This is a genomic window from Trinickia terrae, from assembly GCF_005144415.1.
GTDB classification, from domain to species: domain Bacteria; phylum Pseudomonadota; class Gammaproteobacteria; order Burkholderiales; family Burkholderiaceae; genus Trinickia_A; species Trinickia_A terrae.
On the sequence record NZ_SWJE01000005.1, the window covers coordinates 343,508 to 401,178 of the forward strand.

The following is a 57,671-nucleotide window of genomic DNA, read 5'->3' on the forward strand; positions in this document are numbered from 1 at the left end:
GAGCGCGCACGCGCCGCCGTTCACGTTGACCTTCTCGTGCGGCAGGCCGTGCTCCTTCATCGCGGCCATCGTGACAACGGCGAACGCTTCGTTGATCTCGTAGAGATCGACGTCGGCGGCGCGCCAGCCGTTCTTGTCGAACAGCTTCTTGATCGCGCCGACCGGGGCCGTCGTGAACTTCGCCGGCTCCTGCGCGAAGGTCGAATGGCCGGCCACGCGCGCGAGCGGCGTCGCGCCGAGGCGCGCAGCCGTCGACTCGCGCATCATCACGAGCGCGGCGGCGCCGTCGGAGATCGACGACGAGTTCGCCGCCGTCACGGTGCCGGTCTTGCTGAACGCGGGCTTGAGCGTCGGGATCTTGTCGAGGTTCGCCTTGAACGGCTGCTCGTCGCGCTCGATCGTGACCTCGCCCTTGCGGCTCTCGACTTTCACCGGCGCGATCTCCCAAGCGAACGAACCGTCTTCGTTCGCGCGCTTGGCGCGCACCAGCGATTCGATCGCGAAGGCGTCTTGCGCCGCGCGCGTGAAGTCGAACGACGCCGCGCATTCCTCGGCGAAGGTGCCCATCAGGCGGCCTCCGCCTTTCTCGTCCTTCATGTAGGCGTCTTCCAAGCCGTCGTAGAACATGTGGTCGATCACCTGGCTGTGGCCCATGCGCATCCCGCCGCGCGCCTTCGGCAGCAGGTAGGGCGCGTTCGTCATGCTCTCCATGCCGCCCGCGACCGCCACCTCGACGCTGCCCGCCGTCAGCATGTCGTGCGCGAACATCGCCGCGCGCATGCCCGAGCCGCACATCTTGTTGACCGTCGTGCAGCCGGCGGCAAGCGGCAGGCCCGCGCCGAGCGAGGCCTGCCGCGCGGGCGCCTGGCCGAGGCCGGCGGGCAGCACGCAGCCCATCAGCACTTCGTCGATCTGCTCCGGCTTCAGGCCTGAGCGCTCGAGCGCGGCTTTGATGGCGACCGCGCCCAGCTGCGGCGCGGTGAGCGCGGCGAATTCGCCTTGGAATGCGGCCATCGGCGTGCGCGCCACTGCTGCGATGACGATCGGATCACGGGTTGTCTCACTCATGTTTCAGCTCCTTGATTACACCTTTCACGATTGCCGGGACGTCGCCGAGTTGGGCGGCGTCCGCGGCGACCACGTCGTTTTGCGCCGAGCGCGCGCCGTTCGTCGACAGCGCGGCGACGCAGCGCCTGTAGGTCGATTCGAGCATGCCCGGCTCGGAAATCGTCATGCCGAGGTCGCGCACGCGGCCGTCGTGCAGCCCGTAGACCCAGCCGTGAACGGTGAGCGGCTGGCTCCTCGCCCACGCGTCGGTGATGATCGTCGTGCGGCACACGTTCAGGACCTGCTCGATCGCGTTCAGCTCGACGAGGCGGCGATGGCGCGCTTCGCCGATCGGCCATTCGTCGAGCAGCGCGGCGTGCTTCGCGCGCACGTCGTGGATGTGATGGAGCCAGTTGTCCGCGAGGCCCACGCGCCGGTCGAACAGCGCCGCGCCGACGCCGGAGCAGCCGTAGTGGCCGACCACCATGATGTGCTTCACCTTCAGCAGGTCGACGGCGAACTGGACCACCGACAGGCAGTTCAAGTCGCTATGCACGACCACGTTCGCGATGTTGCGATGGACGAAGACTTCGCCCGGCGGCAGGCCGATGATCTCGTTGGCGGGCACGCGCGAATCGGAGCAGCCGATCCACAGGTATTCGGGCGACTGCTGGTCGACGAGGCGCGAGAAGTACTGCGGGTCTTCGGCGAGCTTGCGCCCGACCCAGGTCTCGTTGTTCTCGAACAGATGGGCGAGTGGATGGTTTCGGGTGCTCATGGTGCGTGTCGATGTCTGGCGATGTTGAGGTGTTGGACCGGTTGCGTGCTTGCCGCTCACGCGGCGCGTGCGCTGTTCGTGTTGCCTTTTGCTTCGCTTGAATCGGCAAAGCGCTCGGGATAGCGCACGCAAAACCGCACGCTGCGGTCGTAGGGAAAGAAATCGGGCAGTTCGCCCTTGAGCAGATGATCCTTGTGCCTTTGCCATAACGCCGGATCGAAGAAATCCGCGTGATGGCGCATGAAGTGCTTGCGCACCGACGGGTCGCCGAGCAGAAAAGTGCCGTACGTCTCCGGGAAAATGTCGTGCGGCCCGACCGTGTACCAGGGCTCGGCCGACATCTCGTCTTCCTCGTTGCGCGGCGCCGGCACCTGCCGCACGTTGCAGTCGGTCAGGTATTCGATTTCATCGTAGTCGTAGAACACGACGCGGCCGTGACGCGTCACGCCGAAGTTCTTGTAGAGCATGTCGCCGGGGAAGATGTTCGCTTGCATCAGCTCCTTGACGGCGTCGCCGTATTCCTTGATTGCGTGCTCGACGTCGGCTTCGCTGCCGTTTTGCAGGTACAGGTTGAGCGGCACCATGCGCCGCTCGATGTACACGTGGCGGATCACGAGGTTGTCGCCTTCGTACTCGATCATCGACGGCGCTTCTTTCTCGAGCTCGCGGACGAGCGCATCGTCGAGCCGCGAGACCGGCAGCGCGACGCTCGAATATTCGAGCGTGTCGGCCATGCGGCCCAAGCGATCGTGCCGTTTGACGAGCAGGTACTTCTCCTGGATCTTCTCGCGCGTCGTTTCTTTCGGCGGCGGGAAGGCGTCCTTGATCAGCTTGAACACGTACGGGAACGACGGCAGCGTGAAGACGATCATCACGAGCCCCTTGATGCCGGGCGCGATGATGAAGCGGTCGCTCGAATGCGAGAGGTGATGCAGCAAGTCGCGATAGAAAAGATTCTTTCCCTGCTTCTGCAGCCCCAGCGACGTATAGATTTCGGCGCGCGGCTTGCCCGGCATGATCGTCTCGAGAAACGACACGCAGGCCGACGGCACTTCCATGTCGACGAGAAAGTACGAGTGCGAGAAGCTGAAGATGATGAGAAGCTGCTCGCGCTTGAGCAGGACCGTATCGACCGCGAGCACGCCGGGTTTCGTGTGACGGATCGGCAGCGCGAACGGCAGCACGAGCTCGCCGTTGATGATGCGCCCGACGATGTACGCGGCCTTGTTGCGGAAGAACAGCGACGAGAGCACGTGCACCTGGAAGTTGGCCGCCTCGGTGAACGTGCCGAACGATTCGCGGATCGCCCGGATCGCGCACTCGACGTCGCGCGTCAGGTCCTCGAACGGCGGCTCCAGCTGGAAGTTCGTGACGACGCGCTCGAGCGTCGCGGCGAGTCCTTCCTTGCCCGGGTAATAGGCGCGGTAGGTCGGCTTGGCGGCGGGCTCGTCGTTTTCGAGATATTCGGTCGAAATGGCCGGCCGCACGAAAATGAAGTCGTTGCTGAAATACGAGCGGTGCAGGATCTTGCAGCAGACCGAGTTGAAGAACGTCTCCGCGCATTCGGGCTGGTGGTGCGTGGTCAAGAGCCCGATGTAGTGCAGCTTGATCTGCTGCCAGACCTCGTCGTCGATGTTCTCGGCGTCGAACTCGTCTTCGAGCAGGACCACGCATTCCGCCACGCGATCGTCGTACGACGCGATGCGGTCGCGAGCGAGCTTCTGGATGCCGTGCCAGTCGCCGGCTTCGAACAAGGCCTTCGCGCGGATCGCCGCCTCGCGGAAGATCCGGTAGTGACGGTCGAACCCTTCGAGCATCGTCTGCGCGACGTCGAAGCCGATTTGCGACGAGAGCAGTTTCGGAAAGTGGTTCATGGCTGCCGTGCATTCGTCCGGAGTCGTGATAGCGCTTGCCATTTTATCGCCCGCATGCGCCCTTCAAGCGCGCTTGCGCCTTATAGGCAGGCTTTGCCGTGCGATGCGTTGGCGCGCGTTCCGCGACGTTCGGACCATCTCCTTGCAATGCTGCGGTTATGTGCTCGATCCTGCTGCGAAATATTTTTTTCGCTTGATGGTGCTGCTAAGCGCCGTGCTGCGTCATGCCTTGGCGCGCTTGGCTGGCGTTTGCCCGGACGCCGCCGCGCTGTTCTCCTCCAGCATCGCACGGCACTGCGTTTCGTATTGCGCCAGGTCTTCGAGCGTCGCGTTCAGGTCTTCCAGCTGGCGCTCGAGCACTTCGCGATGCTCGGCGATCGTCGTGAGGAAGGCATGGAGCTGGGGGACGGTATCGGTCGGCGACTCGTACAGGTTCAGCAGATCGCGAATCTCAGACAGCGTGAAGCCGAGCCGCTTGCCGCGCAGCGTGAGCTTCAAGCGCGTGCGGTCGCGGCTCGAATAGACGCGCCGCAGCCCGCTCGAGCCTTCGCGGCTCGGCGCGAGCAGGCCCTGGTCTTCGTAGAAGCGGATGGCGCGGGGCGTCACGTCGAATTCGCGGGCGAGTTCCGTGATCGTGTATTGCTGCTGAGTCATGACAGGGCTGACGTTCGCTTGTGCGGTGTGCGCGGCCGGATCGGATCGACGACATCGGCCGTGCGCGGATACGGTTTGGAGATAGAATCGACGTTTACGTTATCGTCAACTTGAATAAAGCGCAACTGGCAGCCAGTGCGCGCCATCCCAACGAGATCCCCCGATGAATGCGCTCGAACACCAACTCGACTATCCGTTTGCCGATACGCTGCCCGAAGCGGGCCACACGCGGGAGGTTGCGCCGGGCGTCTTCTGGCTGCGCATGCCGCTGCCGTTCGTGCTGGACCATATCAACCTCTGGTTGCTGCGCGATGAAATCGACGGGCAAAAGGGCTGGACGGTCGTCGATTGCGGGATTTCGGACGAGACGATCAAGAAGCACTGGGAGCATGTGTTCGAGACGCGGCTCGAAGGGCTGCCGGTGCTGCGGGTGATCGTCACGCATTGCCATCCCGATCATCTGGGGCTCGCCAACTGGATTTGCGAAGGCGGGGACCGCGAGCGCTGGAGCGTGCGGCTGTGGATGACGCTCGGCGAGTACATGCTCGGGCGCGTGATGGCGGCGGGCGATGGATCGAATGCCGGCGGCGAGGGCGCGGCTCGGCATTTCGCTCGGCACGGTCTCGCGGATCAGGATGCGATCGAGAAGCTGAGGAATCGCCGCAGCTACTACTCGAACCTCGTGCCGTCGATGCCGGCGAGATATCGGCGCATGCGCGAAGGCGACGCGGTGACGATCGGCGGCAAAGCATGGCGCGTCGTGACGGGGTTCGGTCATTCGCCTGAGCATTGCGCGCTGCATTGCGAGGCGGACGGCGTGCTGATTTCCGGCGATATGGTGCTGCCGCGGATCTCGACGAATGTATCCGTGTTCGATATCGAGCCGGAAGGCAATCCGCTTGCGCTGTATCTGGAGTCGCTTGGGCGGTATGAGACGATGCCTTCGGACACGCTTGTTTTGCCCTCGCATGGCAAGCCGTTTCGCGGCCTGCATACGCGGATCAAGCAGTTGCGCGAGCATCATGACGCGCGGCTCGATGAGGTGCGCACGGCGTGCGCGGAGAAACCGCAAAGCGCGGCCGATATCGTGCCGCTCATGTTCAAGCGGCAACTCGACATTCACCAGATGACGTTTGCGATGGGCGAGGCGCTTGCGCATTTGCATCTGCTTTGGCTTGCGGGGGAGTTCAGGCGCGAGATTGAGGCGGACGGGGTGGTGAGGTTTGCGGTGGCGAGTAAGTTCTAGAGCCGTTCTGACGCAGGCAAGCCGCAAGCGTTCCGAAGGCCGCGAGTTCGCTTGCGGGCAGCGCATCCGAGGTCGCGGAGGACGCGCATCAGGTCGTCGAATCGATGGTGGAGACGATGGGTCGCATCAGCGAGAACTCTTCGCGCATCGCGGAGATCACGACGCTCATCGAAGGCATCGCGTTCCAAACCAACATCCTCGCGCTGAATGCCGACGTCGAAGCGGGGCGAGCCGGGGATCGAAGCGCGTCGCAGCTCCGTGGAGCCGGAGTTGGCGTGAGGGTGCAGAAGGTTCTTAGGTGACGGGGCTCCCTCCCGCAAGCCTTGCCGGCTTCGGCGCATACGCCAGGGTTTGCCGAAGCCGGCCGTCGCCGGTCTTCTTTTAGTCGAGCCCCGCTCCGTTATCGTGATTGAGTCGGCTGCTCCGCCGCGCCAGCGCGCGCGCGAGGGTTTGGCCGTCGGCCCCGATAGGCCGGTTCAGCGCCGCTTGCCGAATGTCCGCCGCGGTCTGTTCCAGTCCCGCGTGCTCTGCGAGCAGACTTTGCGCAAGCGCCGCAGACAGGCACGCGCCATCCAGACGCAACGCAATCCTAGCGTTGCGCTCCGCTTCATCGAAGCGGCCCTCATGGAAGTCCACCACGGCGAGACCGCCCGGCGCCTCCGCAAATCCGCGGTCGATTTGCGCGGCATGTTCGAACCGTACTCGCGCGGTTGCCAACTCGCCATTGAACAGGTGCGCCCAGCCAGCCGAAACCCATGAGCCCGCATGTGACTTCAACAGCTCGGCGGCGCGATCGAGCGTCGGCGCTGCGGCGGCGAAGCGTTGTTGGGACAGCAATGCAAGGCCCGCGCCCAGCATCGCGCGGCCGCTGTTCGCGTTCAGCGCCAAGGCTCGCTCGAACAGGTCATGGGCGGTGCCGGCCGAGCCTTCATCGAGAGCGAGCAGACCGCGAACCGTGAAGCCATCGGGCGTTTCGGGCGCACGTGCTGCGTGAACACGTGCGCCATCGAGATTTTCCGTATCGAATAATGCGGTGGCGAGCGCGGCGTGGAGTTCCGGATCGCAATCCGGGCTCTGGGCGTAGTGCTCGCCGAGAGCGATCGCTTCATCGATGCGTCCCAGGTGATGCAAGGCGCGCAGCTTGAGCGTCGCGGCGCAGGGCAACGCGTCGAGAACCCTATCCTCGAGTTCGGCGACTGCCTCGTCGAAACGCCCGAGCATCGCATTCGCATAGGCGATGTTGTAGCGCACCGCGGGTTCGGCGTGCGCCTCGTCGAGCGACTGGAAAGCCGCCAGGGCAGCTGTGAAATTTCCTTGCGCCAGTGCCGCGAGCCCCTGCAAATTGACGAGCGCGGCAGGCAGTTCGTGGCGTGCCGAGTAGCGCGTCAGCAGCTCGTCGCACGTTGCGAATTGCTGCGCGTCGAATGCGGACGCGGCGGCATCGGCCAGCAGGTTCGGATTGTCCGGATCCGCTTCGAGGTATGCCAGAAAACGGGTAAGCCGCGCGTGTGCATCGGCAACGTGCGGCGTTTGGCGGGAATAGGAAGTCATCGGAAAAGATTGAATCAGTTGCGTTGAACGCGTGACGAGGTTCGGTCGCCCGTGCTTTTTAAAGCATATCAGCGGCTCGTGCGCGTGACGAGCGCGGCAGTCGTGCCCCGCTGATTTTCCGGATTAGGGAGGATTGCTCGCTAAATATCGAGATCGCCTCTCGAGCTGATGAAGAAACGTGTTTGTTGACGTTTGTTCACATTCCTCGGGCTACGACGCAAGTCCGGCTGCGACTCGTAAACCCTTCTCAGGCAATGCCTCGATCGTTCTACAGCAATGCGCCCGCCATCCTGAAATAAAAAAATTCCCAAAACGCTAAACGACTCGCCAACCGTGCGGATAACTCGGTCATGACAGGCGCTGTGGCATTGACGCGGCGCGCACGAACAATCACGAACAGGATCGAGGCAACGCATGGTAGCGATCGTTACGGGCTATGGTTTGGGGATGCAATATTCGTCGGGCTTGGGGCTCGGCGCACGCGGGCAGATCGGCAGCGCGTCGTTCGGGCAGAACGGCGAACGGATCTATGTGAACGCGGCCACCGGCAACTTGGCGATTCAGGACCTCGACCAGATGCTGCTGGGCCAGGGCGTGAACAGCAACATCTACCGGGCGTACAACAGCAGCGGCAGTCTCGGCGGCGCCAACGGCAACTGGCTGGCCGGCGGCGCGAAGCGCGTAGGCGGCCTGGACGGCCGGGTGAATGCCCAGTTCAGCCAGGTGACGCTCACCGGCTGGGACGGCTCGCAGGTCGTCTACACCTACGACGTAAGCCGCAAGCTCTACGTGACGACCGTGGGCGTCGGCGCGGACGTGTCCACGGGCGCGGGGGTGGCGCAAGTTACGAGCACGGGCGCGCGGGCGACGCTGACCTTCGATGCCGCATTGAACACGTGGATCTGGCGCAGCGGCGACAACACGCTGATCGAAACCTACGACGGAGCGACGGGCCGCCTGAGCACCTGCCGCGATCGCGACGGCAACACCGTCTTCTACACCTACAACAGCGCGGGCGCGCTCTCCCAGGTCAAGACCCAGAGCGGCGATTCGACGTATCTTGACTATGACGCCGCGGGCAAGCTCGCAGCGCTGCGCACGGTCTACCGCGACACGGCGAGCCAGCTCGTGACTGCGACGGCCGTGCGCTACGCTTACGACAGCCAGGGGCGCCTGTCGCGGGTGACCGTCGACTTGAGCCCAGAGGACAACAGCGTCGCCGACGGCCGCGTGTTCACGACGACCTACACGTACGACGGCACGAGCAACCGGATCGCTTCGATCGCACAATCGGACGGCTCGCTCATCAAGTTCAGCTACGAATGGGTGTTCAACTGGCTGGAGCCGTTCAGCGGCGGCGACATGCGTGTGTCGCGCATCGAGCAGATCGCCGGCCAGGGCGAGCCCGCGCGCGTGACGACGCTCAGCTACGACACGTTTTCCCGCAGAACCACGATCACCGACCCGCTGGGCCAGCAGCAACAGCTGACCTACGACAACAAGGGGCGGCTGCTGGAGCTGGCGGATATGTCTTCGGGCAGCGCGATAGATCGGCGGCAGACGTTCACCTACGATGTGTACGGCAACGTCACGGCGATTAACGGCAGCGACGGGCGCTGGGTGAAATTCACGTACGACGCGGCGAACAACGTCGTCCAGCAGTGGGGCTCGGAGGGGGTGATCTACCGCACCTATGGTGCGAACAACGAGTTGCTCTCGGAGAAGGTCGGCCAGGACTTCAATACGGCGACGAGCCAGTTCGCCACCACGCGCTACGTCTACGACAAGAACGGGCACCGGCGTTTCGCCATCAGCGCGGAAGGCCGCGTGACGGAATTCCGCTATAACGCGGCGGGCCAGGCGGTCTCGGAGCTTCACTACAGCGGCTCATCCTTCGCCGCGAGCACGTCCGCGCCGACCGAAGCGCAGTTGGAGACTTGGGTCGCCGCTCTGGCGGACAAGAGCGCGGCCGCGCGCGTCGATATGGCCTACGACTATCGCGGCAACGTCGCGCTGGTGACGCGCTACGGCAAGCTGCGCGCGGACGGCGAGGGCGACGCAGACGCGGGCGAGATCACGCAGGTGCGCTACGTGTACGACGCGTTCGGCCGGCTGTTGCAGCGCTTCGCGGGCGCGCCGGGCAGCGAGCAGGTCGAACAGTTCACCTACGACGGCCTGGGTCGGCTGCTCACGGCCGTGCACTTTGACGGCACGGTGACGCAGTATCAGCGTGTGGGCGACAGCAACACGGTATCGGTCACCTTCGCGAACGGCCTGACGCGTGTCTCGACTTACAACGGGGCGGGCGAGCTGATCGCCGTGGACGAGTCCTCGGCCGCGCACGCGCTGCTCTCGCACGTCGAGAACCGCTACGATGCGAAGGGCCGATTGCGCATGACGATCGATGCGAACGGCGGGACTACGCACTACCTTTACGACCGCTACGACCGGCGCACCGCGGAAGTCGGCCCGGACGGCACGGCGAGGACGTTCGAGTACGACAGCGCCGGTTTTCTCGCGAAGACGATCACTTACTCGCAGCGCCTGACGGCAGCGCAATTGGGCAAGCTCGTGCAGGCGAACGGGCGGCCCGTCGACGCCGCGTCGCTTGCCGCGGCGGGCATCTCCCCGAGCACGGGCGTCGCTGACCAGGTTCAGTGGACCTACTACCGCAACGGCTTGCTGGAGTACACGGTCGATGCGTACGGCTATGTCGTTCGCTACCAGTACGACAGCAGCGGGCGCTTGCTGTCGCGCACGGCATACGGTAACAGCGTTTCGACGGTGCCGCGCCCCGATCCCTCCAAAGTGACGGCCAACGCTTCGACCGACCGCACGACGCGCTACATCTACGATCTGGACGGATTGCTGCTGGCCGAAATCGACGCCGACTCCTACCTGGTTCAGCACCGTTACAACAGCGCGGGGCAGCGTACGGAGACGATCCGGCACGCGGGTGCGGCGGGCTCGGCTGTGACCGATCTCGCATCGCTGCTGAAATTTAGCCGCGGCACGGGTGCGCCGACGATCTTGCACACCAACCTCTACGATGCCCGCGGGTTCCTGCGCGCCGAGATCGATGGCGAAGGCTACGTCACGAGCTACCAATACGATGCGTTCGGCAACGTGTCCGAGCGTGTGCGCGGCCGGAAGCTGACGGTCGAAGAGGTTCGTTCGCCGCAGCAGGTGCCGTTGACGATCGAGGCGAGCGGTACACCCGGCGAGAGCGTCGAGGCGTGGATCGACGGTGTGAAGGCCGGCTCGGTGGTGCTCACGCAGGCAGGGTACGCGTCTTATTCGCTGACGGCGTCGAACATCGTGCCGATCTCGAATCACACGATTGAATTGCGCAGCGCGGGCGGCAAGCCGGTGGAGGTGCGGCGCGCGACGTTCGGCGGACTGGCGTTCGTCGCGGAGACGAAGTCCATCGCGGCCGCGGGCGAGCGTTACACGCTCGAAGCCGCGCAAGTCGCGCTCGCGCAGGCGAGCACGCCGGGAGCGCTCGAACGCACGGTCTACGTGTACGACGCGATGGGGCGCTTGCAGGAGCGCTCGACCTACTCGGTCACGGGCAGCGCGACCTCGCGTTATACCTACGACAGCCAAGGCAACTTGATTCGCGAGACGACGGGCAACCGCACGTCGGCTTGGCGCTACGACGAGCAAGGGCGCTTGATCGGGCAATTGAACGGCAAAGGCAGCGAGGCGCTCGCGGCATTGGGCAGCGAGGCGACGCAAGCGCAAATCGACGCCGTCTGGCAGTCGTGGGGCGTGCGCTATGCGTACGACGCCAACGGCAACCGGATCTCGATGACCGACGCGAACGGCAACGTCACCTATTACTACTACGGCAAGGCCAACCGCCTCACATTGGTGATCAATGCGCTTGGCGAAGTGACGCGGTACCAAACGGGCGCGCGGAGTTCGAGCGAGAGCGACCGGACCATCACGACCGTTTATGGCCAGCGCCTGTCGCAGCAGACATTGGCGACGCTCACGGGCGGTCAGGCTACGGATGCGCTCTGGCAGGCCATCAACGCCGTGTCCGGCGGCGACAATTTGACGACGCTGTTCGAATACGACCAGCTGGGCCAGTTGACGCGGCGCACGGATTTCGCATCGGACGTGGGGTATCGCTACAACGCATTCGGTGATGTGTTGCGACAAACCACGCAAATCGCGGCCGGTGAGAGGTTGGAGACTTCGTTCGACTACGACAAGCGCGGCAATCGGATTTCGCGGACCGATTTTTACGACAAGGGCAATAACAGCACCAACCTGTCGCAAACGAAGACCGACTACGACGCGTTCGGCAGGCCCATCACTTGGGTTGACGCCAATGGTGGCGTACGCCGGCAGTCATACGACCGCAACGGCAACGTGATCGTCATCGCCGATGCGGAGTCTGGCCAGACGAAGCTCACCTACGACGCGTTCGGCAACGCGCTCACGCGCACCGACCGCACGGGCAACACGACGCAGTACGCGTACGACGGGGCAAAGCGCCAAGTGCGCGTGACCACGCCTGAGGGGATCTCCACGGTCACGACGTACGACGAATTCGGCCAGGTGGTCGCGCTCACCGATGGCCGCGGCAACACCACGACATATCGCTATGACCTCGACGGCAAGCTCGTCGAGACGAAAGCGCCGCAAGGCACGACTACCCAGGCCTTCGACCATGCGGGCCAGTTGATCGAAACGGTCGATGGACGCGGCACGCGCACGCGCTATACCTACGACGCGGCGGGCCGGGTGCTGACGCGCGTGGTCGACCCGACGGGATTGAATCTCGTCACGCGCTACGAATACGACGCGAAAGGACAAGTCGTTCGCGTGACCGATCCGTCGGGCGCGGTGACCGAGACGGCGTATGACGTGGCGGGCCGCACGGCGTCCGTGACGGTGGATGCGGGCGAGGGCGGGCTGAAGCTCGTGACGCAGTTCGTGTACGACCAAACCGGCAACGTCGTGACGGTGATCGAAGGACGCGGCACTAACGCGCCGCGCACGACGAAGAAGGTCTACGACGGCTTGGGGCGTCTCACGGAATCGATCGCCGATCCCGACGGTTTGAAACTCAAAACCACGTACACGTACGACCGCAACGGCAATGTCGTGGCAGTGACGGACCCGGGGGGCAACGTCACGCGCTACGTCTACGACAAGGAGGGACGTCGCACGTGGTCGGTCGATGCTACCGGCGCGGTCACGCGCACGATGTACGACCCGGAAGGCCGGGTGATGCTGCAGCTGGCCCATGCTCAACCGATCAGTCTGACGGGTTTGCCGACGCCGCTTGGTGAAAGCGACATCGAGGGACGACTGACGCTCATGCCCGAGCGCGACCAGAGTACGGCCTATGCCTACGACAAGGACGGCCGACTGCGCTACACGGTGAATGCGTTGGGCTACGTGACCGAACAAACCTGCGACGCGAGCGGCAACGTCACGGCCACGCGCACCTATGCGCGCGCGCTCGATGTGAGCCAGGCGCGCACGCTTGCGGGAATCGCGAGTGCGTTGGGTGCGCAGGGGGCCAAGCCGACGGTGGCCGAATACGTCACGAAGACGTACGACGCCGCGAATCGTCTGATCGAGACGATCGTCGATCCGGACGGGGTGAAGGCGGGCATGAAGTACACCTACGACGCGAACGGCAATCTCTTGACGGCCGCCCGCAGGACCGCGCTCGGGGGTGTGAACTCATACGCTTACGACGCGGCAGGCCGGCAGACCTGGGCCATCGATGCGGAGGGCGCGATCACCCGCAATGTCTATGATGGCGCGGGCCGGCTCGTGACGCGGCAGGCCTTTGCGAACACGTTGTGGTTCGGCTACTACGAGCAGTTGCCCGCCAACTTTGGCGAAAGCGAGATCGCCTCGCTCGTCAAAGCATGGCCCGAGCGCGACCGCACGACTTCCTACGTGTACGACGGCGCGAGTCGCCTGCGCTACGAGGTGAACGCGCTGAACTACGTGACCGAGCGTGTGTACGACGCGGCGGGCAACGTGGTCTCGACAATCGCCTACGCCGGCGCGATCAGCGTGACGGGCGAGCCGAGCGCGGCCTCGGTCGCCGCGGCGCTCAAGGCGCAAGATGCGACAACTCACGCATCGGACCGCGTCACGCGCAACGTCTTCGACGCGGCGAACCGCTTGCTCTTCAGCGTCAACGCAATGGGCTACGTGACGCAGAACCGCTACGACGCGAACGGGAACCTGCTAGAGCGGGTGGCCTATCGGACGCCATATGGCGGCGAAGGCACGCCGACGCAAGCCGACTTGCAAAAGTGGCTGGCAAGTCCGAACGTGCCCGACGCGGCGGGGGACCGCACGACGACGTGGCTCTACGACAGCGCGGGCCGGCAGGTTTACCTGATCGACGCCGAGGGGTACGTCACGGAGAAGCGTTACGACTTCGCGGGCCGCGTGTTGAAGACGATTCGTTACGCGGGTCAATACGAGGGCGCGCGCACGGCGACGCTGGCGCAACTGGCGGCACGACTGCCGGCGACGCTGCCGGCCGATGCGGCGATGATGGAAAGCCGCTACGACGCGGCGGGCGGGCTGACCGAAACGGTCAACGCGGCGGGCATCGTCACGCGTCACACGCTCGATGCGGCTGGGCGTGCGAGCGAAACGGAAGTGGCGTATGGCACGAAAGAGGCGTCGGTGACGCGCCGTGAGTTCGATGCGGCCGGCAATATGACGCGTGAGACACGGGCTTACGGCACGGCGGCGCAAACCACGACGCTCTATAACTACGGCTGGTCGGGTCTGCTCGACTTTATGGTCGGTCCGCGCGGCGTGGAGGCAATGGAGCAGGACACCGAGTGGGCACTGGCCGAGCGCCGTGCGCTGGGGCTGGTGGATGCCAAGGGTGAGGTACTCCGGGCTGCGGCGCTTACGGCCGAGCAAAAACGCACGGTATGGCTCAAGTACGGGACGTTTTACTCGTATGACAAGCTGGGCCGCCAGAACGGCGTGAAAGTGGGGGCGGGCGGCTTCAACTATATCTTCAGAGCCAGCTACGATGCGTTCGGCAATGCCGTGACGAGAAGCGAGAATGGGGCCTCAGCGGGGACCTTCTTCTTCGACAAGCTCGACCGTGTGATCCTGGCGGTGAACGATGCGGGCGGAGCGACGCGCACGGAGTACGGCGCCTCGGGGCAGCCGGTGCGCATCACGCAGTACGTGCAGCCGATTTTCAATTGGTCGCCGGGCACGCAGACGCTGTATTACGCGATCTCCGAAACACCCGGCAAAGACGCCGTAACCCAGCTCGAATACGACCGGCTCGACCGGCTCGTCAAGTCGACCGATGCCGAAGGGTACTTCGAGACCTATGCCTATGACGCGCTGGGCAATCGCACGAACTACAAAAACAAGCTCGGCGGGACATTCACCTATACGTATGACCGTCGTGGGCTGAAGCTTTCCGAGACTCTGCCGGTTACCTCACGCGGCAACTCGGTGGTCAACCGCTTCGAGTACGACGCGCGCGGCAACCTGGTGGCGACGACCGAAGCGACGGGGCTCGCCGAGCAGCGCATCACGCGCTACGCGTACGACGCACTCGACCGTCAGATCAGCAAGACAGGCGTGCCCGTCACGGTGACACAGGCCGATGGCACCACGAAAACGGTGACGCCGGTGGAACGCTTCGTCTATGACGCGCGCGGGAACGTGATCAAGCAGATCGACGCGAACGGCAGCACGGCGACCTCGTATTACGACGCGGCCAATCGCAAGACCGGGCAGGTCAGCGCGACGGGCACGCTCACGCTGTGGGCGTATGACGCGGCGGGCAATGTCGTGACGCAGCAGGTGTTTGCCAAACCGGTCGAGTCGGTGGAGGGCTCGACGCCGCCCGCTGCGCTCGTGGCCAACCTCGATCAGGCCCGCGAAACCAACCAGCTGCGTGAGACGCGTTACAAGTACAACCTGCTGAACCAGATGATCGAGTCGCGCGTGATGAGCGTGGCGACGGGGGATTTCAAGCCGGACGCGGGAGCAGATCAGAAGGGCGAATACATTATCAACGGTAGCCGTTCCGTTGAGGGCGACGCATCCGAACGCTACATCAGCAGCGATCTGGTGACGAAGTACGAATACGACGGCGCTGGCCGGGTGATCTCGAAGACCGATCCGCGGGGCTTTCATACGTATTCGTTCTACGACAGGGTGGGCAACAAGATCTTCGAGGCGGTGGAGACGCTGCAGCCGAACGGCAAGATCGAGTGGTACGGCACGTCGTGGACGCGCGATGCGAACGGCAACGTGACGGAGGAGGTGCGCTTTGCGACCACATACAAGGACCCGATCACGACGAGTTCGATGTCGTACAACTACGCGTTGCGGACGAACTGGCCGCGCAGTGCTGAGGACCGGGTGACGCTTTATGAATGGGATCGCAACGGCCGCCTGGTGGGCGAGACGCATACCACGGGCGTGCGCTATGAGGAGTGGGGTGGCAAGTACTACCGCGACTATGTGCCTGGGGCGCGTGTGGACGCCAACGGCAAGCTGACAGAAGGCGCCGGTGTGGCGAAAACGCGCTACGCCTACGACGGCGAAGGCCACCTCGTGCGCAAGACCGATGCGTTGGGCAACCAGCACGACTTTACCTACGACGCGCTGGGCCGCCAGACGGGTCAGATCCTGCCGCAGTTCTTCGATTACCTGAACCGGAACGTGCGCGCGAGCACGTCGTACGAGTACGACGGCTTGAACAACGTCGTGAGGGAGACGAAGGGCGGCGACGGGCAGGACCAGGTCACCGCGTATGCGTACGGGGAGGGCGGGCGGCTGCTGTCTAAGACGAACGCGCTTGGCGTCGTGACGGGCTTTGGTTACGACGCGGCGGGCAACACGACGCTGGTGGGCTACCTGCGCGGTGACGTGCACGGCCAGCAGGTGCAGGAGAAGACGACGATCGTCTACGACGCGGCCAGCCGCGAGGTGTCGCGCATCACGCGCTCGCACGATGTGGGCAGTGGCGCGGCGCTGGCGAGCGGAGCGCTGCGCGAGCAGCAGTACAACGCGTTCGGCGAGATCGTGGCGCGCCGCACGGGCGGGGGCGGGGCGAACGGGCAGTGGCAGGAGTACGCGGACTACAACAACGCGGGCTGGGTGGTGCGCACGAACTTTGGTGACGGCATCTCGCACCTCTACATGCACGACCGCAACGGCAATGCGACGCTGAAGGTGGAGTCGATGTCCTCCGACCTGCGCGGCAGGACGCTCGAGACGGGGCAGGATCTGCTCGATCTGCTCAAAGAGAAGGACATGATGCAGACGTACACGCTGTACGACTCGCGCAATCAGGTGGTGCGGATTCAGCAGCCGAAGACGTCGGCGGGGGCGCCGAGGGTGAGCTTTGCGCCGGTGGATATCGATATCGATGGGGGGGTGTTTGCCGAAACGCAGTTGAAGGTTGGTGGGTGGGTGCAGAAGAGCACGACGGTGGTGGCGCCGGAGCTGCCTCTTCACGCTGGGGATGTGGGCATTATTGGAGGCGATGGGGTCGCGAAGGCGTCGGTTGATTGGTCGACTATTGCGGCGGGGGGGCAATACATCCTACGGGTGGAGTCAATTTCGATTTCGCTTCCGGATCTGAGCCAAACATATGGTGCGTATGGTATTGAAGTTCGGGTTAGCTCTGCACTGACGGGCACAATTTTTGCGCTGAACGGTCCCGAGCAGGAGTTGATAGAAGTTCGAGTTAATGAATCTGTTACAAAAAGCACTGGCTATGCCCTGAATAATCCTACAAATTTCACAGTACCGACTGAGTTCTATGTAATCTCTCTCGCTAATGATCAATCCGAGTTATCGCTAAGCTATACAGCTGAGATTTTTTTGACTCCATTGAGTGGAGCAGGTGGTGCTTCGCAATTAATTGGGACGATTAATAAAACAGCATTATTGGTAGGAGTGCTGCCAACAGGCCGTACGGATCGATGGGGTTCTCCCATTTATGCGTGGGGACGCGCCGACCTCGGCGCCCCTACCGCCGACACGTCTCTCGCCCTGGCCACCAACACCCTGAGCGTAGCCCGCGGCACCTTGCCCGACGACGCCCAAGGCATGCTGTACTACCGCCGCGCCGGCTCGAACGAAAACTTCCAGCTGCTCCCAAAGAGCGCGAACAGCCAGCCGAAGTCCTACATGGTCGACACCAGCGGCCTGCCCGACGGCGACTACGACATGATCTTCATCGCAGTCAAGCCCGACGGCACGCTGCTGCGCCGCGACGGCTTGCGCACGCACATCTCGCACTCGGGCAGTTCGAGCGTAGAGACGGGCAAGATCTCCTACGACCAGCAAACGTTCTGGTCGTCCTTCACCGCCGACGCCACGGGCAACTACGTCTGGACTGCTCCGCAGACCCTAAACATGTACGCGCTGCGCAGCAGCACCGGCGCGCTAGCCGACCACGTGCAAGTGCGCGTGCGCCGCTTCGGCCAGGGCGAGAACGACTGGGTGACGCGCACGCTCTATCGCGATGGCGGCACGGGCGCGATGTCGCTGGCGATGTCGGACTTCGGCGCGGGCGACTACGAAGTCGAGATCGACCTGCTCGACGCCAACGGCAATCGTTTCGACCAGTTGCGCGGCGACGTCTATCTGCGCGGTGGCAACCAGGCGCCAAGCTTCTCATTCGACTACGTGAGCAACGCCAAATCGTCGGTCGAATTCTCCGCGCAGCCCGCCGACACCGACTATCTGATCGTGTCCTGGGAACAGGACGGCGAGACCCACTACACCAAGGTGCCGAAGGAAGGTGACACATTCGTCTGGGACACGCTCAAAGACGGCCTGATCCCCGACCCGTGGCGCGCGCGCCGCGAAGGGCTTTCGTACACGTACCCGATCAAGTTCACCGCCTACGATGCCTTCGGCGTGCCGCTGTCAATGGGCCAGGGCAGCATCACGGTCTCCGCCGGCACGGGCGACACCACGCAGACGCTCACCGGCAGCAGCCGCCCGACGATCTTCGAATTCAGCCCGACGGACGACCATGGCCAGCCGCTGACGGAAGCGGACAGCCTCACGCTGTACTACCGCCCCGCCCCGAAGACACAGAAGGACTACGACGCCCCATTCCAGACGATCGTCATCAAGCGCAACGCGGCGGGACGCTTCCTGTTCGACGCGACCGAGCTGCCGACGAAGACGGAATACGAATACCGCTACGTGGCGTTCGACAAGGACGGCAAGGCGATCGCCGAGCGAGAGAGCTACTTCCTGACCGGCACGCGCAACAACCCGGTGACGAACGTGGACGTGATCGGGATGATCACGGAAACGGCGAAGGACATGACGATCGACCGCCACCAGCGCTACAACGCGTTCGGCGAGGTGTCGGCCGAGCGGGACGGCCGCGGCAACTGGACCTATCTGTCATACAACGTGATGGGCAAGCTGGTCCTAAAGCGCGAGCCGAAGATCAGCGTGACGCTGTCGGACGGGACGAAGACGGAAGTCGCGCCGGAAACGCGCTTCTACTACGATCTGCTGGGCAATCTGGTCGGCATGAAGGATGCGAACGGGCATCTGTCGACGCAGCAGTGGAACCACGGGCTGGAACAGCCCGCGGTGTCGAAGTCGTGGGACGCGCTCGGCTACAGCAAGACGTTCGGCTACGACGCGCACGGCAACCTGCGCGCGCAGACCGACGAGCTGGGGCGGCGCACCGACTACACCTACGACGCGGAGAACCGGCTGATCCAGATCGAGCGCCCGTCGATCGCAAGCGGCGCGAACGCGGGCCGCCGCGCAACGGACCGCTACGAGTACGACAGCGCGGGCAACCGCATCGCGCACACCGGCGCGCTGGGCGGGCGCGAGACGACCTACTACGACAACGAAGGCCGGATCGTGCGCACGGTGAGCGCGGCGGGGCGCGCGGTGCAATACACGTACGAATGGGCAAGCGAGATCGCCACGCTCGGCACGGCGCAAAGCGGCGGCTGGCGCAAGACCACGACGAACGCGAACGGGATGTCGATGGTCGACGAGCTGGACCTGTTCGGGCGGGTGACCAAGCGCACCGACCTGGGCGGGCACGTGTTCAGCTACGAGTACAACTGGGCGGGGCAGGTCACGAAGCAGACGGGCACGAGCGGCCAGCACGTGGAGTACGAGTACTACTCGAACGGCTTGGTGCGTTCGATCAAGGATTACGGCACGCAGACCGAATCGTTCTACGAGTACGACGGCGACGGCAACCGCACGGCGGAGTTCTTCCGCTCGTTCGGGGCGAAGTACCTGTTCGCGCAGTCGCGGGTGACGTACGACGCGGCCAACCGTGTCACGGCGATCAAGGACGACGCGTACCAGGTGTATTACGAATACGACGCGGTGGGCAACCGCCGGCGGATGCGGGCGGAGTACACGGACCTGGTGGGGTATCACAAGAAGACGCAGGACTACTGGTACGAGTACGACGCGCTGAATCGCTTCACGGTGACGATGGGGGTGTTGCAGGACGGACGGATCGTGAAGGGTGCGAAGGGCGGCGAGGGCGTGCAGCTGGCGTACAACGGGGCGGGCGAGCGGGTGCTGGCGTCGTACGCGTCGGACGAGCGCACCGAGCGCTACGAGTACGACGCGAACGGCTACCTGACGAACCAGTCGATCAACGGGGTGGTGGTGCGCGAGCGCAAGACCGACCTGCTGGGGCGGGTGACGGCCTACAGCGCCTACACGGCGGACCGGGCGAGCCGCACGGAGGCGGTGACGCGCGAGTACGACGCGGACGGGCTGCAGAGATCGGAGCGGGATCTGCTGGGGGGCGCGACCACGACGTACACGCGCATGGCCGATGGCACGCTCTCGAAGGTGGAGCGCAAGCCGGATAGCAGCAGCGGCACGAGCACGACGAGCACGTACGAATACGAATGGTGGGACGGGGCGAAGCAGAAGCGGGTGACCTCGCAGGGCACGAACCCGAACGCGCCGGGGTGGAAGCCGGCGTCGAGCTACTTCAACTACGACGTGAACGGCAACCTGAAGTCGACGTACGACGACGGCGGCGGCCAGCAGGGCAAGGCGCGCGCGTTCACGTACTGGACGGACCTGCAGGGCCAGGTGCAGCGCCGCGACGAGCTGGTGGGCGTGACGGTGGCGGCGGACGGCACGATCACCGGGGCGATGGGGGACCGCAAGCATAACTATTACTACCTGAACGGACACCGGGTGGGCAACGTCGGCAACGACGGGGTGGAGAAGGTGGACTACGTGCAGGAGCTGGCGGGGAAGCTGGGCAAGGGCAGCGAGAGCCAGTTCAAGGTGTTCACGCCGATCAGCACGGCGGATTTCGATGAAAACTACATGGCGATCAACGGGACGTATCCGGGGATCAGCCCGGGGACGTGGACGGTCAGAGACGGGGACACGCTCCGATCGATCGCCTCGACGCTGTGGGGCGATGAGACCTTGTGGTATCTGCTGGCCGAGGCGAACGGGCTGAAGAGCACGGACGAGCTAAGGGCCGGGCAGTTGCTGCAGGTGCCCAACAAGGTGACAAACGTTCACAATACGGCGACGACGTTCAAGCCGTATGACCCGGGCCAAGCCATCGGCAATACGCAGCCGACGCTGCCGGATCCGCCACCGCCGCCGAGTAAGGGTGGGGGGTGTGGTGGGTTCATCAAGATCATTGCTGTTGTAGTGGCGGTGGTGGCCTCGGTCGTGTCGGTTGGGGCGGGCAGCCTGCTTGGTGCGGCGCTGATCGGCGCGGCGGGTTCGGTGGCGAGCCAAGGGATCATGATCCTCGGAGGTGAGCAGAAGGGCTTCAACTGGAAGCAGGTGGGCATGAGCGCGGTGGCGTCAGCTACGACGGCGGGCATGGGTGCTGCTGCATCATCAGCCAGTGGCTTTGCGTCGGCGGCTGCGGTGGGTGCGGCGAGCTCGGCGGTGACGCAGGGCATTGGTGTGGCGACGGGCTTGCAGAACCGGTTTGATTGGAAGAGCGTGGCGGCAAGCGGGATCGCGGCGGGGGTGGGGTCGCAGGTTGGCGCGCAGGTGGGCAAAGCCGGCATGAGCGCCGGTTGGAGCGCGGGGACCACGAAGTTCGTGAGCGGCGTGAGCGCTGGGGTGGCGGGTGGTACGGCTGGCACGTTGGCGCGCGGCGGAAGCCTGGGGCGCGACGTGGGCGTGATTGCGGCCACTGCGTTCGCATCATCGACTGTGGGCAATATGGTCGTGGATAGTGTTCAGGCCAACAGCATCGGCAAGACGGACCGCACGCAGCAAGCGATCGAGAACATGAACGCGCAGGTGCTGCCCGCTGGGTTGGGTGGTGTGAACAGCGGGTTCGTTGCGCCTGAGACGGCGTACAGCAGCAACGCGGCGTTGTTCGGTACGTATGGCGGGTTGGTGAATAACAGCCAGACGCCCTACAGCGGGGCGGCTGCGTTGTTTGGTCCGTCTTCCGGTGTGGCGGCTTCACAAAAGGATTCGCATGCCATTGCACTAGCCGATAGCGGTGGCAATTCAGAAGCATTGTTGTATGCGTGGGATCGTGCGAAGCAGTATGGCTCGCAAGGTTGGAGCGCCACGAAGCAGTTTGCTTACGACATGGCCGGTGCGACGAGCATGGATGCGGCACGCGCGAATTGGAGTGCGGGGAATTACGGCACAGCAATCGCGAAGGGCGCGCAGTCGTTTGCAGAAGCGGCTACAACAGTGTTTACATTTGGCAATGCTGCGACGCTGAAATCGGGCTTGAATGCGCTGGTTAATGGCGGGAAAGCGGTGCTTGCCAGCGAGGCTTTAGGTGGAGGCTCTCCGATCTTTAGTTCTGGTGGTTTGCTAGGCTCACGCATGTGGGCGTCGTCCGTCGGAACGGGGGCGATTAGCGCGGGGATTAATGCTGGAGCGCAGTATCTACTGACTGGAGATATCAATCCTGTCGATGTTGCGGTGATCTTCGGAACCGGGACGGCTGGCAGCTTTGGCGGTTTGCGCTGGAATATGGGCGTAAATGCATTCGGCGGGATGATTGGAACTGCGACTAATAATTACGTTTATAAGAAAGAAGACTCTATTGTTGGAGCCGGCGTTACTACTGGTGCCTTGTCTAGTTTCGGTTATGGGATCGGCAAGCTTGGCGAAAGAGCGATAGCATCGTCTATACGGCCATCGCTGACATCGAATGATTGGGCTGCAACTGGAGTGTGGTCGGGGGCAGGATGGAATTTGCTAAATCCGAATCGTGCTCCAGTTGTCGCCGGATCGTTCGGTGGTGCGTCCAGCCAAGAAATTACCAATGCGATCTACTTGCAAATGCAGTCCCAGTTTGGGAGCAAGAAATGATCAGGAAATTGCTTTCTGTATTGGGAAAATCACTCTTGATCTGTGTTCCGGGTATGGCTGTGATTAGCATTGTCGGGGTGTACCTGAGCTGCTTATTCGTGTCTGGTTGCTACCAAACGTTGGGGATTGTGGGGGTGCTCGGGGCGGTAAGTATCAAAGGTATCTTTGTTAAAGGGGGGCTGCTTGCACTTGTATTTACGTTATTAGCGATCCCCGGGATTCGGGCCTCTACACGATAGGTGGGCCGCTTAATTAAGCTGTAATGGAAGCCAAGGGCCGCTCATCACGCGGCCCTTGGGCAATATGGTGGTGGACCAAGTTCAGGTGGGCTCGATTGGGAAAAAGGGCGCGACCGATAGCACGCAACTGCGCATGCAGCAGGCGATTGAGAACATGGCCGGCGAGATGGGCACGGCCACATTGTTCGGCATGAACAACGGGCTCGTTGCTCCACAAACGTCGTATAGCGCGTCATCCGCGCTGTTTGGTCCATCGATGGGGCTGCAAGATCGTCAGCGGCCGATCATGCTGGCTGATGCAGGCGGCGACCCGGATAACACGTTGCTGTCATGGCAAACGGCGAAAAAAATTGCGTCGGATAACGTGAACTTCGCGAAGGGGTTGGCGAACTCGCAGATTCAGTTCGTGAACGGCGCATTTGAGTTGGGTCATTCGGCGGTGAAGGGGCTGGAGGCGGTTGGAGTGTTTCCGCCTGGGGCGGGCGGTGGTAAGACCCCGCAGATTCCCTACTTCCAAACCGATGGCGGCTTTGCTGCGAGATCGGGTAACGCGGCTGGGTTTGCATTGACGATGTTTGGGCAGATTCCCGAGCAACTCGCGATGAAAGCAGGGGGCGCGTTTGATGCTGTATTGACGGGGCAGGCTGCGAGGACTTCGGCAAGCGAGACAGTCACGGTGTATAGAGTAGATGACATCGGTTTTGCACCGCGTATCTCAAGCGACGGCACAATTCCAGTAGTGACGACCCGTTCAGGCAATGAGCGTGCTTTGTTTGTCAACTTTGGACAGCCGCAAAGAGCACAGGAGTTTGCATTGGTGAATCGGGGTGGAAACGCCACTGTGACTGCGGTAGAGGTCGATGCGTCGCTCCTGGAGAAGCTGAGAGCCGCCGCTGTTTATGACAAGAGCGGGGCTGCAACGTTGAATCCGAACGCGCCTTTGAAAGTAGATATAAATAAGGCTGCGGATCAGTTTGGGCTACGAACTCCAGAGCAAATCCAGTGGCTTAGGGATGCCATCAAGCCAGATACGGTCAGGGTGATAAACCATAAAGACTTGACGAAACAAGGGGGATGATGTGGAAAAGATATTTATTGTGCCGTTTCATATTACGCGGATGGAGTCGTCGATAATGCCTCCGAGCCTTGCGGGGGCATACGTAAGCTGCTATGCCTCTGGCCGGGACTATGCTGAGGCTACGGAGAAGTGTTTGAAGAAGCTCGTGGCGGATGGCCTGAATCCGCTAGAGGTTCTCCAGCCTATCCATGAAATGAAATTGGAAGACTGGGCACGGCATGTGAGTGAGGTATGGAGGGATCAGGCTGACTCCTTGCCCGATCAGGCGGCGTTCGAAGAGGCGATTAAGAGCGATGCGGTGGTGTATGGCCCATTCGGTTCTTATACTTAAAGCCGTTTAATTGTTTGACGCGTGTGTGACCCTACGGATGATAAATACTCGATTGGTATTGCTCTTCCTGGGGTAGCATCCGCCGAGCTTCTTCAAACCTGTTGACGTTGACTAGCGCATGAATGTCATGCGCTAGTGGCGTCACATCTGTTATGTGCTGTATCCATTCATTCACGTAGAGATCGACGGCCTGTTTGCTCAGACCAATTTGAATTGCACGATGCGTTTGCGGCTGTAGCAGCAGATCTCGTTCAGGGTCCCACTGAATGCGCACGGGCGCATTCTCCTTCACACGCTGCCATTCTTCCTGGCTCATCGACTCGCCTGGATGGCTCGGACAGCTATGGGCCAATGCCCACTCGAAGCCTTCGTGCGAAATATCGATTGCCAGGATGCGGGCTTGCCCGGCGTCTTTGAGCCCCCAGCCGGAGCGGTACATCATCCACAGGAATGACGGTTTAATCCACGTCATTCGCTCCATCTTGAACGGTGGTGAAGCGAACGTTCCGCGCGCCAGTGCGGCATCGGCGATTTCGTTTGAGTAAGCCTGGTAGACGCGGATCGTTCTGTCGTCGTACATGGCGCGAATTTGACGGAGTGGCGGCGTTACGGTTGGTAGTTCCTGACTGAGCATGTGCGTATATGGAAAGAGGGGCCGCGTGAGCGGCCCCTGGTGCTTTTATGCGGCGGTGATGATGAGCCGCCCGTGTTCAACGGTGACGCGCACCCGTTGATGAGGTTTGAACCCTGCTTGCTCGATCCACCGTCCGGCGAGCTTGAGCCAGGGGAAGGTCGGCGGTGTTGTGCGGCGTGGCGCGGTTGTGAGCGGTCGATATCGCCGTGATTGCTGAACGGTCACGAATCGCTCGGCGAGCGGCGAACCTGCTTTAACATTGGTGTTAGCCATGGTCAGTTCCTCCGTTGAACTGGTGGTGGTCAGCGGGCCGTAAGTGTTGGTAGCACTCATGGCCCGCGCTTTTACTTCCCTGTCATCTCGCCATCAGCTTCGCCATTTGCGAGCGTTTGACGAGACTGTCCATCAGGACGATCAGTGCTTGCTGGTCTTCGTCCGAAAGCAAATCCATTTGTTCATAAAGCGCGTGCAACTGCGGATTGTGGATGCGCGGCTCAGCGAGTGGTTCGAGCCCAACCAGCGCATCGACACTGGTTTGCAGTACCTGCGCGATGCGGACCACCGCATCGAGTTGCGGCAGCGATGCGCCGCGCTCCCAGCGGTTATAGACGCGTCTATCAACAGATAGCAGTTCAGCTAAACGAGCCTGTGTCATCTGCCGTGCTTCGCGTGAGGCACGTAGACGAGCGGCGAACTCTTCCATGTTGTTCTCGCATAACCAGGAATGAAGGGATGCGGTCATTGTAAGAACCGCATGGAAGCTGAGTGCTTGATGGCTATATTGTAGTTAACAATATGTGCTACTACAATGTCTATTGACAGGTTTTTAGCCAAAGGACGGATAGATGGGTCGCATTCCTGAGTCGGAGCTGGAGCGCTTGAAGGCCGAAGTGTCGGTCGAGCAGCTGGTGCGATCACACGGCATCGATCTGGTGAAGTCGGGCAAGGACTGGCGCGGGCGGTGTCCGTTTCATGAGGATTCGACGCCGTCGCTGGTGGTGACGCCGTCGAAAAACCTGTGGCACTGCTTCGGCTGCGGGGTGAGCGGTGGCCCGGTGGATTGGGCGATGAAGGCCAACGGGATCTCGTTCCGGCACGCGGTGGAGTTGCTGCGGGAGGGCATTCCCTCTTTAGCGGCTAAAGCCGGGGCGTCACGGACCACGGTGCGGGCGTTGGAGTCGCCGGTATCGATGAGCGCGGATGACGCGGCGCTGTTGGCGCAGGTGGTCGATTACTACCACCAGACCTTGAAGGCTTCGCCCGAGGCGCTGACGTACCTGGAGCGACGCGGGATTGCGGCGGCTGTCGATCACTTCAAGCTGGGCTACGCGAACCGGACGTTGGGTTTGCGTCTGCCAGAAAAGAACCGCGAGGCGGGCGCGGCGATCCGCACGCGCTTGCAAGCGGTGGGCGTGATTCGTGAGAGCGGGCATGAGCACTTGAACGGGTGCGTGGTGTTCCCGTGGTTCGATGAGGCGGGCTGTGTAGCGGGCCTGTACGGCCGCAAGATCGTGGAGAACCAGGCAAAGAACCTGCCGAAGCACCTGTACTTGCCGGGTCCGAGGCGTGGCGTGTTCAACGCGGAAGGCTTGCGCGGTCAGACGGAAGTGATCGTGTGCGAGGCGCTCATCGACGCATTGACGTTCTGGTGTGCGGGGCTCACGAACGTGACGGCGGCGTATGGGGTGGAAGGATTCACGGACGATCACCTGACGCTCTCGAAGGATGAAGGCGTTGAGCGTGTGGTGATTGCTTATGACCGAGACGAGGCGGGCGATGGGGCGGCTGTGAAGCTGGCCGAACGGCTGATGGCCGAAGGCATCGGCTGCTATCGGATGACGTTGCCGCACGGGCTCGATGTGAACGAATACGCGCTGAAGGTGACGCCGGCGGCGAAGAGCCTCGCGCACTTGGTGAGAAGCTCGGCGTGGATGGGCCAAGGCGCAGCGCCGGCGCGCGAACTACCGATGTCGCCGAAAACTGCCTCCTCTTTAGCCGCTAAAAAAGAGCCGGAACCCGAGCCGACGCCGGCCGCAGCGGCAAGCGTGGCGCCGGCGCTGGATATCCCGTGTGAAGTGAGTGAAACGGAGGTGGTGTTCACGCTGGGCGCAGTGCGCTATCGCGTACGCGGGTTCGATGCGAAGGCGCAAGGGGCGTTGAAGGTGAACGTGCTGGCCACAAGTGGCGAGCGGTTCCACGTCGACACGCTGGACCTGTACCACGCGAAGGCGCGGGCGTCTTACATCGCGCGGGCCGCGGCCGAGCTGCGGCTCACAGAGGACGCGGTGAAGGCGGACATGGGCCGCATGCTGCTGAAGCTGGAGATGTTGCAGGCGCAAGCGGCTGCGCCGACTGAGACGGCAGCGATGACGGAATTCGAGCGCGAGCAGGCGCTCGCGCTGCTGCGTGAACCGGACTTGCTCGCGCGGATCGTGGTCGACTTCGCGGCGTGCGGCGTGGTGGGGGAGGAGACCAACAAGCTGGTGGGGTATCTGGCGGCCGTCTCCAGAAAACTCGATACACCGTTGGCGGTGGTGATTCAGAGTTCGAGCGCGGCGGGCAAGAGCTCCCTGATGGATGCGGTGCTGGCGTTCGTGCCGGAAGAGGAGCGGATCAAGTACAGCGCGATGACGGGCCAGAGCTTGTTCTACATGGGCGAGACGAACCTCAAGCACAAGGTGCTGGCGATCTGCGAAGAGGAAGGCGCGAGCCGCGCGGCGTATGCCTTGAAGCTGTTGCAAAGCGATGATGAGTTGACCATTGCGAGCACGGGCAAGGACGCGACGACGGGCAATCTGGTGACGCAGGAATACCGGGTAGAAGGGCCGGTGTCGATCATGCTGACGACGACGGCGATCGAGATCGATGAGGAGCTGTTGAACCGGTGCCTGATTCTGACGGTGGACGAAGGGCGCGAGCAGACCGAGGCGATTCACCGTTTGCAGCGCCAGAAACGCACGCTGGAGGGCTTGAAGTTGAAGCAACAGAAGCAGAGCGTGCTGGGCCTGCATCGCAACGCGCAGCGGCTGTTAAAACCGCTGGCGGTGGTGAATCCCTACGCGGACCAGTTGACGTTTCTATCGGACAAGACGCGCATGCGGCGCGACCATGAAAAGTACCTCACCCTCATCGACACGATTGCTTTGCTGCACCAGTACCAGCGGGAAGTGAAGACGGTTGCGCACGCGGGCGGGGAGTTGACGTACATCGAGGCGACGGCGAGCGACATCGAAAGCGCGAACCGGTTGGTGCATGAGGTGCTGGGGCGCAGCCTGGACGAGTTGCCGCCGGTGACGCGCCGCGTGCTGGAAGCGATCGTTGCGGCGGTGAAGGCGAAGCCCGTGCCGCGCGAGTCGGTGCGCTTCAGCCGCCGCGAGGTGCGCGAGTGGACGGGGCAGGGAGATACGCCGTTGCGCAAACACTTGGAGCGCTTGGTCGAGCTCGAATATCTGCTGATGCATCGAGGACAACGCGGGCAGAGCTTCGAATACGAGTTGATCTATGACGGCAATGGGACGGGAGAGGGGCACCTGTCGGGGCTGCTGGATGTGACTACGATTGCGAGTTCGCTCCCCTCGAATGGCGAGTTCGCCCCCGGTTCGCTCGGCCAACGCTCGGCCAAAACTCCCTCAACGCTCCCCGAGGCAAATCCCGCTGATCGAGCGCGGGCAAGGGCAAGCGCGAATAGGGTGGGAGCGAGTGCGAGAACGCACGTCTCGGTACAAACCGGGGATCGTGCGTCGTACTGATATTGCGATCAGGCCATGACCTCATGCTCGATGGCGCGCTCGATGAGTTGGTTAAGGCTGATGCCTTCGGCTGCGGCGGCTTCGACGGCGCGCGCATGAAGCTCGGGATTGATGCGCGCGTTGAACCTGCCGGAGAAATGGCGGACAGGATCGATGCCGTTCTCCTCGCAGACTTCGAGGAAGGTCGCCAGGGAGCGCGCGCCTTCGGCCTTGAGGGTGGGGATGTCGCTGGCGTAGAAGTTGGCGCCGCCGTTCAGGCCGAGGAATTCGCCGCGCAGCATATCGGTCTCGGGATCGTAGGTGACGACGGCGCGATAGTTGGCGATGGTCAGGATGTTGATGTTCATGGTTTTACTCCGTTGGATTCGAGCCATCTGCGGATGCTGGCGACGGCGCCTTTATCGGTGGTCGGTCGGGTATGCGGGCGGTGGAAGACCTGCACCTGCTCGAATAGGACGACCGCGATTCGGGAGCCCTCGCGCTCGGAGATCTCGGCGCCGAGCGCGATAAAGAGCGCTTCGATGTCGGCCCATCGGATGTTGGCGGAGACGGGTCGCGCAAAGATGAGTTCCAGGGTCTTGAGGTGGGCTCGTTTCATGGGGAGATGGTACTACAAAATGGTACTGGTTGGTGTGGTGTGATGTGGTGCTGTTCGCGATAGCGGGTAAGGCGGTGGTCTTCTCTCTTGGCGGCCTTCGACGGGGCAACGTGTGGCGAGGCGCAGAGAGAAGAAGAGCGGGCCTGTGGCCCGAGGGATAAGGAAAGTCCAGCGGCCTGCGGCCGAGGAGCTGGAGGGGCCGGGGGTAAATCGTCTGCCGGCCGCCGCCCTGGCGGGCGTCGACCGTCAGCCGATTTAACATAACGCGTGGCAATTAGCACCGGTTTGCGGGTCGCCCAGCGGTTCATAAGGGTTGCCGCGGCCGGCCCGCAAACCGGTGCTAATTGGCGTTATGTCTGGCGCCCCCGGCCCAAGTGTGGCGCCAAGGCGCAAGCGTATTCCAGGGCCGCATGCGCGGCCAAGGCGTGGAGCACGAAGTAAAGCGAAGTCAGTGCGCTGCGCGCAAAGGGTTGAGCCCCGCCCGCCCCGAGCCAGTCAGCCGGTCCGGGGTCGCGCCGCGTTGCGTCGCTCCTACCCGGCCCGTCTGCCTGTCTCTCCCGTCCGCCCCCAAGGGGCTCCCCATTCAGCGCCGCGCTGCGGCGAAAGCAAAAGCTACGCAAAGGCGCGGTTTGGTATGCGGTGCAAGCCGCCATGTCGTCTTGCACCGCACACCCGAGCGTGTGAACCCCATCGCCGTCAAGGCCAAGCCCTACGGGCGCGCGTTGCGCGGCCTTGACGGGTTCGGGCGTGGTGGCAAACGTAACCCACGGGGAACGTTAAACGTAACCCACAGGGCACCTCATTGAGAGAGGAAGGCTGCGTTACTGAGTAACGCGGCGGTATGCGTGCGCCGTATTGCGCCGGGGTTGCCGCGCTGCGCGCGTCAACCCCGGCGAGCCAGCGGCGAAGAAGTGAGTGATCAACCAGGGAGGAATAAAAAAGATGAGCGAGAAGCAAGGGGCCGCAGCCGCGGCTAAGAAGGCGAGGCGTCCGGCGAGGCATCGCAAGCACGGCTTGCATCAATGGTGGGATCGAGGGCGTAAGGCCACGCCGCGCGAGGCGCATCCGTTGATGGAGTACGTGCTGCGTTACTTGGAGTGGCGCCGGGTGACCGGGGCGAGCTCGCGCACGGCGAGCTCGATCGATCAATTGTTGACGATGTTCGTGGACTGGTGCGCGGTGCGCGGCATCAGTGAACCGCGCGAGTTCACGCGCTCGGTGCTGGAGACGTATCAGCGCTATCTGTTTCTGACGCGCAAGGCCGACGGCGAGGCGCTGTCGACCGGCTCGCAGTTGCTGCGCCTACGGGCCGTGCGGGGTTGGTGCGCGTGGCTGGCGCGCGAGCGGATCATCGAGCACAACGCGGCGGCCGACTTGATCTTACCGCGCGAGCCCAAGACCTTACCCAAGTTCGTGCCGAGCGTGGCGCAGATCGAGCGGATGATGGCGCAGGCGGACTTGAGCGAGGTGACCGGCGCGCGCGATCGGGCGATTCTGGAGGTGCTGTACAGCACGGGCATGCGGGCGATGGAGCTGTGCGGCTTGAGCCTGGCCGATGTGGATCTCGAACAAGGCACGGTGTGGATACGGCAGGGCAAGGGCCGCAAAGATCGATTCATTCCGCTGGGTGCGCGAGCGGCGTATTGGGTGCAGCGCTATCAGGCCGAAGTGCGCCCGCTGTTGGCGACGCGAGCGGATGAATGGGCGCTGTTTCTGACCGATTACGGGCAGCCGTACCGGTCCAATCGTCTGGGTTATATCGTGCGCCGGTATATGGCGCTGGCCGGTTGCGCTGAGGGCTCGTGCCATGCGCTGCGGCACGCGTGCGCGACGCACATGCTGGAGAACGGGGCGGATATCCGGTTCATTCAGGCGCTGTTGGGGTACGCGACGCTGTCGACGACGCAGATTTACACGCGGGTGGTCATTGGCAAGCTCAAGGAGGTTCACGCGGCTACGCACCCTGCGCGGATGGGCGAGGTGAACGAAGGCGTGCGCGAGGGTCTGGAGGGCTAAAAAGCGCGTCTAGGGTAAAAATAGGCGAAGCCTTATAGAGGGTGCGCAAAGCCTTGTGCTATAAGGCTTCGCGGGCATCGGAGGAGGATGTCGCGTCGGGGTGGACGTCGTCACAAACGTTCACAATACGGCGAGTACGTTCAAGCCGTATGACCCGGGTCAAGCCATCGGTAATACGCAGCCGACGCTGCCGGATCCGCCGCCGCCGCCGAGTAAGGGTGGTGGGTGTGGTGGTTTCCTCATCCAAATCATTGCGATCGTGGTGGTCGTGGTAGTGACGGTGTACACGGCCGGGACGATGACTGCGCCTGCGGGGGCCTCGTTTGGGACGATCATGTCGGCGGGTGCGACCGCGTTGGGCGGCGGCATGGGGATGGCGGGCATGGGTGCCGCGGCCGTTGGTGGAGCGGTGGGTGCTGCGGCTGGGCAAGGCGTGCTGATCGCTGGCGGCCAGCAGAGCGGGTTTAATTGGACGGGCGTGGCGCTGGGGGCGGTGGCGGCTGGTGCTAGCGCTGGCGTGGGCAGTGCGGCGAGTGCGATGGGAGCGGCGGGCAGCGCCGGTTCGACAAGCTTTGGTAGTGCGATGGCGCAGGGCGCGGCGCGCTCGGTGGTGACGCAAGGCATCGGCGTGGCAACGGGCTTGCAGGATCGCTTTGATTGGAAGGGCGTGGCTGCGAGTGCGATTGCGTCGGGGGTGGGTGCCAAGGTCGGGTCGATGACGACGAGCGCGGGTGCGAGCCTGGGCTGGAGCGAAGGGGCAACGAAGTTCGGGAGTAGTCTGAGCGCGGGCATGGCGGCTGGCACGGCGAGCACGTTGGCGCGCGGCGGGAGCTTGGGACGTAATGTGGGTGCTATTGCTGCCGACTCGTTTGCCTCAACCGTGGGCAATATGGTGATCACGCAGGTGCAGGCCAGCAGCATCGGCAAGACGGACTACACGAAGCAAGCCATCGAGAACATGAACGCGCAGGTGCTGCCCGGCGGGTGGGGTGGCGTCAACAGCGGGTTTGTGCCGCCACCGGAGACGCCGTATAGCGGTGCTTCGCTGTTGTACGGACTCGGGATGGGAGCCCAAGCGGCGCCGACCCCGCTTGCTGGCAAGCCATTCCAGGCTCAGTTCGATCCGCCTCAACCGGGTGTGCTGGTGGCGGATCGGTCGGGTAGTTTCTTGCCGACGGGCGGGGCGCGTGCGCGTACGGTTGAAGATGAGTTGACGGGTGCAAATAGTAGTAGTGGTGGCTGGTGGACGCAGTCGCCGGCGGCCCTGATGGCGCAGGGGATTGCAAATGGTCTGAGCGGTATCTCATGGGGCGGTGGCATGCCCCCACCGGCAACTCCGGGACTGGCGCTGGTTGGATCCACTGCAATGGGTTTGGCGAAGGCTGTAACGGGCTTGATGCCGAGTAATGCGATTTTTAATAGTGGTAACGAAGATCGTCCGTCTTCCGTTTCAAGCAGCACGAAAGCCGAATTCAAGGAGTTCAATCAGGCCCAAAAGGCGGCAATGGAATGGTTGGGTGCTCGAGGTTTCAAAGCTGAACAACCGACCCTTGCAAAGTTTGGTGATAACGCTGGTAAGCCGATTGGGATGAAATCCTCTGACGGTCGAGTCGAATTCCGTGTTGAATATGATGAGAGAAGTGGTGCTCATATTAACGTCTTCGCTGGCAAGGAAAAGGGGCCGCACTTTACCTTCGAGGGCAATCAATCAACGGTTGATCAGATCGTAAGGCAATACGGGAAATGACGATGAATACGAATTTCTATGAATCCGAGCTTCGAGAGGCTTTAAAGGAGTTCTTCAATTCTGGTGGATTAAGGGTAATCGGAGAGTCATCAGCCGTTTTTAAGAAGCTGGCGGGTGTGTATCCAGCAGGTGGCTCAAAGATCGATTGGACTCGGGTCCCGGGATCAGTTGGACGTGTTGAGGAGCAAGATGATCTTCAAGCCGAAAAGTTTGCAGAATTCTTCGATGAAATGGCTGCTAAATTTGCCTTGTCAGGTGACGTAATTTACGTTGGGGACAGTGCAACGGACTTTGCACTAGGGGGATCGATTGCCACAATCAGAAAGATTCTTCCCGAATTGCTCAGTGTTCCACAGCACCATTACATTGTTGGCCCTGGATGCTCATGGTGCATATGCTTGACTATGGAAGGCGATATGGACTTTGGACTCGCAAGATAGTTTGAGTGGGGCTGGGATTAATCAATAGATCGAGGGCCGCGAAAGCGGCCCTCGGTGCTTTTACGCGGCGGTGATGATGAGCCTGCCCTGTTCGACTGTGACGCGCACGCGCTGGTAGGGTTGGAAGCCTGCGTGTTCGATCCATCGACCGGCGAGCTTGAGCCACGGATAAAGCGGCGGTGCTTTGCGGTGGTACCCTGGGGATGCCAAGGGCTGATATCTGCGTGACTGCTAAACGGTCACGGCGCTGGAGTCGACAGGCGTCTATTGGATTCCGGTGTTCGAGATCCTGGAGGCGCGCGGTTTCGAGGTAATCCTCGTCAATGCCCGTGACGCGAAGAGCGGGGCGAGACGCAAGATCGATGTAGACGATGCGCAATGGCTCCAGAAGCTGCACTCCTACGGGCTGCTGCGATCGACCTTCCGTCCGAGACACGACGTGGCGACGCTGCGCTCCTATCCGCGACAACGGGAACGCCTGCTCGAATACGCCGCAGCGCATATCCAGCACATGCAGAAGGCGCCGACGCTGATGAGCGGGTGCACGCAGGGCGTTACCGCCCCTGAGCCTTCAGGTATATGCCAACTCGCTTCGCATTTTCGATCTTATTGTCGCGTCAGAGGCAGTCCGACGGCTGAGAAACTTCCACCATATCAACTTATATGGCTTTGCATAGAGTAGAGGAGCACTGTAGATATATGTCAGATTCGTCGCGCATTGGCGGGCATTCCTCCACCTCGTTGAGCCAGCACTTACCCATATCAGCATCAACTGCTCAGCACATGAACACAGTCTTGAATATGGCGGACATATGCCGCCGAACCGCCGTGGAGCGACCGTACTTCGCGTTCGGAGACTTGTCCATAGATATTAATGGTACGGTTGTCGGAGAAGTCCAGCGCGAACATCCCTTAAGCCACGAATATGGGCCACTCGGCGCTGCCGAAATCGGTCGACACCTTGCAATCCTCGGTTCGTGTGCGGCGGCCGCGACCGTCGACAATGACGACCGCTTGTACTATCTGGCAACGCATGCAGAATTTCGTAGAAGCGGATTTGCGCAGAGTAATTTTCCGGACGGTGAAAAATATCGGGCTTCCGCGACCGTTGTTGAGCGTACCGCTCGCATGCTGTTCGCGCGAACAACCATGCAAGTTGGTGAGAACGCTCCCTTTGTCTCACTGTTGGTGCAGTACAAGATATTGAGCGAACCTTTGTTCGCTCGACTATTTTCCCATTTCGCGGTGGCCGAAGATCACACCGGAATAGAATCCCCTTATACGAACCCGATTTCCCTCTCATGGTCAGCGCCGAATGGTAATTCGCTTGTTGCACGAAGTCATGGATTGACTCCTTACCAGTGTGCAGGACACTTTAGAGGCTACCCGGCATGGCCTGTAGCGATCATTGCAGCGTGCATGCTGAGGACGGTTGAGCGGATGCTCCATCACGTTCTGCAGTCCCCCGTTCAATGGATCATGGATAGCGGTAGCCTGGACGCACTTGAACTTATTCCCGCTGCCGCGCCCGTCGTATTCTCAACCGCATACAACGGCATTGCCGACGAACAGCGGTACAGGTTCACGTGCGACGCCTATGTTGACGAAAAGCTCTGCGCACGCATGGTCACCGTGATCAGCACACCCGCAAAGTGAAGGGCAGAAATGAGCAAGATCGATACGCGAATTCGGCACGTAACGAAGCCGGGAGCGAACCTGTTTGCGGAACTGGGACGCACGGAAGCGCGCGAGTACGACGCGTATTTGCGCGAGAAGGTTGAGGCGGCTCGTGAGTGCTGCGCGGCGTGCTCGTGCGGTGAGTGCAGAGTGAAGAAGAGCGCGCTCGACGGATAGGCCGCCTCTATCACCCCGCGCATTCACATCCCCACAACGTTTCGCAGCAGCACTTTCCCTCCCTCATCCTCCTCCACCCCCTGCTGTACCCACGTCACCATTCGCTGAAATTCCGAATCGTTGACCATCGCGGACCCGAACTCACGGCGCAGCAGCATCTCAACCACGACCCGCGACAACTGCGCTTCATCCTCGACCCCAGCCGCCCGCAATTCCGAAACTCGCGCTCGTATCGACGCCCCCACGTCGGCATTAGCAGAGGCTGACGACGAAGCCACCGCCCCCCCATCCCGCGCGGCCTTATCGCCCGAAGAAGCAGAACGCTCCCCCCGCCGAGCCTGCTGCGCAAGCTGTTGGCGCAACACGGCCATTGCCTGATTGAGCGTGGAAATAGGGTCCATGAAGCAGCTCCGATGTTAATGACGTGTCGGGGAGATCTGATAGCCGGACAGCAGCAGATGATTGTCCAACGCGTCTCCGGAAAGAGATGAGACCCCGCGTTCGGAAGCAGGCATCGCTTCGATCCGCGCAACGACCGCTTCGATATACCCATTCACCTCCGGATGCCGATCGTTCAGCGCCAACCCGTTCTTCAGCCGTTCGAGCGCCGATGCAAACCGGTCCTCGCCCAAATCGAGCAACCCCGTTTTGAACACCCGCAGCGCGTCTGTTTCCGCCAGGCGATCGAGCGGCGCCCAAGCGGCAGCCGCCGCCTCCACACGCTGATCCATCAGCTCGAGAAACCCCAGCATGAATCTCGCCACGTCGAACTCCGGCGCCAGCGCGAGCGTCTGCCCAAAATCCACACGCGCCTCCGCACGCCGCTGTTGCCCCGCGTAAATCGACGCGCGCAGAAACCACAGCCGGTGATCTTGCGGCCACCGCGCAAGCACTTCGCTGATCAGCGCCAGCGCGTGCTCGTCAGGCCCGTTCATCGCGGCCATGATCGCCGCCATCACGTCGTCGTCGCAGTGCATAGGTTGGTGCAACGGTTCAGTCGTCATCGTTCGTTATCCAAGTTATCCGATAAGGTGCATCTGCTGCGAGTCGCCGAGCCGCTCGCGCAGCTCGGCAAGCGCCGCGCGGTGCAGTTGCGAAATCCGGCCCTTGCTGATGCCGAGAATGTCGCCGATCTGCTCGAAGCAGAGGCCATGAAAGTAATGGTAGTGGATGATCTTCCTCGTCCGCTCCGGCAGCAGGCCCACGGCGGCGATCAGCCGTTCCTTGGTCTGCCGCCACGCGACGCCGTGATACGCCGTGCCGTAAGGCGCCGGCGATTCGTCGGGGCTCGCCACCATTCCCGTGTCGTCGAGCATGAAGCCGATCGCAAGCCCCGCCGCCAAGGCGCCGAGCATCTGGAGCGTGTCGGTTCCGCCGCTCTTGAGCGCATCACGCCGCTTGTCCTCGCCCTCTTCGGGAGAGAGCTTCAGCGACGCAATTCGTTCCCGCCGCACCCGGCGCGTGAACGAGATCTGCTCCTGCCCGTCCGTCAGTTTTTTCACGCCGCTGAGAATGCTGCCCTTCAGCCGCTGCGTGCAGAACGTCTCGAACGCTACGCCACGGTCGGGATCGAAGCGGTCGATCGATTCCAGCAAGCCGATGCAGGAAAGCTGCTGGAAGTCCTTGAACTCGACGTCGTCGCGATGCCGTCCGGCGTACAGCTGCGCCGCGACCGCGCGCGCGTAGGGCAGATAGCGGACGAACACCGCCTCGCGCAAATCAGGGTCGCGCGCTTCCCGAAGCGCGCGCCACATCTCGCTTTCCCCGGCGGAAAGACTTTGGCTCGCATCGGGCGCAGCGCCGAGGTCCGCCCAGGGCCGCGCCGTCGTCATCGAAAACTGCCCAGCACACCGCGCAGCACCAGTCCCCATCCGTCGATCAGCACGAACATCAGCACTTTCAGCGGAAGCGAAATCGTCGCTGGCGGCACCATCAGCATCCCGAGCGAAAGCAGCACGCTCGACACCACCAGATCGATCAGCAGAAACGGCAGCAGCACGACGAAGCCGATCTGGAACGCGACGCGCAGCTCGTTCAGGATAAACGCGGGCGTGAGTTGCAGCAGGCTCACATCAGCAGGCGTATCGGGCACGGGCTTGTGCGACAGCTCGTACATGAGCCGCAGCTCGTCCTCGTGGACTTGCCGCAGCATGAAGTCGCGGATCGGCGCCGCGCTCAGCTCCAGCGCGCGGCCGACTTCGATCCGTCCGCTCAGGAACGGCTGCAGCGCGTCGTGGTTGATCGTCTCGAGCGTCGGCGTCATCGCGAACGCGGTCAGGAAGAGCGCGAGGCTGATGAGCACCGGCGTCGGCGGCGTCTCGGGCATGCCGAACGCGTGGCGGATCATCGACAGCACGATCACGATGCGGATGAACGCCGTCATCGAGACGATCAGCGCCGGTCCGATGCTGAGCATCGTCAGCAGCGTGGCGACGCGCACGGCCTCGGACGCGCCCTTGCCGTCGTATGCCGAAAGCGAGAATGTCGTGACGTCGGCGGCATTCGCCAACGCAGCGTGTCCCGTGAGGACGATGAACGCACCGAGCAGCAGGCATGGAAGACGCGGCCGACGCGAGCGCCATCGATGCAACAACGAGTGAGTGGCCGTCATGCTGCCGGCTCCGAAGCGGCGCGCGTCCGGGCGTCCAGTTGCTTGACGCCCGTCGCGTCGGCGGCGAGCAGCACGGTGCGCCCGTCGCAGTCGACGAGATAGAGCGTCGTGCGTGCGTCGAGCCGCGCCGTTTCGGCCACGGTCAGGCGTTTGCCCGCCGATGCCGACCGCACGCCTTGAAGCAGCCCGATGCCTTGCCGCCCGAGCAGCCGCCGGCGCAGCAGCAGAATGGCCGCGATGCCCAACGCGATGCACACGGCGAACGACAGTCCGACGCGCACGGGATCGATGCCGCCCGCCGCGAGCGTTCCGGAAAGCGTGAGCGCGGCGGCGGGCGATGCGCCACCTGCCGCCGCCGAGGCCCCCGACGTCATGGAGGCGTACATGGAAGCGGTCATTTAGCGGTCTGCGAGGATTTCGGTGATACGGATGCCGAACTGCTCGTCGATCGCGACGATTTCGGCGCGCGCGATGGTCCGCTGGTTCAACTGCACGTCGATGCTCTCGCCGATGTGGCGGTCGAGCTTGACGACGGCGCCGTTCTGCAACGCCATCAGATCCTTGATCGTCATTTCGGTCGAGCCGAGGCGAATGTCGAGTGTGACTTTGACGTCGCTGACCAGGTCGAGGCTGCGCTGCGCGGGCGGGTTGTCGTGGTCTTGCTCGGACGGCGTCTGTTCGGGAAGGTCGACGCGCATGACGAGCGGCCGAGTGGTTGCGGTATGAAGAGTCATGGATTGCGTTGCGAGATCGAAGTCAATTGAATGGAAAACTGCTCGCCGGTGCGGCCGATGCGGCCTGTGCCGACGGCGGCCGGCCGGCCGCCATCGGGCGCGTCGACGACGAGGGAGATGGGTGCGTCGAGTGAACGCTCGATGGCGATGACGTCTCCGGGCGCGAGGCCGAGGAGCTGGGCGACCGAAAGCTCGGCCTGCGCGAGCCGCGCCGAAACCGATACCTTCACGGCGTCGATGGCAGCGGCGCGGGCGGCGAGTGGTGCGCCCGTCTGTTTCGCCGTTTGCGCTCGGCGTTCCCACAGCAGCGGCGTGGCGCAGACGACCGTCAGCAGGGTTTCGCCGGAGCGTTCGTCGCGAAGCCGCAACTGAGCGCCGCCGTATGGAAGGCGCAGCGGCGCGCGTGCGGTGTTCGCGGCGCCTGCGCGGCTTGTTTCTCGCTGCGGCCCGTCGGCAGGTTCGCCGCTCGCCGCCGACAGCGCGTCGAACAGCGCGCCAGTCAGCTTTTGCTCGAACAACATCAGCGCTTCCGGGCGCTTCGCGGGGCCCGTCATCATGAAGCTGTCGTAGAGATCGAGCGCGCGGTTGACGAGACGCGCCAAGGCGCGGGGGGGCGCGGCCCACCAGAGGTGAGGTCCGCTCGACCAGACTTGCGCGCCTGCCGGGAACGCGTATTCGGACTGCCGCGCAATCGGTTCCACGGCTTCGAGCTTCAACGCGGCGCCGTCGAGCCATTCGCCCAGCCAGGGCGCGATGGCCGCTTCGACGAGCGCCCTCGCATCTGAAAGATCGGCAAGCTCGTCCGCGCCGGGCGGGCGCCAGCGGATCGCTTCGACGGCGCTCATCCCTGTCCCCGCATCTGAAAGAGCTGCATGATCATCTCGTTGGCCGTGCTGATGACCTGCGACGATGCCTGAAACCCGCGCTGAATCAGGATCATTTGGCCGAACTCCGTCGACAGATCGACGTTTGATGCTTCCGTCGCGCCGGAATGGAGCTCACCCACGCCGGCTCCTTTGCTGCGCGCAAAGTTCGGAGGCGGCGCCTGCGATGCATCGAACAGCCCGTTGCCCAATTGCAGCAGACGCTGCGGGTCCGAAAAGCTGGCGAGCGCGACGGCGCCGGCTTTCGCCGTCTGGCCGTTCGAATACTTGAGAAGCAGCTGGCCATCCGTGTCGACATTCATCGATGCGAGCGTGCCGAATCCATAGCCGTCCTGCGAGGAGACGCGCAGCGTGGACGTCGTGCCCGCCGAAAAGGCCGTCGTACCGGAGAAATCGAGCGTGACCGCGAGCCGCGGAGACGAGCTGACGGTCAGCGAGATCTTGTCCACGCCGGGCTCGGGAATGCCGCCGTTGAACTGAAGCGGGCTTTCCTGGAGCTTGCTGCCGTTCTCGTCGGTGATCGTTACCTTCCACCGTCCCTGGATGACGGCCGAATCGGTTGCGAAAGCAACTTTCAGCGTGTGCTTTCCGCCGTTGGCGTCGTAGACGTCGACGTTGGACACCGAGAAATTGGTCGAGCCGGGGGAGAGGTTGTCCGTGAAACGGACCGAGGTTGTGGCCTTGGGCGGGCTCGTTTGCTTTCCGGCGATGGACAGCGGCGCGAGCGTTCCCGATGTGGTCAGGGCGGCCAGCTTCAGGCCGGTCGCCTTGTCGGTAATGAAGCCGTCGTCGGCCGGGCGCGAATTGCCCCGTGCGCGCGTAGCGTGGCGTATTGCCGTCGAGCAGGGTGATGAAGCCGTTGCCCTGAATCGCGAGATCCAACTGACCGGAGCTGCTGCGCAGGTCGCCCTGGCTGAAGTTGAGCGAGGCGTATCCGTATTCGACGCCGCTGCCGGTTTGCATCGCATTGCCATATCCGGGGCCGCTCTGAGCGAATTGGCGTCCGTAGTAGAGATCCGCGAAGCGCGGCGTCGATGCCTTGAAGCCGGCCGTATTCAGGTTCGCGACGTTGTTGCTGATGGTGTGCAGGCCTTGCGAGTACGCGGTAAGGCCGCTCATTCCGATGTAGATGCTGCCGAGCATGCGATGTCTCCTTTAGCGAACGGTGATGACCTGCGACAGCGTGGCGTCGGCCACGAACTGCCCGCCCGAGGTCTCGAGCGTCAGCTTCGGTTCGTTCTCCTTGAACGAAATGCCTTTGACGATGCCGGTGAGCTGTCCCGAGTCGGTCTTGATGTCGACGGTGCGGCCGAGCAGGCCCAGCGTCTGCGTCGCCGATTGGACCGAGAGCAGGCTGTCCATTTTTTCCGTCAACTGGCGCGTTTGCTCAAGCGACGTGAACTGCGCGAGCTGCGAGACGAACTCGAAGTTGTCGACGGGCTTGAGCGGGTCCTGATAGGTCAGCTGGGTCAGGATGATCTGGAGCAGCGACTGCATGTCGAGGCCCATGGAAGCCAGGCTGGCGCTTTGGCTTTGGGTGTTTGTCGAGTTGATAGGGCTAATCGCCATGCGGTTCTCCTTGCAGATGAATCGGGTGGGCGGCCACGCCGTTGATGACGACGCGGGCAGCGTGGATGCCTTGGCGGCGTAGCTCGGCGTAGACGCGTTGCGAGAGGGCGGTGGTGCCGGTGCCGGCGAGGCTGTTGAGGCGCAGGGCCACTGTCGGGCCTTGCGCGCCCGCTAGCAGGCTCACGCGGAAAGGTGCGGTGGCGTCCGGCGCGGACTGTTCGGTTGGTGTGGCGGCTCGGGCGGATGTGCGCTCGGACGGCGCTGCGCCGACAGGCGTGGTGTCCTCGGCGGCAGGCGCGGGCGCGAGCGGATGAACCGATGGCACGTGGCCGGCCAACGTGGAGTCGGGCACTCGGAACGCGACGGCGACGCTTGCCGTTGTCGTTGAGTCGAGCCATTTCGATGCGCCAGTCGACGCAGCGCCCTCGTAAGGCTGCAATGCGCGGCCGGATACGCTAGTCGTCTCGGCTGGCGCGGAGAACGCATCCGTTTTCGCGCACGCTTCGCCGTTGTGCGAGCCGCTGCCGCGCGTGGGCAGTTTCATCGTGTCCATTCGTCCCGCCGCCGCCGCAGGCCACATCTCCTTTTCCAGGCTGCGCAGCGTCTGCGAGAAGGCGGCAGGCGTGCCGCCATTCGAAACCGGCGCGTAGCCGGGCTGCGACGTTTGCGGCTGCACGACGCTTTGCGTTGCGATCTTCATCGGCGTACTCCGCGCGATAGAAACAAGTCTTCGATCACCGACGCATTCGCGTTGTCGCGCGCTTGCTCGTAACGGCGGCGTGCGTGATCGACGAGATCCCGGGCGAGATCGACTTGGCGTTGGTGTTGACCGAGCACGGGCCGAAACGCTTCGACTTGCTCGGCCGCCGCTTGCAATTGCCCGGCGGCGAGCGTGTGAGCGTCGCGCGCGGCGGCGGTTGCGCAGGCCCAGTTCTGCACGAGTTCGGGAGAGAGCGTTTCCGGATGTTCCAAGGCGCCGCGCAATCCCTGCATGTGCGCTTCCAGTTCTTGCTCCGCTAAGTGATCGCGCGCCTGTGCTGCGCCGAGATTGCCGGCAAGCTTCTGAGCCTCGACACGCGCGCGCTCCAACTGAAGCGCGCGGATATGCGCGATTTCGCGCACGGCGTCGAGTTGAGTGCGTTTTTTCATCGACGCTCCTTCAGCAGCGCGCCCAGCCTGGCGATGGCCTCCTCGCGCGGCACGGCGGTCTCGGTGTCCTGCCGCAGAAAAGCGATGAGCTCCGGCCGCAGCCGCAAGGCGCGGTCCAGCTCGGGATTGCTGCCGGCGGCATACAAGCCCGACTCGACCAGCGTCTTCGACGACTCGTACAAGGCAAGCTGCGCGACGGCGTCGGCGGCGAGCGCGCGCTGCTCGGCGTTCGCGACGTGCTGGAACACGCGGCTGACGCTCCTCGGCACCTGGATCGCGGGGAAGTGCCCGCGCTCGGCCAGCTCGCGCGTGAGCACGATGTGGCCGTCGAGCAGTGCGCGCATCGTCTCGGCCATCGGGTCGTCGATCTCGTCGGTCTCGGTCAGCACCGTCATGAGCGCCGTGATCGCGCCGCCCGGCTTGAGCGCACCGCAGCGCTCGACGATCTTCGGCAGCGCGGCGAATACGCTCGGCGTATAGGCGCGCACGGTCGGCGGCTCGCCGGCCGCGAGGCCGATCTCGCGCAGCGCGAGCGCATAGCGCGTCACGGAGTCCAGCATCAGCAGCACGTGCTGGCCTTGCGCGCGGAAGTACTCGGCGATCGACAGCGCGACAAGCACGCTGCGCGCGCGCATCACGGCGGGCTGGTCCGAGGTGGCGACGACCATCGTCGAGCGCGCACGCGCGGCGTCGCTGAGCGTGCGGCTCCAGAACTCTTCGGCTTCGCGTCCGCGCTCGCCGACGAGGCACAGCACGCAGACGTCCGCTTCGATGTGGCGCGCGAGGCTGCCGAGCAGCGTGGTCTTGCCGACGCCGCTGCCCGCGAAGATGCCGGCGCGCTGGCCTACGCCGAGCGTGAGCAGCGCGTCGAGCGCGCGGATGCCGGTCGCGAGCGGCGTGCCGGGCGAGACGCGGTCGAGCGGCGCCGTGGCGGCGCCGGCCAGCGGCCAGTGGGCCGCGGGCGCGCCGAACGGGGCGCCGCCGTCGAGCGGACGGCCGAGCGGATCGATGACGCGGCCGAGATAGGCCGGCCCGACCGGCACGTTGGCGCCGAGCCGCAGCGCGCGGACCTCGTCGCCGACGCGCGTCGACGCGACCGGCGCATAAGGCGCGAGCGTGACGCGGCCGAGCTCGACGTTGACGATCTCGGCCAGCACAGGCGCCTCGTTGTCGCGGCCGATCGAGCAGAGCGAGCCGAGGGGCGCGCCGGGGCCGTCGGCTTCGATGAACGTCGGCATCACGCGTGTGACGGCGCCGATGCGGCGCACCGGATCGACGTTGCGGATCGCCGCGACGAACGGATGGTCAGGACGCCGGCTGTTCGTCATGAGGATTCAACTCCGCGAGGGCGGCGGCGATGCGCGAATGCTGCTGGGGGAGGCTCGCGTCGAGCTTGCCGAGGGACAGCCCGATCAGGCACGCGCCGCGCGCCAGCCGGGGATTGGCGCTGAAGCCGAGCCCCGGCGCCGCGGCGAGTGCGGCGAAGGCGTCGTGCAACGCCTGTGGTTCGGGGAAGTCGGCCGGCGACACTTCGATGGTCAGCGCGGACTCGTTCTTGATTCGCGAGAGATGGTGCTGCGCGGTTTTCACGACGAGGTCTGAATGAAGATCGGGGTCGCCGAAGATCGTGTCGAGCGCGGCGCGGGCGATGTCGAGCGACAGCGTCTCGAGCGCGGCGAGCTGCGCGTCGAACGCTTGCAGCGCGGCGCCGACGCCTTTGGCGAGCATGTCGAGTTGCGCCGCGTGATCCTTCTGAGCCTGAGCCTCGCCGATCGCAATGCCTTCGCTCATGCCTTGCCGGTAGGCCGCTTCCTTCTCTGCATGGGTGGTCTTTTCGAGTAGCGCGTAGGCTTGCTCGATTTCGGCGAGACGCGTGGTCAGTGCTTCGGCTTGCGCGTCGGCTTGTGATTGGGCCGCGGCAGCCGGAGCGGAATGCGTCGTTTCGGCGGAGGGCGTCCGAGGCCCCGCAGGCATGAGCGCTGCGGATGCCGCATCGCCGGGCAGCGCGCCGAGCGCCCGGCGGCCGTCGCCTACGCGGACCTCGCCCGCCTTGAGCAGCAGCGTCATCCGCGCCTCCCGATCCAGCGGCGCAGCGCCGCGCGCAGCGTCGGCGGGGCTGACAACGCGGGCCGTTCGTCCGCGAGCGCGGGGGCTGCCGCGAGCGCGGCCTCGCGCAAGGCGGCGCGAGCTTTCTCCGAGATCCGGAGCGGCTTGGCGCGCGCTTCGAGCTCGGCGCGCCGCTCGTCCGGCAGGCTCGCCAGCACGTCCGCGAGCTCCGGCGCCGTCACGCACGAGAGCAGGCGCGTTGCCAGCTCGTCCGGAAGCGAAGCGGCTGCGCGGGCGAGGTGCGAGCAAGCGGCGCGGTGCGTTTCGTCGCCGCCCGGCGGCGCGGCGGGCGGAGCGTCAGCGGTTGCCAAAGCGATCGCCTGCCCGGATGCCGCGCGCGACGCCTCGTCGAGCAACGGCCGCAACTGCTCGCGTTCGGCAGGCGTGAGCGCCGACCAGACCGATTCGATGTCTTCGATCGAGCACTGCGCAAGATCGGCGACTGCGCGGCGCAACTGCCGCTTGTGCTCAACGGTTGCCATGCGCGTTGCCTTCTGCGTGTCCTTGCCCGGCGAGCAGCGCGCGCAGGCGGGTGACGTGTTCGGCGCGCTGCGCGTCGGTCAGCTGTCGCGATGGCTGGCGGCGGGTGTTTCTCTGCGTCACGAGCCACACGCTGGCGGCGATGGTTGCCGCCAGCGCCCCCAAGAGCGTCGCGATCACCGCGCTGGCCGACACGCCGTCGATGCCGAGCGACGCCAGCCGTTGCCCGATGCCATCCTCCTGCGACGGACGCGGCGGCGTTTTTTCTGACGGAGCCGAACGGGAGACCGTGGTTTCGTCGAGCGCCTCGGCGGCTTCACCGTTGCCTGCGGATTGTCCGGTGGCGGTAGTGTCACTCGCCGCCCGAACCCCGGCCTCGTCGCGCACGAACATCGACAGCACATCACCGCGCTTCGAATCAAGACCAATCGAAGCCGACACGACAGCGTTCAACTGCGCGAGCTCGTCGGCGCTGAGCGGCCGATCGAGCACGATGCCGACCGACAGCCTGCGAATCGCGCCGGGACTCTTGACGATCTGCTCGATCGTGCGATCCGTGCGCGACCCTTCGGCTGCGGGCGCGCCCGGAAGCGGCGGCAAGCCCGCGGCCGGCAAATCGAACTTCGACATGGCGCTGGCCGATGCCGCGAGCTTCGGAAGACTCGGCACGGTGCTGCCGCCGTCGTTCGCAATCGGACGCGTGACATCCGATTCGCGCGTCGTGCGAACCTGATCGAAGTCGATCGACGCGTCGACACTGACCGATACCCGTCCCGCGCCGGCGACAGTCCCGATCTGCGCCAGAATCTTGCGCTCGTAGCGCCGCTCGATGGACGCCTTCAGCGCGTATTGCGGGTCGTCGACATCGCCGTCGCCGGCCGCATCGGCGGGTGCGCCGCGCTGATCGAGCACCGCCACGTCCGACGGAGACATCTCGGGCACCGCGGCCGCCACGAGCCGCTGGATGCCCTTGATCGTTTCCGCCCCGAGCGTTTGTCCGTCGCGCATGAAGAGCGCAACGGACGCCTTCGGCTTCGCGCGATCCCGGCGAAACAGCGACGACTCCGGCAACGCGAGGTGTACGCGGGCCATGTCGATCTCGTCGAGCGTGGCGATCGTGCGCTCGAGCTCGCCTTGCAGCGCGCGCTGGTAGTTCACCTTCTGGGTGAACTCGGTGAGGCCGAGATCGGAGTTGTTGAAAAGCTCGAAGCCGACTGCGCCCTGCAGGCGCAGCTCCGAGCTCATGAGCCGCAGCCGGATGGCCCGCGTGTCGCCTTCGGGAACGAGAATCGCCGAGGTGCGCTCGTCGAAGCGGAACGGCACTTTCTCCTTTTCCAGTTGGGCGGCGATTGCCGCGGCATCCTGGCGCTTGAGATCGCGGAACAGGACCTGATAAGCCGGGCGCATGGTGAGCCAGACCGCCAGCGCCGCGCAAAGGACGAGTGCCGCCAGCACGGCGGCCACCGCGAATTGCCGCGAGCGAGGCCCGGAAGTGAAGTACGCGTTCAAGCGTGACATGATCGAGTTCATCTCAGAGCTGCATCCGCATCAGTTCCTGATAGCCCTCGACGAGCCGCGAACGCACTTGCAGCGCGAACTGCATCTGCATGCGCGCTTCTTCGAGCGCGAGCATGACTTGGTGCGGGGGCAGGTCCTTGCCGAGCGTGAAGTCCGCGACGGCAGTGTCAGCGGACTGCAACGCGCGGTCGGCGCTCTGCCAGCCGGAGACCAGCATCGAGCCGAAGCTCTCCGGTGTGTGCTGCGCCAGGCCGGACGCCCAAGTTGGCGGGAGAAAGCCAGGTTGCACGGCGTTGATGGCTTCGATGCTCATCCCTTGTTCCCGATTTCGAGCGCGCGCATGTACATCGAGCGCGCAGCGTTAAACATGACGACGTTCGCTTCGTAGACGCGCAGCGTCTGCACCATCAGCGACATCTCGCCCGCGTGGTCGATGCCGGGGTAGCGCACCATGCCGTGCGCGTCGGCTTGCGGATGCGACGGGTCGTGAACGACGCGCGGCGGCGCATTCGTCGGTTCGACAGCGAGGGCTTGCGCGCCTGTCAGGCCGCCGGCGGCGAGCGTTGACGACGAAGCCTGCGCAACGGCGGAGCCGTTCAGCTCACGCGCGAACACTGTCTCCGTCTCGACACGCGGCGCGGAAATGAGCCGCATTGGCTGATAAGGCTCGCCTGTGGCCGTGCGCGTGGTGCCCGCGTTGGCGAGGTTCTGCGCGATGACTTCCATGCGCTGGCGCTCGACGTCGAGCCCGGAACGCGCGATGGCAAAGATTCCTTCGGACATCGCGGTCACGCTCCCTTGATCGCGAGCATCTTGATTTGCAGCGTGCGGTCGAGCATGCCGGTGAGCATCGCGTAGCGTGCGGCGGTCTCCGAAGCTGCGGTGATCTCGCGATCGAGCTTCACGCCGTCGAACACGTCGGCAAGCGGTGGCGTTTCGATGCGCGGCGCGACGTTGCCGATGCGTTCGAGAATCGATGAGGACGTATCGCCCGCGCGCGGCTCGGCGGCTTGCCGCAGCGCATCCTCGAACGAGACGCGAACCGGCGTGAACGAGTCCGAGTTCGCGTTCGCGACGTTGTGCGCGATGGCGGCTTGGCGTTCGAAGAGTCCGTCCAGCGCCTTGGCGGCGATGGCGGCGACGAGGTCGATCGACATGAGTGAGATCCCCTTATTGAATGATGATGTCCGCGTGCAGCGCGCCGGCGGCCTTGATGGCTTGCAGGATCGCGATCACGTCGCGCGTGCTGACGCGAGTCTTGGCGAGCGCCGCGACGAGGTCGCCGACGGTGCCGTGCGGAAACGAGGCGGCGACGGTCTGCCCCGGCTCCTCGACCGACAATTCGCTGTTGCCGACGACGAGGCTGCGCACGCCGGGGCCGGTGAAGCTGACGAGATTGGGCTGCGATGCCGAGTATTGCGTCGTGACCGTTACGCGAATATCGCCGTGCGAGATCGTGATCGGCGCGATGCGCGTATCGCCGCCTGCCACCACCGTTCCCGTGCGCTCGTTGACGACGACGCGCGAGCTCTGGTCCGGCGTGACTTCGAGCGCTTCGATACGCGCCACGTAGTGCGTGAGCGCGACGCCGTCGGCGGGCGTGCGGATTTCGATGGTGTCGGCGTCGAGTGCGCGCGCCGCGCCAACGCCCAGCGCCTGATTGACGCGCTGCTCGATGCGCCGCGCGGTGGTGGCGTCGGCATCCGTCAGCACGAACTTCAGGTGGCCGTCCTGCGCGACGAGATCGGCGCGTACGGCCACCTCCACCGTCGCGCCGCGCGGCACGATGCCGACGGTCGGATGGTTCTTCTGCTTGAGATTGCCGTTCGCGTCGTAGCGATAGCCGCCGACCGACACCGGTCCTTGCGCGAGCGCATAGACCTTGCGGTCGGGGCCGCGCAGCGAGGTCATGATGAGCGTGCCGCCCGCGAGGCTGCGCGCGTCGCCCATCGAGGTCACGTTGATGTCGAGCGTGTCGCCGACGTTCGCCGCGGGCGGCAGCGAGGCCGTGACCATCACCATCGCGGCGTTGCGGCTCTGGATCTGGTCGTGCGTGACGTTGAGATCGAACTGCGAAAGCATGTTCGAGAGCGCCTGGCGCGTCGCTTGATTGCGCGGCGTGTCGCCCGAGCCGGCGAGGCCCGAGACGATGCCGTAGCCCACGAGCATGTTCTCGCGCCAGCCGAGAAAGCGGCCGAGATCCTTGAGGCGCACTTCGGCATTGGCGGCAAATGAAGCGGCGGGCCATGCCAGCATCAGGCACAGCAGCGCCCGCACGAAAGAGGGATAAGTGCGCTTCACCATAAGCCGAGCCATGCGAAGAAACGAGGGATGAGACCGGGGCGGGTGCGGTCGGTGATGAAGCCGTCGCCGGTGTAGTCGATCTGCGCGTCGGCGAGCCGGGTCGAGAGCACGGTGTTGTTCTGCGCGATGTCGATGGGACGCACGCGACCCTTGAGGCGGATGCCGGTCTTCTCGCCGTTGACGTCGATCTTCTGCTCGCCCGCGACGATCAGGTCGCCGTTCGGCAGCGCTTCGACGACGGTCGCGGAGAGCTGCGCGAGCAGGCGGCCGGTGCGCTGGATCTGCCCTTTGCCGCCGTAGGTGTCGCCCGCGCCGACTTGCGCGCGGTTGTTGCCCGCGTAGAGCGTCGAGACGCTGCCGTTCACGTTGAAGTTCGTGTTCGTCGAGGTGTCGGCGGTGTTGCTCGCGCTCGAGTTCTCGTAGACGAGGATCGTGACGATGTCGCCCGGTTGCGAGGCGCGGCGGTCGGCGGTCAGCGACTGGTAGGTGTCGGGCCGGTAGAGGTTTTCGGCGTGCGTGCGCGAATGTGGCAAGGCCGTTGCCAGGAGCGCGGCGGCGCACAGCGCAGGAAGGAAGAGAACGTGGCGCATCGCTTACCGCTTCAACCCGTTCGCAATCGCCATCAGCTCGTCGCCGACCTGGACGAGCCGCGCGTTGGCCGCATACGAGCGCTGATAGATCATCAAGCTGACGAGTTCGTCCGACAGCGACACGTTCGATGCCTCGCTGAACCCTTGCGCCAGCGCCCCTGCGTTGTCTTCTCCGGGACGCGCGCGGGTCAGCGCAATGCCGTCGTCGCGAACGCGGTACGCGCCGTCGCCCGTGGATTGCAGCGCGCGCGTGTCCGTCGGCAGCACGAGCTCGATCTGACCGATCTCGAGCGGCTCCGGCTGATTCGGCACTGTCGCGAAGACCTGTCCGCTGGCCTCGATCGTGAGGCCCGTCGAGTCGCGCGGCACGGAGATCATTGCCTTGAGCGGCATGCCGTTTGGCGCGGCGAGGTAGCCGTCGGTGTCGACGTGGAGCGAGCCGCCGCGCCAGATCACCGCATCGCTGCCACGCGTTTCGGACGCCAGTTCAATGAAGCCCTCGCCGCGGATGGCGATGTCGAGCGCGTTGCCGGTCTGCCGCAATTCGCCCGCCGTGAAGACGTGAAGCTGCGGCGCGACGGCCACCCCCGCGCCCACTGCGGTCACCGTTCCCGCTGCGAGCGACTGCCGCCGCGCCGGCTCCGTGCCCGGCACCAGCAATTCGGCAAACGACACCGCGCCGCGCTTGAAAGCCGGCGTGTTCAAATTGGCGACGTTGTTGGCTGTCACGTCGACGGCCGCCTGCTGCGCGTTCAGTCCCGTCGCGCCGATATAGAAAACGTTGTTCACGACTTACATGTCTCCGAGGCGTTGCAATACGTTACCGACCATGTCGTCATAGGCATGGACGAGCTTTTGTCCCGATTCGACGCGGCGCATCGCTTCCATGAGCTGGATCATGTCGCTGGCCGCGACGGCGTTCGACCCTTCGGCGAACCCCTGTGCGATGTGCGGGTCTTCGACATCCATCGCGCGCGAGCCGTCGGCGGCATAGAGGCCGTCGCCGAGGCGCACGAGCTTGGCCGGATCGTCGAAGTTCGCGATGCGGATGACCGAGACCGTGTTTCCGCCGTCGATCACGGTGCCGTCGCGCTCGACGCGCCAGTCGCCGCTGCTGACGATCACGTCGCCGTTCGCGCCTTGCAGCGGCCAGCCTTGCGTGGTCACGAGGCGGCCGTCGGCGTCGCGCTGAAAAGAGCCGAGGCGCGTGTAGGCGGGGCCGTCGGCCGTGGCGACTTCGAAGAAGCCGGGACCCGTGATCGACAGGTCGAGCGGGTTGCCCGTATGCACGAGCTTGCCGGCCGAAAAGTCGGTGGCGGTCCGCAGCACGGGGCTGGCGGCCGCGACGGGCGCCGCGCCGCCGCCCGTGGCTTCGGCGAGCGTCTCGGCAAACGCGATCTCGCGCTTGTAGCCGGGCGTCGCGGTGTTGGCAATGTTGCGCCCGGCCGATTCCACGCGCTGGGTCTCGAGCGAGATCAGGCGCGTCGCCAGGGTCATCAGGTCATCCATCTGCGTGGTCTCCATGTGGTGCCGTGCGGGATTCAGGCGGCCTGCGCGGTTTGCGCCGTTTGATGAGCGCGAGCCGGTGCGGCCGCGGCAGGCGGTGCATCCACCCCGACCATCGCGAACGAGCGCAGATGGATCGAATGCGGGACCTCGTTCATCGACAGCACGGCGAGCCGCGGCACGACGCGCCGCGTGAATGTCTTGAGATGCCGCCGGATTTCCGGACGGCACAGCAGCACCGGATTGAGGTTCTGCCGCATCATCGCCTCGGCCTGGGCTAACAGGCGTGCGAGGAAGCCTTCGGCAAGCCGCGGGTCGAGCACGAACATGCCGCGGCCGTCGGCGCCGCTCAGGTTCTGGACGATGCCGGCCTCGAGCGACGGCTCCAGCGTCAGCACGGCCAGCGCTTCGTGCTCGCCCTGGACGCCCTGGCAGATCGCATGCCCGAGCCGCTGCCGCACGGCTTCACCGAGTGCGGCCGGGTCTTTCTCGTGGCGTCCGTGATCGGCGAGCACCTGGACGATGAGATCGACGTTGCGGATCGACACGTGCTCGGCGAGCAGCCCTTGGAGCACGTGCTGGATGTCGCTGACGGCCAGCACGTTCGGCACCAGCTCCTCGACGAGGCCGGGCTGGCGGGCGCGCACGCCTTCGAGCAGCGTCACGATTTCGGCGCGCGAGAGCAGCATCGGCGCGTTCGCCTTGACGATCTCGGTGACGTGGGTGATGAGTACCGTGACGGGATCGACGCACGTGTAGCCGAGCGCCTGCGCTTGACTCTGCTGGCCGGCTTCGATCCAGACGGCGGGCAGGCCGAAGGCCGGATCGCGCGTGGCGAGGCCGGGCAGTGGCTCGCTCTTGTCCGAGGCGTGAATCGCCAGGGTCTTGTCCGGGAACAAGGAGGCTTGGCCGAACCGGTTGCCGAACAGCAGCACGCGATAGTCGTTCGGCGGGAGCTGAGGCTGATCGCGGAACACGACGGCGGGCACGACGAGGCCCATCTCGTTCGCGTACTGCTCACGGAATGCGGCGATGCGCTCGGCGAGGACGCTTTGCGTCGGCGTCCAGGCCGCGCCGAGCGCGGGGCCGAACGCCACTTCGATGGCGGGAAGCGCTTCCAGGCCGCCGCTCGCGGCTGCGCTCTTATTCGGGCCTTGGCTTTGCGCCGCCCCAGCCGGGCCGTCGGCAGCGGTAGCGCTCGCCGCGCGCCGGCCGCGTGCCGCAAGCCACGCGCCGGCCGCCATCAAGGCGATGAGCGCGATCGGCCACTTCGGCATGCCCGGCAGCGCGAGCAGCGCCGCGAGCGCCGCCATCGCGAGCCACTGGATCTTGGGAAATTGGAGGAGCTGGCGCAGCGCTTCGTGGCTCAACTCGCCGTCGGCCGAAGAGCGCGTGACGATGATGCCGGTCGCGACCGAAATGATCAGCGCGGGCACTTGCGTCACGATGCCGTCGCCGATCGTGAGCAGCGTGAAGGTGCGCATCGCTTCGCCGAACGGCATGCCCATCTGCGCGACGCCGACCGCCCAGCCGCCGAGAATGTCGATCAGCAGGATCACGATGCCGGCGATCGCGTCGCCCTTGACGAACTTGCTCGCGCCGTCCATCGAGCCGTAGAAGCCAGCTTCCTTTTCGAGCGCCTTGCGCCGCGCCTTGGCCTCGTCCTGGTCGATGAGGCCCATGTTGAGATCTGCGTCGATGCTCATCTGCTGGCCAGGCATCGCGTCGAGCACGAAGCGCGCGGCGACTTCGGACACGCGCTGCGCGCCGTTGGTCACGACGACGTATTGCACGACGATCAGGATAAAAAAGACGATCAGCCCGATGACGAAGTTGCCTTGCACGGCGAACTCGCCGATCGCTCCGATCACGCGCCCGGCTTCGCCGCCGGACAGGATCAGCCGCGTCGCCGCGATGTTCAGCGAGAGCCTGAACAGCGTGGCGATAAGGAGCAGCGACGGAAACGTCGAGAATTCGACCGGGCGCGCCACATAGAACGTCAACAGCAGGATCGTGAAGGCGAACGTGAAGTTGACGAGAATGAAAAAATCGAGCGCCGCCGCCGGTATCGGCGTGAACAGGATCAGCAGGATGACGACCACGGCGAACACGAGCGCGAGGTCGGAGTGATTGCGCAAGCGGGAGGTGAGCGTGGTCATGGGGTTCTCGTTTGCGACGGTGCGCGCCGCGCGCGCAGGTAGACGGCGGCGGCGTCGCGGAACAGGTGTGCGGGAATCTCGCGCTCGAGCGCTGCCTTGTGGAACAGCTGCCGCGCCAAGGCGGGCGACTCGATCACGGGCACGCCATAGATGAACGCGAGCTTCCTCAGGCGCAGCGCGAAGTTGCCGGCGCCGCGCGCGACCACGGTTGGGGCGCTCATGCTTTCGGGCTCGTATTTGAGGCCAACCGCGTAGTGAGTGGGATTGGTCACGAGCACGTCGGCGCCGCGCATGCCGCGCATGCTTTGGGAGCGCTTGAGCAGCTCGCGCTGCAATTGCTTGCGGCGCTGCTTGATGCGCGGATCGCCTTCGCGCTGCTTGAATTCCTGTTTGACTTCGTGGCGGCTCATGCGCATTTGCCGGGCAAACAGGCGCCGCACGATGATTTGATCGAGCGCCGCGAAGATCGCGGCGGCGATGAGCAGGTTGGCAATCAAGTGAAGACCGCTGTCGCCGAGCGCCTGGGGCAGACTGCGGCTTTGTAGCGCCGAATGGGCTGCGGTGCGTACCGTATCGAAGATGGTCAGCCAGGCAATCGCGCAATAGACTGACATCTTCACGCATGCCTTCGCTGCCTCGATCAGGACCTGCAGCGAGAAGAGGCGCTTCAGTCCTTGCGCGGGATTGAGCCGCGAGAAGTCCGCCTTGAATGCGCCCGGCGCGAAGAGGAACCCGGTCTGGGCCAGTGCCGCAACGAGTGCGCCACCGACCGCGACGCCGATCAGCGGCAGAAGAATTTCCAGCGCTCGCGACATCAGCGTGCCGAGCCAGACCAGCACCGCATGGCTGCCGCTAGCGAGCGTCCCGGCTTCGCCGAGCGCGCGCTCGCCGAGCGCCGCGAAGCGCGCGGCGGTCTGCTCGCCGCGCGCCCACAGATAGCCGGCAAAAGCCGCAATGCTGATCACGATGCCGAGTTCCTGGCTGCGCGCGAGCATGCCCTTCTTGCGCGCTTGCGCAAGCTTGTATTCGGTCGCTTGCTCGGACTTGTTCTGTTCGCTGTCGGACACGGGTTCAATCCAATGCGGGCACGAATTCGAGCGCCATGCGCATCAAGCGCAGAGCGACCGGCGCCAGCAGACCGGCTGACAGCGACGTGACGACGAGGGCGGCAATCGCCTTGACCTGCAAGCCGAGCATCAGCGCATTCATTTGCGGGAGCGTGCGCGACAGGAAGGCAATGGTCAGATCGATCAGGAACAGCGCTATCGTCACGGCGGCGACTGCCGAGAGTCCCAGGCCCATGATGACGCCGAAGTACGCAATGAACGCCTGCGGATTGCCGACGAGTTGCGCCTGGCCGACCGGCATCGATTCGATCGATGCGGCAATCAGGCGAAGCAGCTCGTGGTGGCCGCCGGCGGCGAAGAATATGACGCCTGCCACGAGCGTGAGGACGGTGCCGAACAATGGCGCCTGGCTGCGCGAACCGGGATCGATGACCATGGCGAGGCCGAAGCCGGCTTGCACGTCGAGCATGCGTCCGGCGAACGAGAGGGATGCGAACGCGGCCTGGAAGGCGAATGCGATCGCGAGGCCCAGGAAGAGCTCCGACGCTGCGCAAGCAAGCAGTGCCGCGCCGCCGTCGTACCCGAGACGAGGCATGCCTTGGGATGCGTGCGCCGCGAAACAGGCGGCAAGCGCCAGGGCCAGGCAGACGCGGACCCGCATGGGCACGCGAACCTGGGTGAAGGGGGGCGCGAGCACCAGCACGGGCCCGATGCGCAACGAAAGCAGCAGCGCGGCCATGGCCCACGCCGTTCCGACCTCGATCGCCATGCGTCAGCCGAGATTCGGAATGCTGTTGAACAGGGAGGCGGCGAAGCCGGTCAGGCGAGACAGCATCCAGGGCGCGAGCAGGACGATGACGATGCCCGCGACGGCGAGCTTCGGCACATAGCTCAAGCTCATTTCCTGGAGCTGCGTGACGACTTGAAAGACGCTGACAAGGAGGCCGACGACGAGCGTCGCGGCAAGGACGGGCCCTGCGATGAGAAAACTATTCCAGAACAACTGCGCCATCATCTGTAATGCTTGATTCTCCGACATCGGCTCGCGTCCCCCATTTGAGACACAGGAGACTAGAGTTTGACGGGGCGCGATTAAATCGGATGATTCCGAATTTGATTATGCGGACTGCATAGTGCTTGATTTAGAAAGACTAATGCCGAGCGCAACGTCTCCGCGTGGACGGCGACGTTGGGTCCGATGTTCACGGCGCCCGGGTACACCGAGAAGTTCCGCCCGCTCTTCGCGACCATGATCGCCGGTCAGACATGAAAGGAAGTCGGCATCCACTCCAAATGGCATGGGTAAAGACCCGATCGAAGCCGGCCGTCGTCCGCCCATGCACGCACAAGGCCGCGATCCCTCTCTGGAAATGCCTACCCTCGAATAGCGCCTGAATGCTCCCCGCCGGGCAATGAGGGTGTACCCATCCAACGATCCGGCTTGGCGCGGCATTCGGGCGACGCCCGGTTGAATGAAATGCGCCGGGCCGGATGTACCAGTCTGGGCCTGACTCCTGACCGAATGGTTGCTGGAGGCCGCCGTCACAGCTCTCGTTCCGGTTCGGAAAAATCAATCCGGAAAACTCGCGAGGTTAGCCCTACGCAAGAGTAGGAGGGTGCCCCATCCCAAGCGACGTCGCCTTTGTCCAGAATCCAGATACGGGCAGCCTTGAAGACATGGCCGGCCCGCGTTTGCAGCACAGCGTGACGCCCAGCACGTATCGCTGGTTGACCCCAAGGACGGAGGTCATATGTTCAGTACCCGCATGTATCGCAGCAGTGTGGCGGCATTGCTGTTCCTGCTGTTTGCCGTTCCGTCGTTCGCGCAATCGTTCCGTGTCCAATGCCCGCCCACCACGCCGTCTCATCCGACGGCGCTGCCGCTCGGCGCAAGCGAGCCCGCCTACACGCAGCCGACCTACACAGGACAGAGCTCCACGTCGACCGGCACCGTCAACGGCGCGATCAAGTGTCAGCAGATCTCGGGCGGCGACGGTTACGCAACGATGGCCAACGGCGTGCAGACCTACTTGTTCGCTTTCGGTCCGCTGTCCGGGCTCGCGGACATCAAGGCCGGCCTGCCCGGCACGCAGTTCGCCTCGGTGTTCAACACCGTCGGCGATCCCAGAACGGATCCGACCTACAACGGCGCGGTCGGCCTCGCTCCCGATCCGGATGCCGGCGGCGCGCTGGACGGCCACGTCGATCCGCGCCCGATCATGGATATCGGCGTGATGAACGGCAACGAGCCGGCGCCGATGATGGCGATCGACGAAGACGATGAGTTCTTCCTCACGCTCACGAACGTCGGGATGATCATGCGCCCCGACCTGTTCGAAAAGCACACGGTGCACTTCCACGGCTATCCGAACGCGTCGTCGTTCTATGACGGCGTGCCGGATGCATCGGTCGCGATCAACATCGGCGCGAGCTTCACGTACTACTACCTCGCGCCGGATGCGGGCACCTATTTCTGGCACTGCCACATCACGCCGCCTGAGCACCTGCAGATGGGCATGGTGGGCCAGATCTACGTGCGGCCGCGCCAGGACCGGGTGCCCAAAGGCGTTTCGCTTTACGAATCGCTGGTCACCCAGCAGTCCGACCTGCGCACCCGCTGCGGAAACGACATTCTGTGCTCGACGCCGCTGCCGCCGCTGAACAACGGGCTCGTGCGCGCAGCGAACCCCAACATCCCGCCGACTACGCCGGAGACGCTGTCGCTCTACGCGTACAACGACGGCGACGGTTCGACCGCATACGACGTCGAGTATCCGATCCAGATACACGGTTTCGATCCGAACTTCCACTTCGTCGGCATGACGTTCAATCCGGAGCCGTTCACCGACATGAAGGACAAGTTCTTCCTGTTGAACGGCCGCAGCTATCCGGACACGGTGACTCAAGGGGCGATGTCGACGCCGTCGTCGGATGCCGCGATGCATCCCTCGCAACCGCTGCCGACGCTCGTCAACATTCCGGCCGGCGGCAGGGCGCTGCTGCGGATCTCGGATCTCGACGTCACCGAGTATCAGACGCTGGCATCGCTCGGCATTCCGATGCATGTGATCGCGATCAATGCCCGCATGCTGCGCGATATGGCCGGCAACAACATGGCGTATGACACGAACTCGATCACGCTCGGCGGCGGCGAGTCGCTCGACCTGATTCTCGATGCCAGCGACAAGACGAAATACCACTCAGGCCAGATTTTCTACCTGTACACGCCGAACCTCGATCACCTGTCGAACGATCAGGAGAACTTCGGCGGCTTGATGACCGAGGTTCACATCTGCAGTTCGGTGGATCCGAGCACGAAGATTTGCAAACTCTGACGATCCAGGTCCGCCTGCGCCAGTGGGCGGACCCGACGGGGAAGTCCTGCACTGAGGAGAAAAAACCGTGGGACACATCACTCACCGCGCGTGGACCGCGACTCTCGCGCACCTTCGACAGCTCGCACGCATCGGCGTCGCGACGCTTGCCGCGTTGCTCTCGCTGCACGCACAGGCCGCTGCGCCGGGCATCACCGGCAAGGTTTTCAACCTGAACGCAGAGGAGGCTCGCATCACCCAGCCCGACGGATCGAGCGTCTATTCCTGGGGCTACGGTTGCGCGGCGACCAACGCGACGCCGTTGGTCTTCTCGCCGTCGACGATCGTCGGCGCGACCTGTCCGACGATGCAGATTCCCGGTCCGACGCTGATCGTCAGGCAGGGCGACATCATCACCGTGACGCTGACCAACAATCTGCCCGCGGCAGCCGGCAACACGTCGATCCTGTTTCCGGGATTCACCGTGTGCAACGGGACGTTGAGCACGGACGGAAAG

49 protein-coding genes and 3 pseudogenes (2 of these 52 running past the window's edge) are annotated in these 57,671 nt (G+C 64.1%); 14 read left to right on the forward strand and 38 right to left on the reverse strand.

Annotated features, from left to right (window positions below; all coding sequences use genetic code 11):
• The 4 genes from FAZ69_RS10865 to FAZ69_RS10880 all read right to left on the reverse strand — a co-directional run.
• Positions 1-1,068: the 5' portion of an acetyl-CoA C-acetyltransferase gene (locus FAZ69_RS10865; RefSeq protein ID WP_136894186.1), read on the reverse strand. Its footprint begins 141 nt before the window's first position; only the first 1,068 of its 1,209 coding nucleotides appear in the window; it begins with the start codon at positions 1,066-1,068; its stop codon lies off the left edge, out of view.
• Positions 1,061-1,825 (reverse strand): carbonate dehydratase, encoded by a 765-nt coding sequence (gene can / locus FAZ69_RS10870; RefSeq protein ID WP_136894188.1) that lies wholly within the window; start codon positions 1,823-1,825, stop codon positions 1,061-1,063. The genes FAZ69_RS10865 and can overlap by 8 nt, the downstream gene beginning before the upstream one ends.
• Before the next feature lie 56 nt (positions 1,826-1,881).
• Positions 1,882-3,699 (reverse strand): bifunctional isocitrate dehydrogenase kinase/phosphatase, encoded by a 1,818-nt coding sequence (aceK, locus tag FAZ69_RS10875; RefSeq protein ID WP_136894932.1) that lies wholly within the window; start codon positions 3,697-3,699, stop codon positions 1,882-1,884.
• Between the two features lie 222 nt (positions 3,700-3,921).
• Entirely contained in the window at positions 3,922-4,353 is a 432-nt protein-coding gene (locus FAZ69_RS10880; protein ID WP_136894190.1) for a MerR family transcriptional regulator, read from the reverse strand.
• Positions 4,354-4,516: 163 nt separating this feature from the next.
• On the opposite strand from FAZ69_RS10880, the gene FAZ69_RS10885 reads away from it, so the two are divergent.
• Positions 4,517-5,599 (forward strand): MBL fold metallo-hydrolase, encoded by a 1,083-nt coding sequence (locus FAZ69_RS10885; RefSeq protein ID WP_136894192.1) that lies wholly within the window; start codon positions 4,517-4,519, stop codon positions 5,597-5,599.
• A 17-nt stretch (positions 5,600-5,616) separates the two neighbouring features.
• A pseudogene (locus FAZ69_RS33835) lies at positions 5,617-5,862 on the forward strand (methyl-accepting chemotaxis protein); the annotation flags it as partial.
• Between the two features lie 118 nt (positions 5,863-5,980).
• On the opposite strand, the gene FAZ69_RS10895 reads toward FAZ69_RS33835, so the two are convergent.
• Positions 5,981-6,940, reverse strand: a complete 960-nt coding sequence (locus FAZ69_RS10895; RefSeq protein ID WP_169708605.1) for a tetratricopeptide repeat protein — start codon at positions 6,938-6,940, stop codon at positions 5,981-5,983.
• Between the two features lie 624 nt (positions 6,941-7,564).
• On the opposite strand from FAZ69_RS10895, the gene FAZ69_RS10900 reads away from it, so the two are divergent.
• From FAZ69_RS10900 to FAZ69_RS33575, 3 genes are all read left to right on the forward strand, one after another.
• Positions 7,565-22,477 carry a LysM peptidoglycan-binding domain-containing protein gene (locus FAZ69_RS10900; protein ID WP_136894196.1) on the forward strand — a complete coding sequence of 4,971 codons (14,913 nt, stop codon included), beginning with the start codon at positions 7,565-7,567 and terminating at the stop codon, positions 22,475-22,477.
• Positions 22,478-22,771: 294 nt separating this feature from the next.
• Positions 22,772-23,794 carry a hypothetical protein gene (locus FAZ69_RS10905; RefSeq protein WP_136894198.1) on the forward strand — a complete coding sequence of 341 codons (1,023 nt, stop codon included), beginning with the start codon at positions 22,772-22,774 and terminating at the stop codon, positions 23,792-23,794.
• 133 nt (positions 23,795-23,927) lie between these two features.
• Complete coding sequence (locus FAZ69_RS33575) at positions 23,928-24,125, forward strand: hypothetical protein (protein ID WP_206171190.1); 198 nt, start codon at positions 23,928-23,930, stop codon at positions 24,123-24,125.
• Positions 24,126-24,156: 31 nt separating this feature from the next.
• Here the strand turns inward: FAZ69_RS33575 and FAZ69_RS10915 are convergent, their stop codons facing one another.
• The 3 genes from FAZ69_RS10915 to FAZ69_RS10925 all read right to left on the reverse strand — a co-directional run bounded on the left by FAZ69_RS10915 (position 24,157) and on the right by FAZ69_RS10925 (position 25,462).
• A complete protein-coding gene (locus FAZ69_RS10915) occupies positions 24,157-24,705 on the reverse strand; it encodes a DUF4291 domain-containing protein (RefSeq protein WP_240702180.1) in 549 nt (182 codons plus the stop codon).
• A gap of 99 nt (positions 24,706-24,804) precedes the next feature.
• On the reverse strand, positions 24,805-25,092 hold the full coding sequence (locus FAZ69_RS10920; protein ID WP_369407737.1) for a SymE family type I addiction module toxin: 288 nt from the start codon (positions 25,090-25,092) through the stop codon (positions 24,805-24,807).
• A gap of 22 nt (positions 25,093-25,114) precedes the next feature.
• Positions 25,115-25,462: a helix-turn-helix transcriptional regulator gene (locus tag FAZ69_RS10925; RefSeq protein ID WP_206171191.1), complete on the reverse strand. Its 348-nt coding sequence runs from the start codon at positions 25,460-25,462 to the stop codon at positions 25,115-25,117.
• A gap of 142 nt (positions 25,463-25,604) precedes the next feature.
• Here FAZ69_RS10925 and FAZ69_RS10930 point away from each other — a divergent pair, with 142 nt between their 5' ends.
• Positions 25,605-28,508 (forward strand): CHC2 zinc finger domain-containing protein, encoded by a 2,904-nt coding sequence (locus FAZ69_RS10930; RefSeq protein ID WP_136894205.1) that lies wholly within the window; start codon positions 25,605-25,607, stop codon positions 28,506-28,508.
• Positions 28,509-28,516: 8 nt separating this feature from the next.
• On the opposite strand, the gene FAZ69_RS10935 is transcribed toward FAZ69_RS10930, so the two are convergent.
• Positions 28,517-28,855 carry a type II toxin-antitoxin system HicB family antitoxin gene (locus FAZ69_RS10935; RefSeq protein WP_136894207.1) on the reverse strand — a complete coding sequence of 113 codons (339 nt, stop codon included), beginning with the start codon at positions 28,853-28,855 and terminating at the stop codon, positions 28,517-28,519.
• Positions 28,852-29,106: a type II toxin-antitoxin system HicA family toxin gene (locus FAZ69_RS10940; protein WP_136894209.1), complete on the reverse strand. Its 255-nt coding sequence runs from the start codon at positions 29,104-29,106 to the stop codon at positions 28,852-28,854. The genes FAZ69_RS10935 and FAZ69_RS10940 overlap by 4 nt, the downstream gene beginning before the upstream one ends.
• 942 nt (positions 29,107-30,048) lie before the next feature.
• On the opposite strand from FAZ69_RS10940, the gene xerC reads away from it, so the two are divergent.
• From xerC to FAZ69_RS10955, 3 genes are all read left to right on the forward strand, one after another.
• Positions 30,049-31,122, forward strand: a complete 1,074-nt coding sequence (xerC, locus tag FAZ69_RS10945; RefSeq protein WP_136894211.1) for a site-specific tyrosine recombinase XerC — start codon at positions 30,049-30,051, stop codon at positions 31,120-31,122.
• Between the two features lie 100 nt (positions 31,123-31,222).
• Positions 31,223-32,869, forward strand: coding sequence for a hypothetical protein (locus FAZ69_RS10950; RefSeq protein WP_136894214.1), 1,647 nt, complete (start codon positions 31,223-31,225; stop codon positions 32,867-32,869).
• A 2-nt stretch (positions 32,870-32,871) separates the two neighbouring features.
• The gene (locus FAZ69_RS10955; RefSeq protein WP_136894216.1) at positions 32,872-33,309 is read left to right on the forward strand and encodes a hypothetical protein; all 438 of its coding nucleotides are present in this window, start codon (positions 32,872-32,874) and stop codon (positions 33,307-33,309) included.
• Positions 33,310-33,369: 60 nt separating this feature from the next.
• On the opposite strand, the gene FAZ69_RS10960 is transcribed toward FAZ69_RS10955, so the two are convergent.
• Positions 33,370-33,519 (reverse strand): SymE family type I addiction module toxin, encoded by a 150-nt coding sequence (locus FAZ69_RS10960; protein WP_136894218.1) that lies wholly within the window; start codon positions 33,517-33,519, stop codon positions 33,370-33,372.
• A gap of 25 nt (positions 33,520-33,544) precedes the next feature.
• On the opposite strand from FAZ69_RS10960, the pseudogene FAZ69_RS10965 reads away from it, so the two are divergent.
• The 3 genes and pseudogenes from FAZ69_RS10965 to FAZ69_RS33580 all read left to right on the forward strand — a co-directional run.
• A pseudogene (locus FAZ69_RS10965) lies at positions 33,545-33,832 on the forward strand (IS110 family transposase); the annotation flags it as partial.
• Between the two features lie 176 nt (positions 33,833-34,008).
• A complete protein-coding gene (locus FAZ69_RS10970; RefSeq protein ID WP_169708606.1) occupies positions 34,009-34,965 on the forward strand; it encodes a hypothetical protein in 957 nt (318 codons plus the stop codon).
• A 9-nt stretch (positions 34,966-34,974) separates the two neighbouring features.
• Positions 34,975-35,163, forward strand: a complete 189-nt coding sequence (locus FAZ69_RS33580) for a hypothetical protein (RefSeq protein WP_206171192.1) — start codon at positions 34,975-34,977, stop codon at positions 35,161-35,163.
• Between the two features lie 23 nt (positions 35,164-35,186).
• On the opposite strand, the gene FAZ69_RS10980 is transcribed toward FAZ69_RS33580, so the two are convergent.
• The 27 genes and pseudogenes from FAZ69_RS10980 to fliQ all read right to left on the reverse strand — a co-directional run bounded on the left by FAZ69_RS10980 (position 35,187) and on the right by fliQ (position 54,879).
• Entirely contained in the window at positions 35,187-35,564 is a 378-nt protein-coding gene (locus FAZ69_RS10980) for a hypothetical protein (protein WP_136894222.1), read from the reverse strand.
• 15 nt (positions 35,565-35,579) lie between these two features.
• Complete coding sequence (locus FAZ69_RS10985) at positions 35,580-36,119, reverse strand: hypothetical protein (protein ID WP_240702181.1); 540 nt, start codon at positions 36,117-36,119, stop codon at positions 35,580-35,582.
• Between the two features lie 63 nt (positions 36,120-36,182).
• On the reverse strand, positions 36,183-36,995 hold the full coding sequence (locus FAZ69_RS10990) for a sigma-70 family RNA polymerase sigma factor (RefSeq protein ID WP_136894224.1): 813 nt from the start codon (positions 36,993-36,995) through the stop codon (positions 36,183-36,185).
• The gene (gene fliP / locus FAZ69_RS10995) at positions 36,992-37,774 is read right to left on the reverse strand and encodes a flagellar type III secretion system pore protein FliP (protein ID WP_240702182.1); all 783 of its coding nucleotides are present in this window, start codon (positions 37,772-37,774) and stop codon (positions 36,992-36,994) included. The genes FAZ69_RS10990 and fliP overlap by 4 nt, the downstream gene beginning before the upstream one ends.
• The gene (locus FAZ69_RS11000; RefSeq protein ID WP_136894226.1) at positions 37,771-38,172 is read right to left on the reverse strand and encodes a flagellar biosynthetic protein FliO; all 402 of its coding nucleotides are present in this window, start codon (positions 38,170-38,172) and stop codon (positions 37,771-37,773) included. Before FAZ69_RS11000 ends, fliP begins: the two co-directional genes overlap by 4 nt.
• Positions 38,173-38,508 (reverse strand): flagellar motor switch protein FliN, encoded by a 336-nt coding sequence (gene fliN, locus FAZ69_RS11005; RefSeq protein ID WP_240702183.1) that lies wholly within the window; start codon positions 38,506-38,508, stop codon positions 38,173-38,175.
• Positions 38,505-39,353, reverse strand: a complete 849-nt coding sequence (locus FAZ69_RS11010; RefSeq protein ID WP_136894228.1) for a FliM/FliN family flagellar motor C-terminal domain-containing protein — start codon at positions 39,351-39,353, stop codon at positions 38,505-38,507. The genes fliN and FAZ69_RS11010 overlap by 4 nt, the downstream gene beginning before the upstream one ends.
• Entirely contained in the window at positions 39,350-40,366 is a 1,017-nt protein-coding gene (locus FAZ69_RS11015) for a flagellar hook-basal body complex protein (RefSeq protein WP_369407738.1), read from the reverse strand. The genes FAZ69_RS11010 and FAZ69_RS11015 overlap by 4 nt, the downstream gene beginning before the upstream one ends.
• Positions 40,251-40,535, reverse strand: a pseudogene (locus FAZ69_RS33840) (flagellar hook-basal body complex protein); the annotation flags it as partial. The gene FAZ69_RS11015 and the pseudogene FAZ69_RS33840, both read right to left, overlap by 116 nt.
• 12 nt (positions 40,536-40,547) lie before the next feature.
• Positions 40,548-40,961: a flagellar hook assembly protein FlgD gene (locus tag FAZ69_RS11020; protein ID WP_136894230.1), complete on the reverse strand. Its 414-nt coding sequence runs from the start codon at positions 40,959-40,961 to the stop codon at positions 40,548-40,550.
• A complete protein-coding gene (locus tag FAZ69_RS11025) occupies positions 40,951-41,661 on the reverse strand; it encodes a hypothetical protein (RefSeq protein WP_136894231.1) in 711 nt (236 codons plus the stop codon). Before FAZ69_RS11025 ends, FAZ69_RS11020 begins: the two co-directional genes overlap by 11 nt.
• Positions 41,658-42,110 (reverse strand): hypothetical protein, encoded by a 453-nt coding sequence (locus FAZ69_RS11030; RefSeq protein WP_136894233.1) that lies wholly within the window; start codon positions 42,108-42,110, stop codon positions 41,658-41,660. The genes FAZ69_RS11025 and FAZ69_RS11030 overlap by 4 nt, the downstream gene beginning before the upstream one ends.
• Positions 42,107-43,438: a FliI/YscN family ATPase gene (locus FAZ69_RS11035; protein WP_136894235.1), complete on the reverse strand. Its 1,332-nt coding sequence runs from the start codon at positions 43,436-43,438 to the stop codon at positions 42,107-42,109. The genes FAZ69_RS11030 and FAZ69_RS11035 overlap by 4 nt, the downstream gene beginning before the upstream one ends.
• Positions 43,416-44,177 carry a FliH/SctL family protein gene (locus tag FAZ69_RS11040; protein ID WP_136894237.1) on the reverse strand — a complete coding sequence of 254 codons (762 nt, stop codon included), beginning with the start codon at positions 44,175-44,177 and terminating at the stop codon, positions 43,416-43,418. The genes FAZ69_RS11035 and FAZ69_RS11040 overlap by 23 nt, the downstream gene beginning before the upstream one ends.
• On the reverse strand, positions 44,174-44,698 hold the full coding sequence (locus tag FAZ69_RS11045) for a hypothetical protein (protein ID WP_136894239.1): 525 nt from the start codon (positions 44,696-44,698) through the stop codon (positions 44,174-44,176). The genes FAZ69_RS11040 and FAZ69_RS11045 overlap by 4 nt, the downstream gene beginning before the upstream one ends.
• Positions 44,685-46,214, reverse strand: coding sequence for a flagellar basal-body MS-ring/collar protein FliF (fliF, locus tag FAZ69_RS11050; protein WP_240702185.1), 1,530 nt, complete (start codon positions 46,212-46,214; stop codon positions 44,685-44,687). The genes FAZ69_RS11045 and fliF overlap by 14 nt, the downstream gene beginning before the upstream one ends.
• A 13-nt stretch (positions 46,215-46,227) precedes the next feature.
• Positions 46,228-46,527 (reverse strand): flagellar hook-basal body complex protein FliE, encoded by a 300-nt coding sequence (gene fliE / locus FAZ69_RS11055; RefSeq protein ID WP_136894243.1) that lies wholly within the window; start codon positions 46,525-46,527, stop codon positions 46,228-46,230.
• Positions 46,524-46,997: a flagellar basal body rod protein FlgC gene (gene flgC / locus FAZ69_RS11060; RefSeq protein WP_136894246.1), complete on the reverse strand. Its 474-nt coding sequence runs from the start codon at positions 46,995-46,997 to the stop codon at positions 46,524-46,526. The genes fliE and flgC overlap by 4 nt, the downstream gene beginning before the upstream one ends.
• A gap of 5 nt (positions 46,998-47,002) precedes the next feature.
• Positions 47,003-47,371 (reverse strand): flagellar basal body rod protein FlgB, encoded by a 369-nt coding sequence (locus FAZ69_RS11065; protein ID WP_136894247.1) that lies wholly within the window; start codon positions 47,369-47,371, stop codon positions 47,003-47,005.
• Between the two features lie 13 nt (positions 47,372-47,384).
• On the reverse strand, positions 47,385-48,518 hold the full coding sequence (locus FAZ69_RS11070) for a flagellar basal body P-ring protein FlgI (protein ID WP_240702186.1): 1,134 nt from the start codon (positions 48,516-48,518) through the stop codon (positions 47,385-47,387).
• Positions 48,512-49,108, reverse strand: coding sequence for a flagellar basal body L-ring protein FlgH (locus FAZ69_RS11075; protein ID WP_136894251.1), 597 nt, complete (start codon positions 49,106-49,108; stop codon positions 48,512-48,514). The genes FAZ69_RS11070 and FAZ69_RS11075 overlap by 7 nt, the downstream gene beginning before the upstream one ends.
• A 3-nt stretch (positions 49,109-49,111) precedes the next feature.
• Entirely contained in the window at positions 49,112-49,897 is a 786-nt protein-coding gene (locus FAZ69_RS11080; RefSeq protein ID WP_136894254.1) for a flagellar hook-basal body protein, read from the reverse strand.
• Positions 49,898-49,900: 3 nt separating this feature from the next.
• The gene (locus FAZ69_RS11085; protein WP_136894256.1) at positions 49,901-50,617 is read right to left on the reverse strand and encodes a flagellar hook-basal body protein; all 717 of its coding nucleotides are present in this window, start codon (positions 50,615-50,617) and stop codon (positions 49,901-49,903) included.
• Positions 50,618-50,649: 32 nt separating this feature from the next.
• Positions 50,650-52,773, reverse strand: coding sequence for a flagellar biosynthesis protein FlhA (locus FAZ69_RS11090; RefSeq protein WP_136894258.1), 2,124 nt, complete (start codon positions 52,771-52,773; stop codon positions 50,650-50,652).
• On the reverse strand, positions 52,770-53,840 hold the full coding sequence (locus FAZ69_RS11095; protein ID WP_136894260.1) for an EscU/YscU/HrcU family type III secretion system export apparatus switch protein: 1,071 nt from the start codon (positions 53,838-53,840) through the stop codon (positions 52,770-52,772). The genes FAZ69_RS11090 and FAZ69_RS11095 overlap by 4 nt, the downstream gene beginning before the upstream one ends.
• 4 nt (positions 53,841-53,844) lie before the next feature.
• On the reverse strand, positions 53,845-54,609 hold the full coding sequence (locus FAZ69_RS11100) for a flagellar biosynthetic protein FliR (protein ID WP_136894262.1): 765 nt from the start codon (positions 54,607-54,609) through the stop codon (positions 53,845-53,847).
• 3 nt (positions 54,610-54,612) lie between these two features.
• Positions 54,613-54,879, reverse strand: coding sequence for a flagellar biosynthesis protein FliQ (gene fliQ / locus FAZ69_RS11105; RefSeq protein WP_136894264.1), 267 nt, complete (start codon positions 54,877-54,879; stop codon positions 54,613-54,615).
• Positions 54,880-55,591: 712 nt separating this feature from the next.
• Here fliQ and FAZ69_RS11110 point away from each other — a divergent pair.
• Together FAZ69_RS11110 and FAZ69_RS11115 are read left to right on the forward strand one after the other, a co-directional pair.
• On the forward strand, positions 55,592-57,175 hold the full coding sequence (locus tag FAZ69_RS11110) for a multicopper oxidase domain-containing protein (protein WP_136894266.1): 1,584 nt from the start codon (positions 55,592-55,594) through the stop codon (positions 57,173-57,175).
• Positions 57,176-57,242: 67 nt separating this feature from the next.
• Positions 57,243-57,671, forward strand: the beginning of a protein-coding gene (locus tag FAZ69_RS11115; protein WP_136894268.1) for a multicopper oxidase family protein. The gene runs 1,227 nt beyond the window's last position; only the first 429 of its 1,656 coding nucleotides appear in the window; it begins with the start codon at positions 57,243-57,245; its stop codon lies beyond the right edge, outside the window.

Bases quoted from the DNA above. Each gene is read 5' to 3' on its own strand.
- can (WP_136894188.1), bottom strand. From the start codon at position 1,825: ATGAGCACCCGAAACCATCCACTCGCCCATCTGTTCGAGAACAACGAG.
- aceK (WP_136894932.1), bottom strand. From the start codon at position 3,699: ATGAACCACTTTCCGAAACTGCTCTCGTCGCAAATCGGCTTCGACGTC.
- FAZ69_RS10880 (WP_136894190.1), bottom strand. From the start codon at position 4,353: ATGACTCAGCAGCAATACACGATCACGGAACTCGCCCGCGAATTCGAC.
- FAZ69_RS10885 (WP_136894192.1), top strand. From the start codon at position 4,517: ATGAATGCGCTCGAACACCAACTCGACTATCCGTTTGCCGATACGCTG.
- FAZ69_RS10900 (WP_136894196.1), top strand. From the start codon at position 7,565: ATGGTAGCGATCGTTACGGGCTATGGTTTGGGGATGCAATATTCGTCG.
- FAZ69_RS10915 (WP_240702180.1), bottom strand. From the start codon at position 24,705: ATGTACGACGACAGAACGATCCGCGTCTACCAGGCTTACTCAAACGAA.
- FAZ69_RS10920 (WP_369407737.1), bottom strand. From the start codon at position 25,092: ATGAGTGCTACCAACACTTACGGCCCGCTGACCACCACCAGTTCAACG.
- FAZ69_RS10925 (WP_206171191.1), bottom strand. From the start codon at position 25,462: ATGGAAGAGTTCGCCGCTCGTCTACGTGCCTCACGCGAAGCACGGCAG.
- FAZ69_RS10930 (WP_136894205.1), top strand. From the start codon at position 25,605: ATGGGTCGCATTCCTGAGTCGGAGCTGGAGCGCTTGAAGGCCGAAGTG.
- FAZ69_RS10935 (WP_136894207.1), bottom strand. From the start codon at position 28,855: ATGAACATCAACATCCTGACCATCGCCAACTATCGCGCCGTCGTCACC.
- FAZ69_RS10940 (WP_136894209.1), bottom strand. From the start codon at position 29,106: ATGAAACGAGCCCACCTCAAGACCCTGGAACTCATCTTTGCGCGACCC.
- xerC (WP_136894211.1), top strand. From the start codon at position 30,049: ATGAGCGAGAAGCAAGGGGCCGCAGCCGCGGCTAAGAAGGCGAGGCGT.
- FAZ69_RS10955 (WP_136894216.1), top strand. From the start codon at position 32,872: ATGAATACGAATTTCTATGAATCCGAGCTTCGAGAGGCTTTAAAGGAG.
- FAZ69_RS10970 (WP_169708606.1), top strand. From the start codon at position 34,009: ATGTCAGATTCGTCGCGCATTGGCGGGCATTCCTCCACCTCGTTGAGC.
- FAZ69_RS33580 (WP_206171192.1), top strand. From the start codon at position 34,975: ATGAGCAAGATCGATACGCGAATTCGGCACGTAACGAAGCCGGGAGCG.
- FAZ69_RS10980 (WP_136894222.1), bottom strand. From the start codon at position 35,564: ATGGACCCTATTTCCACGCTCAATCAGGCAATGGCCGTGTTGCGCCAA.
- FAZ69_RS10985 (WP_240702181.1), bottom strand. From the start codon at position 36,119: ATGGCGGCGATCATGGCCGCGATGAACGGGCCTGACGAGCACGCGCTG.
- FAZ69_RS10990 (WP_136894224.1), bottom strand. From the start codon at position 36,995: ATGACGACGGCGCGGCCCTGGGCGGACCTCGGCGCTGCGCCCGATGCG.
- fliP (WP_240702182.1), bottom strand. From the start codon at position 37,774: ATGACGGCCACTCACTCGTTGTTGCATCGATGGCGCTCGCGTCGGCCG.
- FAZ69_RS11000 (WP_136894226.1), bottom strand. From the start codon at position 38,172: ATGACCGCTTCCATGTACGCCTCCATGACGTCGGGGGCCTCGGCGGCG.
- fliN (WP_240702183.1), bottom strand. From the start codon at position 38,508: ATGACTCTTCATACCGCAACCACTCGGCCGCTCGTCATGCGCGTCGAC.
- FAZ69_RS11010 (WP_136894228.1), bottom strand. From the start codon at position 39,353: ATGAGCGCCGTCGAAGCGATCCGCTGGCGCCCGCCCGGCGCGGACGAG.
- FAZ69_RS11015 (WP_369407738.1), bottom strand. From the start codon at position 40,366: ATGGCAATGCGATGCAAACCGGCAGCGGCGTCGAATACGGATACGCCT.
- FAZ69_RS11020 (WP_136894230.1), bottom strand. From the start codon at position 40,961: ATGGCGATTAGCCCTATCAACTCGACAAACACCCAAAGCCAAAGCGCC.
- FAZ69_RS11025 (WP_136894231.1), bottom strand. From the start codon at position 41,661: ATGAAGATCGCAACGCAAAGCGTCGTGCAGCCGCAAACGTCGCAGCCC.
- FAZ69_RS11030 (WP_136894233.1), bottom strand. From the start codon at position 42,110: ATGAAAAAACGCACTCAACTCGACGCCGTGCGCGAAATCGCGCATATC.
- FAZ69_RS11035 (WP_136894235.1), bottom strand. From the start codon at position 43,438: ATGACGAACAGCCGGCGTCCTGACCATCCGTTCGTCGCGGCGATCCGC.
- FAZ69_RS11040 (WP_136894237.1), bottom strand. From the start codon at position 44,177: ATGACGCTGCTGCTCAAGGCGGGCGAGGTCCGCGTAGGCGACGGCCGC.
- FAZ69_RS11045 (WP_136894239.1), bottom strand. From the start codon at position 44,698: ATGGCAACCGTTGAGCACAAGCGGCAGTTGCGCCGCGCAGTCGCCGAT.
- fliF (WP_240702185.1), bottom strand. From the start codon at position 46,214: ATGTCACGCTTGAACGCGTACTTCACTTCCGGGCCTCGCTCGCGGCAA.
- fliE (WP_136894243.1), bottom strand. From the start codon at position 46,527: ATGAGCATCGAAGCCATCAACGCCGTGCAACCTGGCTTTCTCCCGCCA.
- flgC (WP_136894246.1), bottom strand. From the start codon at position 46,997: ATGTCCGAAGGAATCTTTGCCATCGCGCGTTCCGGGCTCGACGTCGAG.
- FAZ69_RS11065 (WP_136894247.1), bottom strand. From the start codon at position 47,371: ATGTCGATCGACCTCGTCGCCGCCATCGCCGCCAAGGCGCTGGACGGA.
- FAZ69_RS11070 (WP_240702186.1), bottom strand. From the start codon at position 48,518: ATGGTGAAGCGCACTTATCCCTCTTTCGTGCGGGCGCTGCTGTGCCTG.
- FAZ69_RS11075 (WP_136894251.1), bottom strand. From the start codon at position 49,108: ATGCGCCACGTTCTCTTCCTTCCTGCGCTGTGCGCCGCCGCGCTCCTG.
- FAZ69_RS11085 (WP_136894256.1), bottom strand. From the start codon at position 50,617: ATGGATGACCTGATGACCCTGGCGACGCGCCTGATCTCGCTCGAGACC.
- FAZ69_RS11090 (WP_136894258.1), bottom strand. From the start codon at position 52,773: ATGACCACGCTCACCTCCCGCTTGCGCAATCACTCCGACCTCGCGCTC.
- FAZ69_RS11100 (WP_136894262.1), bottom strand. From the start codon at position 54,609: ATGGCGATCGAGGTCGGAACGGCGTGGGCCATGGCCGCGCTGCTGCTT.
- fliQ (WP_136894264.1), bottom strand. From the start codon at position 54,879: ATGTCGGAGAATCAAGCATTACAGATGATGGCGCAGTTGTTCTGGAAT.
- FAZ69_RS11110 (WP_136894266.1), top strand. From the start codon at position 55,592: ATGTTCAGTACCCGCATGTATCGCAGCAGTGTGGCGGCATTGCTGTTC.